The sequence below is a fragment of the Vibrio sp. GJ43-1 genome (assembly GCF_055808835.1).
Window position 1 is genome coordinate 3229602 of sequence record NZ_CM147884.1, and the last position, 57671, is coordinate 3287272.

Here is a 57671-nt window from a genome sequence, read left to right on the forward strand (position 1 = left end):
TATTGCGCTCTTCTACGTCGAATAAGATGGCAAAGCCAACGCCAGAATACAGATTGCGCATTAGACGATATTGCTGTTCGAGATAGTCCTGACGCGTCAGCATTTTTTCTACAGGGAAGGCTTCAATTAATTCAGCCCATGTTCGAGAAAGCTGATTCACAGCAAAAGGCTTAATCGGCTGTTGCATTTTTTCTCGAGCTTTTTCGTCTAAAAAAGGCTGCCAACCGCGCGATAAAATCCAGCGACTAAGATCAAGTAACAGACCTGAGCATAACGCGCAGAGTGAATCAGTTTCAAGGTTTCTTCTCGATCGGGAAGTTCCGCTTGCGTGTCTTTAAGTTCTGATACTAAGAATTTACGTGCATCAAGCTTTCTTAATACATGCCCTTTATCTTCTAGTAACCCTTCTAAGTGATCATAACGCTTGAGCCATGTTAACTCTTCTTCAAGCCACTTCAGTTCTTGACGCACTATTGCACTCGCGCGGCGTGGGACAATGCCACCATAGACCGTCAGAATTTGGCGAATCAGGCTAATCGAATGGCTAATCTCATGCAGCGCTTCTATCGATTCATGCTCAGTATAGATTTGTTCGTGGTAATGCCAATGCTCTAAAGCATGTTCTAAGGAATTAATGAAGCAGGTTTCAACCGTATCCGATTCAACCGTATCAACCAGCGCCAGAGGTTTCACTTCGTCACCTTCGTAGCCTTGCGCTAAACGATAGCCACGTGCCGCTTTGCTTAAATTACCAAGACGAATGCCACCAGACTCACAAAATGCACGAGCCAGCGTAAATAACGCATCGGTTTGCCCCGATTTAAGCTCAAGTTCTACTTCACAAATAGGATAACTACGCTCACCGGAAGACACGAGCCCCTGATCAAACGCCACTTCGACTTGACTACCGTCAGGCATGCCAATCAGCCACTGCTCACGGGTAAAGTCTGTTGAAAAGATGGCAATGAGTTCTGACTGCAATGTTTCAACATTTTTACCTTGTGGGTAAATGTCGAGCGGATGTAAAGTCAATTCAGGTTCATTAGAAGTGTGTTCGGCGTTAAATTCTGGACGTTGATGCAGCCCCGCTACAACTCGACCTGATGTCTTCACCGTTTGTACAAAGACATCATCAAATCGGCGAATGCGTAGGCCAATATCGTGTTGGCGCAACCAGTTGTCTGGTGTATCGAAGTAAGTGTTTCCTAACTCACGACAACTGTGCTGAAGTACTTTTGTTTCTGAGATTTTATTTCGTAAAGTTTCTGAAAAATCAGGTGAAACAAAAAACTTCAGTTCTATCTCGGTTTCCATAGTTATACCTTTCAAGGACACTGACAACAGGATATGGTCAATTCCCAAAATCGGCAAGTGACAAATATCACCCAATTCATGATCTAAAACAGTTTAAATCAGACTTTTAATGGGTTAACATGCGCGCCTTTATAGCCATCGCTTAACATTTCACCATGATATGGTGTATGTTTATTTCAGGTTATATTTTTTAGGTTAGACAACCATGCCAGTGAATACAATTATGGGGTTATTTGCAAAGTCCCCTATTAAACCTTTGCAACGCCACGTTGTGTGCGTAACAGAGTGTTGCTCACATCTTGTCAATTTCTTTGAAACCAGTTTTCAAGGTGATTGGGAGAAAGCAGCCGAGATCCGTGCGCAGATTTCTCACTTAGAGAAAGAGGCGGATGTATTAAAGCGTGAGATTCGCTTAAAGCTTCCTCGCGGATTGTTCTTGCCTGTAGATCGTAGCGATATGCTTGAGCTACTGACACAGCAAGACAAACTTGCCAACCTAGCAAAAGACATTGCAGGCCGTGTTTACGGTCGACAACTTGTCATCCCTACCCCGATGCAAGATAACTTCATCGCCTATGTAAAACGTTGTCTCGATGCAGCGAATCAAGCTCAAAAAGTCATTAATGAGTTAGATGAGCTACTAGAAACAGGGTTTAAAGGTCGTGAGGTAACACTTGTAGCCGAAATGATTCATCAGCTCGACATCATCGAAGATGATACCGACGCGATGCAGATTCAACTTCGCCAACAACTCATGGCGATTGAACATGATCACAACCCAATTGATATCATGTTCCTTTATAAGATTCTTGAATGGATCGGTGGCATTGCAGATCAAGCTCAGCGCGTTGGTGCTCGACTTGAACTCATGCTTTCGCGGTCTTAAATCATACGTTAACTAAATAACAAAGAGCGAAATTGATATTAGGCGCTGTATGCAATGCTTAAGTGTTGCCCGCGTCTTAAAACTGCTCCGCTTGTTATGAAACAAAACTAGGTATTACAATGGATATTCTTGCAAACTACGGCACTATCCTAATTATTGTTGCAGCTTTATTCGGTTTCCTAATGGCTATCGGTATTGGTGCAAATGATGTTGCCAATGCAATGGGTACTTCTGTTGGCTCTAAAGCTTTAACAGTTAAGCAAGCAATCATCATTGCGATGATCTTCGAATTTGCTAGGTGCATATCTTGCAGGTGGTGAAGTAACAGATACTATCCGTAAAGGCGTTATCGATACTTCATTGTTTGTCCATCAACCTGACGTTTTAGTCTATGGCATGATGTCTGCGCTACTTGCTGCAGGTACATGGCTATTACTTGCGTCATACATGGGTTGGTAGCGTATCGACAACACACTCTATTATCGGTGCGATCATTGGTTTCGCCTGTATTTCTGTCGGTACAGAAGCGGTGGACTGGGGCTCAGTAAAAGGTATCGTTGGTAGCTGGGTGGTGACACCTGTTATTTCCGGTTTCTTTGCCTACTTGATTTTTGTTAGTGCACAACGACTGATTTTTGATACAGAAAAACCGCTATTGAACGCTAAGCGTTTCGTTCCAGTTTATATGTTCATTACTACAATGGTCATCGCACTAGTTACGATCAAAAAAGGCCTAAAGCACGTTGGTTTGCACCTTTCTAACGGTGAAGCATGGCTCTGGGCGGCGATCGTTTCGTCTGCTGTAATGGTATCTGGTTACCTCTACATCCAGCGTAAGTTTGCTAACCGTGAAGAAGACCATGGCTTTAGTGGCGTAGAAGGTATCTTCAGCGTATTAATGGTTATCACAGCGTGTGCGATGGCATTTGCACACGGCTCTAACGATGTAGCCAATGCGATTGGCCCTCTTTCTGCCGTTGTCTCTACTGTTGAGCACATGGGCGAAATTACCACAAAGAGCTCTATCGCATGGTGGATTCTTCCATTAGGTGGTTTTGGTATCGTGGTTGGTCTTGCGACCATGGGTCATAAAGTAATGGCAACCGTGGGGACTGGTATTACTGAATTAACGCCAAGCCGAGGCTTTGCCGCGCAACTAGCAACCGCGTGTACTGTTGTTCTAGCATCTGGTACTGGCTTGCCAATCTCAACCACCCAAACTTTGGTTGGTGCGGTATTAGGTGTTGGTTTTGCTCGTGGTATCGGGGCGCTTAACTTAGGTGTTGTTCGCAACATCGTCGCATCTTGGATTGTGACGCTACCTGCAGGTGCATTACTTGCTGTTGTGTTCTTTTACGCAATTCAAGCATCATTTGCTGGTTAACGCACACAAACCATAAAGTCAGGGAGATGTGAACCTCACGTCATATTTGACTCAAATGCAAATAAAGGGAGGCTAAGCCTCCCTTCTTAGTTGCACCACGTACAGAAAATTCATACTATTTGCCCATTCTTAAAAGTTTACAATTTGAGTGTGTCCGCGTAAGACAATGGTCGACGCACACTATCATTAATCCCCATTGAAAGACTGAAGGGACTTATCGTGAAAAAACTGATCAGCATGATCTTAGTATCAATGTTTGTAGTACCTGCCGCATTCGCTCAGGAACGCTATATTGCCGACAAACTATTTACTTATATCCACTCTGGACCAAGCAACGAATATCGCATCGTCGGCAGCATCAATGCTGGTGACAAAGTGAAGCTACTGTCGACCAACCGCAGCTCTGGCTTTTCTCAGGTGCTAGATGCACGTGGACGTAAAGGTTGGGTTGAAACTAAGTTTGTCACCACGCAGGAAAGCATGGCGGTACGTTTGCCTCGTCTTGAAAAAGAACTAACAGAAGTAAAAAGCCAGCTTGCCAATGCTCGTGAAACGGCAGATAGCGAACAAGAAGGCTTAGCAAGTTCATTAGATGCACGTAACAAACAGATTGCTGAGCTAGAACAAAACTACTCAGACATTAATCATCAGTTAACCACGTCGCAAACAGAGATTCGTGAGCTAAGAGCCAAACTCGACACACAAAAAGAAGACCTACTACTTAAATACTTTATGTATGGTGGTGGTGTGGCGGGTATCGGGCTACTACTCGGCTTAATTCTTCCGCATATCATTCCACGTCGTCGTAAAAGTCCAAACGGCTGGAAATAGTATTCTATGAAATAAAAAACCGCCTTTCGGCGGTTTTTTATTTCTCTATCTCTTCATTTAGTCATCATTGAAGTTGAATAGCGACTCCATGTTGAGACCTTGCTTAATCAAAATATCTCTTAGACGGCGTAGACCTTCCACCTGAATCTGGCGAACTCGCTCACGAGTCAGACAAATCTCCCGACCCACCTCTTCTAGCGTTGAGGGCTCATAACCTAACAATCCAAAACGTCGTGCTAATACTTCTTTTTGTTTCGGGTTAAGCTCATCAAGCCAGTGGATAAGCGACGCTTTAATATCATCATCTTGTGTGGATACTTCTGGGTCTGAATGCATAGAGTCTGGAATAATATCTAATAACGCCTTCTCTCCATCACCACCAATTGGCGTATCGACCGAGCTAATACGCTCGTTAAGACGAAGCATTTTAGATACATCACTCACAGGCTTGTCGAGCTGATGAGCAATTTCTTCCGCGGTGGGTTCATGATCGAGCTTTTGCGACAATTCACGTGCAGTACGCAGATAGATATTCAGCTCTTTCACTACATGAATTGGCAGCCGAATGGTACGTGTTTGGTTCATCAAAGCACGCTCTATCGTTTGTCGAATCCACCACGTCGCATAAGTTGAGAAACGGAAACCACGTTCTGGGTCGAATTTTTCTACCGCGCGAATAAGCCCTAAGTTCCCTTCTTCAATAAGGTCTAATAGTGCAAGCCCACGATTACTGTAGCGACGGGAAATTTTAACAACGAGTCGAAGGTTACTTTCAATCATACGCTTACGAGCCGCTTCATCACCTTTCAGTGCGCGTCTTGCATAGAGAACTTCTTCTTCAGCGGTTAACAGTGGAGAGAAGCCAATTTCACCTAAGTACAATTGCGTTGCATCTAGGCTTTTGGCTGAGGCGTCAAACTGTTCTTTTTCTTCCTTTTTCGTTTTTGCTTCACTATTAGTTCGTGTGTTGCCCACCACTTCTAATTCGTTTTCAACGTTGAATTCTTCATTTTTGGTTACTGCATTGCTGATACCCATAGCGCCTCCCCCTGGCGAGCTAGCAAAACATGACTACCTAACTATGTCGCTAACCTATCCTGATCATGTCAATTAATATGCAAGTAGCATTGGAACGTTGTTACGGCAAATAGCGTTTTGGGTTCACTGATTTGCCTTGATAGCGGATTTCAAAGTGTAATCTGACACTGTTAGAACCTGAACTGCCCATGGTTGCGATTTTTTGCCCAGATTTAACGCTTTGTCCTTCCGATACCAATAACCGATCGTTATGAGCATAAGCACTGAGGTAACTATCATTATGTTTGACGATAACTAGGTTACCGTACCCTCTAAGTGCGTTGCCCGAATACACCACGGTTCCTCCTGCAGTGGCAACAATTGCTTGTCCTCGTTGGCCAGCAATGTCGATACCTTTATTTCCTTGGTCCCCTACAGAAAAGTTCTTTATCACGCGACCTTTTGTCGGCCAAACCCAACTTGATACCTTGGCAGTGGCAGCTGGTGCGGTTGTCTTCGGTTTACTCGCTACCGTTTTTTGCTTTGCCGTATTGGGTTTTGTGTTATTAACATTTTGTTTACCTTTAGAATCACCATACTCTTTTGTTTTCGATTGTTCAACCTTCTTATTGACTGTTTTTTGGGCACTATTACTTGTTGAACTCGCTATAGCTTTTTCGCCACGGGCTTAGGTTTTGGGGATACCGTAGAGGCCGCTGCAGTTGTGGCTGCGGCTTCACCCGCACCTGAACCAGCATAAGAAGGCGGTGAGTACACACTTCGCCATAAATTAAGGCGATCGCCAGGATGAATCGTATAAGGAGCCTGTAAATTATTTAACCTAATCAGTTCCTTAACATCTTTGTTGGTGACGTAAGAGATAAAGTACAAGGTGTCCCCTTTTTGTACCTCGTAGAAGCTACCTCGATAGCTTCCTCTTGAGACACTTTCGTACTTTCCTCCCAAATCTGAGACAGGCGCACGTGAGTACCCCGTGCACCCTGCAAGCACACTTGTTAGGGATAATACCCAAACTGCTCGTCTCAACATCGTTCTCATTTACGCAAGCTCACCTGCAATCAAAGGAACAAACCTCACCAATTCAATCACTTCCGTTATAAAACTCTCACCTTTACGGGTGATTTTTAATAGCTGTTGCTCATTCTCCCCAACCGGGATCACGAGTCGTCCGCCCTCTGTAAGCTGTAACAATAGGGCATCCGGTACGGACGCTGCCGCCGCAGTCACGATAATCGCATCGAAAGGCCCTTTCGCTTGCCACCCTTGCCACCCATCACCGTGTTTGGTGGCGACGTTATAAATATCTAAACGCTTTAAACGCCTTTTCGCCTCCCATTGCAACGCTTTAATACGTTCAACGGAACAAACGTGTTCAACCAATTGTGCTAATACTGCGGTCTGATAACCTGAACCAGTACCAATTTCGAGCACTTTAGTCTCTCTCGTTAGACTCAGCAGCTCGGTCATTTTTGCGACAATATACGGTTGGGAGATCGTCTGCCCACTGCCGATTGGCAGGGCGTTATTATCGTATGCTTGATGAATCATCGCTTGGGATACAAATTGTTCGCGTGGCACCTGAAGAATGGCATGCAATACGCGCTCATCTTTAATACCGTGTCCCTGTAAGAATTCAACTAATCTCGCTGCTTGCGGATTCATTGATTAATCTCTCCCTGCTATCCATTTTTTCATCGCACAGATTGAATCATGAGCGGTTAAGTCAACCTGCAAAGGGGTCACCGATATCTTGCCATGCTCGATCGCGTAAAAATCCGTTCCTTCCCCAGCATCTTGCTCCTTGCCGGGAGGACCAAGCCAATAAATATCATGACCTCTTGGATCTTTTTGCTTGATCATACTCTCAGCATGATGCCTGGCCCCCAATCGAGTCGCTTGCATCTCATCCAATTCAATCAAGGATCTATCGGGAACATTAATATTGAGTAAACGATTCGTCGGAACGGATTGAGCTAAATGGCGCTCAACGAACTGTTTCGCTACTCGCGCCGCTGCAGCAAAGTTATCTCGCCCCACGAGACTAAATGCCATCGACTGGACACCAAGAAAGTGCCCTTCCATTGCCGCCGCAACCGTTCCTGAATAAAGTACATCATCACCTAGGTTGGCGCCGTGATTAATACCCGACAACACCAAGTCTGGCATCTCATCGCACATCAATTCATTAAGCGCAAAGTGCACACAATCCGTCGGTGTACCCTGAACCGAAAAAACGTTGGGTTCAATCTCATTAACTCGCAACGGCTGCTCCAAAGTTAAAGAGTTGGAGGCACCAGAACGATTTCTATCAGGGGCAACAATCACAACGTTGGCTATGTCTTGAAGCGCTTTTGCCAACGTGCGTATCCCTTCAGCATGAACACCATCATCATTGCTGATCAGTATTTTGGGTTTGCTTGCTTTAGTTTTATTCATTTAAATCAAAATTGTCTTTCTACTTCTTCTAACACTGCGATCTCTCGCAGAATTGAGGTTGCAAAGCTGCCTGAATCTAAGAAAAAGCGCAGTTGCAAAGCATCGCCATCAACGCTGACGTCTAGTTGCTGAGGCACCAAGCTAATATCACGACGATCATGGCGCATTCGGTTGCCTCTAATCAACAGCATTAGATCCGGCTCATTATCCAGGTGACGCTGCTCAAGCGCGAGGGCCTCATCTTGAGTAGGTAACGCGTTATCGCCAGCTAACGCGCCAGTAATCGCCGCCTTACTCGCCAGCAATTCATCATAGTTACTTTCGCTAACAACCACTTGCTGATCTTCAACCGTCACAATATCACCAAGCAACGCTCGGTCTAAGCATTGTTGCTCAATACGATCAGAAACAATCTGGTTAAATATCCAAGAGCGTGCCGCAGACAAATACAAGCTTCGCTTGTTTTGATTTCGTGTACGCACATTATCTCGTCCCCAGCGCCTTGCTTCTACGACGTTGTTACCTTCGTGACCAAAGCGTTGCTGCCCAAAGTAGTTAGGCACACCGGAGGTCTTAATAGACTCCGCTCTGGCTAATGCTGACTCAAGATCGGTTACCTCAGTCAGTCGAATTTCAAAGTCATTGCCCACTAAGTCACCAGGGCGCAATTTTTTGTTGTGCCACGTTGTGTCAATAATTTCAATGCTTGGGTACGTTGCTAAAAAACCGCTAAAATCTGGCACATTTTTCTTAGGTAAATGAATGCTCAGCCATTGCTCAGTGACGGCATGACGGTCTTTAAGCCCCGCCCAACCGATGTCTTTAGACTTAACGCCAAACAACTTAGCAAGTTCATTAGCAACAAAACTGGTATTTTCTCCACTTTTGCGAATGCGCACCATAAAGTGCTCACCTTCTCCGGCAAGCTCATAACCAAGCACTTCTTTAACGATAAAATCTTCATTGCGTGCTTTAAATTTTGCGGTACTGCTTGGTTTGCCGTATTGATACGCCAAACCATCGATAATATTTGTCATTACTAATGCCTACTAGGACAAGGATTTTGTGATTAATACCACAGCTTCTGTGGCGATGCCTTCTTTACGTCCTGTAAAACCAAGCCGCTCCGTCGTTGTTGCTTTTACATTGACGTTTTCAATATCAGTCTCAAGATCAGTTGCGATTACCTGACACATTTGGTCGATATAAGGTGCCATTTTAGGGGCTTGCGCCATGATGGTCACGTCTGCATTGACAAGTTCATACCCCTTAGCACGAACTTTTGTATACACATCGCGCAACAATGCTCGACTGTCTGCCCCTTTCCATTCTGCATCCGTATCAGGAAAGTGGCGTCCTATATCATCGCATGGCGATGGCGCCGAGTAACGCATCACAAAGCGCATGTAATGCTACATCACCATCAGAGTGAGCAAGAAGCCCTTGCTCGTAAGGAATAGAAACACCACCGATAATAACAGGCCCGTCACCACCAAACTTATGTACATCAAAACCGTGGCCGATTCTCATCTATGTTCTTCCTCTCTTAATAAATAAAACTCTGCTAACGCTAAATCTTCAGGGCGAGTCACTTTTAGATTGTCGCTGCGTCCCTCCACCAGCTTAGGGTGTTGCCCTAAACGCTCAATAGCAGAGGCTTCATCAGTGATTGTTGCGCCATTTTGCAGTGCGTCACTCAATGCAGAGTGTAACACTTTCACACTAAACAACTGTGGTGTGAGCGCATGCCACAACCCGTTGCGCTCCTCCGTATGATCGATAGTACTTTCAGCATTGGCTCTTTTCATCGTATCTTTCACAGGAGTAGCTAGGATTCCACCTACGGTATTTGGGACGACCTGTTGAATAAGTTTAGTAATATCATCCAAAGAGACGCAAGGTCTGGCGGCGTCATGAACTAAACACCAAGCTTCTGGCTCGGTTGATTGCACCCAATTAACCGCAGATAAGACAGAATCCGCTCGCTCTTTCCCCCCGCTCACACGCTGCACTTGCGGATGGCTGGCGATGGCAAGTTCTGAGTAGTAAGGATCCTTTTCACTGATGGCTACGATCACTTTACTCACTTGAGGGTGCGCCAATAACTTCGTGACCGTGTGCTCTAAAATCGTTTTTCCAAATATTGGGAGATATTGTTTAGGCTTATCAGCCTGCATTCTGCTACCAACACCAGCGGCTGGGACAATAGCAATAATTGGGGGGAATGTGGCTATCACTGGTTTTCCTCACCTATGATGCGATAGAAGGTCTCGCCATCTTGGATCAATCCCAGCTCATGCCGAGCTCGCTCTTCAATGGCATCTAGCCCTTGACGAAGATCGTCTATTTCAGCAAACATCTCATCATTGCGAACCTGCAAATTGCTGTTGACCTGCTGCTGAACTTTAATGTCACTCTCAACCTGATTAAAATCGACAACGCCATTTTTCCCAAACCACAATACGTATTGTAGCCACGAAAAAACCACGAGCAGAGCAAGAGTAAAGATGCGCATAAACCGGAACGTTCCATCGAAAAAATTAACCCTTTATATACCACAGTTTACACTTTGAAATAAGCGAAGACGAAGCTTGTTCACCGCTTCCAGTTAATTTTGGTGAATACTGACACAACTAGGTCACCTGCATTGACATTTCAGCGAGAGCATTCTTTAGCGCATTCGACATGAGTATTTGTTGATTAAATTGAATACCAATCAACGAACCTTGCCCCTGCTTTTTGATACTGGCTATCTCGAACGTAATACTACTTGGCAAAAATCGGTTCAATGCCGTCTCAACTTTCACTTCTAGACCTTTGCAAAAATCATGCGACTGTTCAGTATAAATGCCACACCCCGACACCGAAAAGTCGATTACTTTGCCATCAACACCAGCCTGACCAAACGAGACAGTACATGGCAAATCCAATTTATAGCGTGAGTGTTCACGTATAGGTTTGGACACCACTCGCTCCGGGATTGATAAGTACAGCTGTTTGCAAATTACACCGGAAAAAGCCTGCCACTGGGACTTAAACGCAATAACATGGCCAAAGCTGCTGTCCGTTAACCCTCGCACCACCAATTCTTTATCGACCAATTTGTCCAACAAACGCTCATCAATACCAGACACATCAAGCAGGATAAACTGTTCCACCTTATAACCGATGAGCGTTGAGGGAATACCTCTGATTTGATCACTATCATTGATAGACAAGCTCAACCTCATTCCAGGCTTCAAATACCGATAATAATCCTGCGGCTTAGTTAACGCCTGCCCCATAAATAGTCCCCTCCGACAAAAGCAACAATTGAATTACATCGTAATTACCTTGTCTTTGCAATCACTTACCTCTCATCTCAAAAAATACAAACGCTTACAAAATTAATAATTGAAAATGATAATAAATATCATTAGTATTCGATCGCCAGTACGAATAGTGGCATAACAAAATAAATAATTAACTAAAAAATTGCTTTGATTACGACAAGCAAGGAAAGCCTAGAATGAAATTAGCACCAACAACCCTTTGTAGTGCAGTGGTACTCGCACTTAGTACTTCCCCAATTTACGCTGCAGAACCATCAGCAAATTCCGCCTCGAGCACAGATGAAACGATGACTATTCATGCTCAAAGCTTTGATGATTATAAAGTAGACAGTGCCAGCGGTGCGATGCGTACCGACGCCACGATGCTAGAGACACCTCAATCCGTTACCGTCATCCCGGAAATCGTTTTGGATGAACAACTCGCCACAACCCTAGGTGAAGCACTCCAAAATGACGCCAGTGTCAGTGCTGGAACTAAAAAGTGGAACCGTGAAGTATTCAGTTTACGTGGCTTCGAGCTCGATTCCGGTTCAAGCTACTTAAGAAACGGGCAAGCTCAGTTTTCTCACTACATGCTCCCAATAGAAACACTTGAGCGAGTCGAGATCCTCAAAGGACCGTCAAGCCTACTATACGGTCAGACCACACCGGGCGGCTTGATCAACATGGTGTCGAAAAAACCAACTTATGAGCCGATGTTGAACGTCGGTACGGATATAGATCACTTAGGCAGTACACGTATACACGTAGATGCGTCAGGCCCACTCAATGAGTCAGGGACGATCCGTGGCCGCACGGTATTAGTCAAACAGGACACCGTTGAATCACGTCAATATTCCAATGGCGATAACCGAGAACGTGATCGCTTCCTTGGCTACGGTGTCATTGAGGCAGACTTAGCGGACTGGGGCTTAGTCTCGGTTCATTATGAAAGAACGCAAGATAAAGCTAATATTGACTCGGGAGCATGGTTAGACGCTGACGGTAATACGATAGGCGGCCGTGACCTTATTCGTGATATGCCTTGGGCCTTTACTGATAATAACATTGAAAACATTGGCACCGATTTAACGGTTTATATCAATTCTAGCTGGACTGCGAAAGCAAGCTACAATCACCAGACGCTAACACGACACAGAAAAGATTCATCGCCGACACCAACAAGCAATACGATCGTTGATGGCAGCTACGAAATTAAACCATTCGACCGTCATGATGACTGGAAGCTTCAGACTTTTCACTTAGACCTCAATGGCGATTTTGACGCTCTAGGTGTGAATCACAGAACCTTGTTTGGCATGAACGGAAAATTGTATAACTATGAACAGTACAAAGAAAGTTCAGGTGCTACTCCCGTAATTCCTGGCCAACCCTATCCAAAGGATCCGGGCAATGATTACCGAAAAGACACCACCGCGTACCGCTCTGACAATCAATTTTACGGTTTCTACGCGCAAGATCTCGTGACACTAAACGATCAGTGGCAAGTGTTATTGGGTGGCCGTTATGATCTTTTCTATAAAGATCAGCAAAACAGTGATGGTAGCGTTGATATAAAAGGCGCACACGACAGCCAATCTTTCTCTCCTAAAGCGGGGGTTATTTTCCACCCAGCCTACAATGGTAGTATTTACGCGAACTATTCGGAAAGCTTTGAACCACAAAACAACGTGGTTAACGGCGATGACTCCATTACTGAACGAGTACCAGAAACCAGCCGTCAATATGAGGTCGGGACAAAATGGGAGCTCATGGATAACCGACTTCTTGTCACTGGTGCCTTGTTCGATATTGAGAAAAAGAATATCAGTATCAATGAAACCATCAATGGCAGCTCAGTGACAACACAAGGTGGCGTTCAGCACCATCGCGGTGCTGAAGCCGCAGCACAAGGTCAAATTTTCGATAAATGGTTTGTCATGACGTCTGCCATGTACCTTGACGCCGAATATTCAAAGCATGACGATTATCAAGGCAACCGTCCCGTCAATGTTCCTGAATGGTCTGGCTCTGCGTGGACTCGCTATTCAATGACGGATAACACGGCTTTCAACCTTGGTTTATTTTATCAAGGCGATCGTTGGGCTGACCACGAAAACACCGTGAAAATGGATGGCTATGCTCGCGTAGATGCGGGGGCTTCCCACCAAATTAAGAGCGGCGATATTCGCTGGGACTTTCGCTTTAACATCGAAAACCTATTCGATAAAGAGTACCTAGCTTAAGCGCAGGTGGAAGCTCTTCAAACGGTGTGATTACCGATGTTCATTATGGTGATGAGCGAAAATTCAAACTTTCCGTCAATGCAACGTTCTAGTATTTGTGAACGACAACCCAAAGAGCGCTTCGGCGCTCTTTTTCAATTTCATCACGACAACCAACATGAGTGTTGGAGCCTAAAACGGTAAACCGCCGTATAGCCATTATTTGCTAATATCTAGGTCATATGAACTCACATCACCTAGAACTAAAATCGTAATAACACCAAACAAAACAGCCTATTAAAGTTTCAACACGACCTGACCACCAGCTCTATTTTTACTTTTTAACTGTCTCACTGGTGAGAATTTATACATAAATACTAAATTAGCAAGAACAAGGTGATGTGCATCACGGTTCCTATGCAATTGACATGTTAGAAACCCTGCAAAACGATAACTATAACCGTCGCTTTAAGATTGAGTAACGAGTTTATCTGAGTAGGATATTGGCAGTGACAGACTTAACATACCACCAAGCGATCGGGCTCTTCCAGCACTTCCCCGGCTTTCTTTCCATTCGCGACGCCAAACACAACTACCTTTATCTAAATGATAAGTTCTCACATTGGCTTCGTCAGTATACCCACGTCAATCCGCTGGGAATGAATGCGATCGAATTCGCTCAGCTCGTGCCTGATGATGTCGCCCATATGCTTAAAAAGTGCCACGATGCCAGTATGGAGTATTTAGAGTTTGGTGAATGCGCCCCTAAAATCATTCCATTTAAAACCCCTACAGAGACGTTGTACTACAACGTACTCAAATTTAAAGTTCTGATTGAAGATGAATTGTACATCTACACCACTAGCTTCGACGTCACTGAATTACATCAAGAAGCTAAGTTCTTCGAAAAAAAAGCCTATACCGACCCTCTGACAAAATTGCACAACCTTGCTTACTTAAACTCAATACAATGGCAAGAAGGGATATGTGTCGCCGTAGACTTAGACAACTTTAAGCAAGTCAATGATGAGATGGGGCACAGTGAGGGGGATCGAGTTCTGACTAAATTTGCCCGCTGCTTACGACAATCATTTGCTAGTACCGATAAGCTCATACGATATGGAGGGGATGAGTTTATCGTTCTCACTTCGTCGAGCGATGATGCGTTATTGCAATTAGCACTAACCAAGCTAGAAAACGCCTTTAAACAGCGCTTTGGCCAATATCAAGATTTAGCTTATAGCGTTGGTATTTCCTCTTTCCATCACAACTTGCGTACAACACTCAAACAGGCCGATAGAAATATGTATAGCAATAAACACAAGCGTAAAGCACACCTAATCAGTGGCGATCGTTTTGTGGAATCATAAGGAAATGAGAGACAGCAGTGATGCCACATTGCTATCTCCTGCCATCTGCTAAATCAATGACTGTGGTTCGCCTTTTTTACCCCCGGCAGGCGTAGCGAAATCACAGTGGTGACGAGTAAAAAAGCGAATGAAACCCAAAGACATGCCGCTAAGCCCGATACTTGATAAACCCAACCTGAGAGAATCGTACCAATAAGTCTGCCCATCGCATTGGCCATGTAGTAAAAACCGACATCCAGCGATACACCGTCGCCTTTTGCATAGCTCACAATTAAGTAACTATGTAAGGACGAATTTACGGCAAAAACAGCACCAAAGAGTAGCAATCCCGCGACAATCACAAACTGAGGGTGCCATTCATTTTGCACGCCCAAAGCGACTAACCCGGTGACAACCGCTAACGCAAGTACCCACCAAAACGCCGCTGCACCATCTGGAACCTGTCCTTTAGATTTACCAGTAATCTTAGGAGCAAACCCTTGTACAAACCCGTAAGCGATTACCCATAAAGCAAGAAATCCCCCGACCCAACTATGATTCCAGCCAAACACTGAACCTAAATAAATCGGTAGCGCAACCACAAACCAAACGTCCCTTGCGCCAAACAAAAACAACCGAGCCGCTGATAAAATATTAATGCTCTCAGATTTAGAAAAAATCTGTTTAAACTTGGGCTTAGATTTCGCCTTACCGAGATCATTCTCCAAATGCGTCACACTGCCAATGAAGACCAACGCCAGCACGCCAGCCATGGCCAGTACCGCATACTGGAACCCCAATACCGATAACAACACGCCGCCAATAAAGAACCCAGCCCCTTTTAATGCATTTTTTGACCCCGTAAGAATCGCAATCCATTTATACAACGCACCTTGTTGTTCATCCGGAACCAGCGTTTTAATCGCACTTTTCGCACTCATTTTATTGAGATCTTTCGCGATTCCCGACAATGCTTGCGCAGCCATAACCCAGGGGATAGTTAAGGCGGCACTTGGTACGGCTAGCATCAACAAAGCAATAATCTGCATACCAAGACCAATGTTCATGGTGCGATTGAGACCAAGCCGTGCACCAAGCCACCCTCCCACTAGATTGGTCACCACGCCAAAAAACTCATAAAAAAGGAACAAAGAAGCAATGGCTAGCGTGCTATAACCTAGGTCATGAAAATACAGTACGACTAACATCCGTAGCGCACCATCGGTAATGGTAAAATTCCAGTAATTAAAGGTGACTAGCATGTACTGGCGTACACTTTTACTTAAATTAGACAACATGATTTTTGGCCTAATGCAGACAGATACAAAGAACATAAAAAAGCCCTCAACAGAGGGCGTTCACAAATTAGAATGTGGCTGCCAACTTCTCGACATAATCAATTTGTGGTGACTTGGTAAATGCACCAGGACGAAGTGCTTGCACCTCTTTACGGATTGTTGCTAAATCCCAGTCTAATTCAAGTAACAAATTGGCAGCTAAAAGCCCGGTTCTTCCCGAACCGCCCATACAGTGCATCGCGACTTTTTCACCGGATTTGATAGCTTGATGGAGTGTAGGTGAAATAGCTGACCATTGAGCAGCAAACGCCTCACCTGGTGCTTTATCATCTTCAATTGGCGTTTGGAACCATTTCATTCCAAGCACTTGCGCTGCATTACCCAGTTCAGACACCCCTTTTTCTGACATCTCACTGTTATCTAGCGCCGTCACAATAATAGTGACACCTTGCGCTTTTAGCTGTGACAGCGACTCTTGTAAAGACACCCCTTTAGTGCCTGGACAAGGTGTAAAAACAAGTGTTGCCTCATTAACGCTTAGTTCCCATGTAGGATGCATTGTCATTACCCCGCTAATCCAACAGTACGTGCCAATTCCGCTGTACGTGTGGCATAACCCATTTCATTGTCATACCACGCATAAATCTTAACCATACGGGTCCCTACTACCATGGTTGATAACGCGTCGACAATAGTCGAACGTTGGTCACCTTTATAATCGATAGAGACTAGCGGACGTGCTTCAAAGCCAAGAATACCCGCAAGCTCGCCTTCTGATGCTTCTTTTAATAAAGCATTCACTTCTTCAGCAGTCGTATCACGTTTCACATCAAAAATGATATCGGTGAGTGACGCATTCGCTAATGGTACTCGAACCGCATGGCCATTAATTTTATCTTTCAATTCAGGGAATATTTCAACGATAGCCGTCGCACTTCCCGTTGTCGTTGGAATCAAACTCATCCCACAGGCGCGAGCACGACGAAGATCTTTATGGGGCGCATCTAAAATGGTTTGGGTATTGGTCAAATCATGAATTGTCGTGAACGCCGCTTGCTCAATACCCAGTTTCTCATGAATCACTTTTACTACAGGCGCCAAGCAGTTCGTCGTACATGAGGCAGCCGTAACAATGCGATGCACAGCAGGATCGAAAATATGATCGTTCACGCCCACAACAATATTGGCAATACCGTCTTCTTTAACGGGAGCGGAAACCACAACACGTTTCACGCCTTGCTCTAGGTACTGATTCAAATAAGAGGTTTTACGATGCACACCTGTCGCCTCAATGACGACGTCACAATCAGACCAATCAACCGCATTGATATCACGCTGTTGGGTGGTGGCTACCTTTTGGCCATTAATAACAAGGGTTGTCCCCTCTACTTGAACATCATGATGCCAACGACCTTGGATTGAATCGAATTCAAGAAGGTGGCCAAGCGTCTTTGCATCACCCGCTACGTCATTAATCATAACAAACTCAAGCTCGGGCCAATCAAACGCTGCACGCAACGCTAAACGACCGATTCGCCCAAAACCATTAATTCCTACTTTGATAGCCATAGAATGCTCTCTTTTTGCGATATGAAGGGTCCGTTGTACTCTAAAGTAACACCACTTCGTTAAAGTTTAGTCGATAAATGTTTTGCCAACTTTCGGCCATTATCGGGCTATTTATGTTCTGAAACCATACCGCGATAACATGACAGCAATGCAAGTCCCCCTCGCTAGGGAGCCTTCAAAATGCATTGCTTCCTTGCCCTACTGCGTGGCAATTCTGATAAAAGCCACACTTCGTACATATGGATATGCGTATATATTAAATTTAAGATATAAATAGTCAAGGATCTTTTCATCCCGTCATAAAACTTTCATAATATGCACGCATTGTTAGTTTAATGTTCCCGTGACCTTGGTTACTCAAGCTCATACGTTGAGGATAATATGAAAAAAACCATTCTGTTTGTGTGCCGTGGAAACTCAGCAAGATCACAACTGGCCGAAGCCATTGTTAATCAGCATTATCATGAACAATACCAAGCATTCAGCGCAGGCAGTCGCCCCTCTAATGTCGATAAGAGAACCATTGAGACGTTGGAAAACGCAGGATACAACACTCAGGATCTTCGCTCTAAATCGCTGCAAGAGTTTGACGACCAACATTTTGATTACGTCATAACACTATGCTCATCCGCCCAATCTGAATGTGGGATTTTTAAAAACAGCAACGAAAGCATATTTTGGGACTTACCTACCCCCACGTCGTATTCAGATCCCTTATTCGACGCCTCTTTGACTGATCTCCAACAACGCATTAAGTGGTTTATGCTGGTTCATGGCGAAATCAGTGAACAAGGATTTGATCCACTCGTCGTCCATAAATGCTTATCGGATCAAACGCGCCTAATGATTGCACTGATGATTTTTTCTGAAATAGAGCTTAGCGTGGGTGAACTGTGTGAAGCATTACAAGAATCTCAGCCAAAGATCTCTCGCGCACTTGGCGTACTGAGACAATGTGGAATGGTTACCGATAGGCGAAAAGGACAATGGGTATACTATTCGATTTCAGAGAAACTGCCTGATTGGGCGCAAGCGATTCTCACAGCCTCACTTTCTAGTATGGTTGCGCAGTTACTTGCTGCACACCAGCTACTGAATCAATCGATTAATCGACCACATCGACATGATGTCCCTCATTAGTGACGGTCTGTTTGGTTGAATTTCACTCAAAAAAACGAATAATGCCGGAAAGAAATACTGTAACTGGAAAGTACATTCTGAAAAAAAGTTACAACATATTGATGATTCATCCAAATTATTTATTTCGATCTAAAAATTAAATATTAAGCGCCGAAAGCTTGCTCTAAAACAAGTTATGTACCGTGAACTTTAATCAATTAGGTGGTAGAATCCGCACCGAAAAGAAAATAAATTACGAAATTATTGTTTATTTTTTTGCAATATCGCTGACATAAAGCGGGTTGCATCACAGAATTCGAGGCAAGAAAGCGCCTTAACTGGTCATAAAATGACTAAATGTATTGAAAGACTTTCATACCAAGAAGACGAAAAGCTAGATGAAATTTTGATAGCGCACATGAATTATTAGTGGGCATTTCTAGCCTTCTCGGTGGACAACGACTAACTTCAAATTGTAAATATTACTTACCGGAGAGTAACTTCCATGAAAAAGACCAAAATCGTATGTACGATTGGCCCAAAAACTGAATCTGTAGAAAAGCTGACTGAACTTGTCAATGCAGGCATGAACGTAATGCGCCTGAACTTCTCTCACGGTAACTTCGAAGAGCACGCAGCTCGCATCACTAACTACCGCGAAGTAATGGCGACAGTTGGCAAGCAGCTTGCAATCCTGCTTGATACTAAAGGTCCAGAAATCCGTACAATCAAACTAGAAGACGGCAACGATGTCGACCTAGTTGCTGGTCAAGAATTCACGTTTACTACTGACGCGTCAGTTGTTGGTAACAAAGATGTGGTTGCAGTTACCTACCTTGGTTTTGCAAAAGATCTTTCTGCAGGTAACACTATCCTAGTAGATGACGGCCTAATCGAGATGGAAGTTATCGCGACAACTGAAACTGAAGTTAAGTGTAAAGTTCTTAACAACGGTGCACTTGGCGAAAACAAAGGTGTTAACCTTCCTGGCGTTTCAGTTAAGCTTCCAGCGCTTTCTGAAAAAGACAAAGCTGACCTTAAATTCGGTTGTGAGCAAGGCGTTGACTTCGTTGCTGCTTCTTTCATCCGTAAAGAAGAAGACGTAAAAGAAATTCGTGAATTGCTAAACGCAAACGGCGGCGAAAACATCCACATCATCTCTAAAATTGAGAACCAAGAAGGTGTTGATAACTTCGACGCAATTCTTGAAGCTTCTGACGGCATCATGGTTGCTCGTGGCGATCTAGGCGTTGAAATCCCAGCAGAAGAAGTTATCTTTGCTCAGAAGATGATGATTGAGAAGTGTAACCGTGCACGTAAAGTTGTTATCACGGCAACTCAAATGCTTGACTCTATGATTCAAAACCCACGTCCAACTCGCGCAGAAGCGGGTGACGTAGCAAACGCAATCATGGACGGTACTGATGCCGTTATGCTTTCAGGCGAAACAGCGAAAGGTAAATACCCAGTTGAAGCTGTGACTATCATGGCTCAAATCGCTAACCGTACCGACAGCGCACTTAAAGCTGAACTTGGTTCGCGTCTAGACAGCCCACGTCTACGTATTACTGAAGCCGTATGTAAAGGTGCAGTAGACACAGCTGAGAAATTGGCTGCTCCACTGATCATCGTTGCAACGGATGGCGGTAAGTCTGCACGCTCTGTACGTAAATACTTCCCAACAGCTAGCATCGTAGCGCTAACAACGAATCCAAAAACAGCAGCACAACTTGTACTAACAAAAGGTGTTCGCCCAGTTCTTGTTGATTCCATTGAAAGCACTGACGCATTCTACAAAAACGGTAAAGAGTACGCTCTAAGCTCTGGTTTTGGTAAGAAAGGCGATATCGTTGTTATGGTTTCTGGTGCACTTGTTGCTTCAGGCACAACGAACACCGCTTCTGTACACGTACTTTAATTCCTACGTTACATCACCAACATCTATAAAAAGAGGGCTTAGGCCCTCTTTTTTTATAATTTTTCTTGCCCAATATTTCCACACACTGTACTATCCTCGGCGACTTACAACACGCCATACTGCATGTTTGTTTTAGTCTATTATTCCATTGGATGATGAGGTGTATTGTGTCGAGCCCAACATTGACGGACAAAGTCGCAAAAGATATTTGTCAGGATATTCTATCGGGAGAGTTAAAGCCGAACCAAAAATTGGTTGTCGCTGAGCTTAAAGAAAAATATAACGTCGGTGCATCTCCTATACGAGAAGCATTGATTCAATTATCTTGGATCAAATACGTCAAGCTAGAGCCACAAAAAGGCTGCTGGGTGGCGCCAATATCCAAAACAGAACTTTATGACCTACATGAAAGCTTGAATGTCGTCGCTTCTGTTTTGTTGGAAAAATCAATCCAACAAGGTAATGAAAACTGGGAGCTCAATATTCTGACCGAGTTCCATAAACTCTCTCGCTTTAAATTTCAGGGTGATAACTTTAACTGGAAAGAGTGGGAAGAGCGTCAAGAAGCCTTCTATCTTGCGCTATTTAGTGGCTGCTTTTCGAAAAATATGCAGGAGTTCTTGCACGACATTATTCGTCAGATCAAACGCTATCGCCAAGTATCATTAAGCCGCTATCCAAAAGGATTTGAAGAGATATTTCGTATTGATGAGCATGAAAAAATCATGAAACTGACACTTGATAAAGATCTGGACGCCGCAAAGCACCAGTTATCGACATTCATCAGTGCCATGATCAAAGAGATTGAACCTCAAATCGATGCGATTGAAATGGCATAAAAAAGCCGGGGCAACCCCGGCTTTTTTACCATCCAAAGAACTCTTTATGATGAGTGTTTAACAACAACACCATTGGCAAAAAGTATAATGCGCTTAGCTTAATACCGAGAACCACAAGCGTTCCGATGGTTAACCTTACAAGAAAGTGACTGTACATAATTGGCCTCATACACCCAACACCCTGATTTCCCTACCAGTTCATGAAATTACAAAACTAACCTGCCAAAGGATTAGGTCATTTCTCTTTCATTTTTTGGGCAAAATGTAACTAAAAAAGTGTGATATTGTGCAAAGAAACGGTAGTTTACTCGCAATCCCATACAGGTCAAGTTTTAACCTACATTAGACTAAAGTCTAATGTAGTAGCACGATTTTTCCACCCTTGGTTACACTCAATCCGTTTCTATTCGTGGTATTTTCCTCGATTCTTAAATGCAAGAAAGCCAGCGGCAATGACCACTGGCTTTCAACTTATTCTTTACGCCAACATTAAGCGATTGGATTAAAACTCGATATTACGACCAAAGCTCATTGGCCATTCAGTCGGGTTTTTCTTACCTTCACGAATGTAACGACATTCAGCAAGCCAAACGAGCAATTCCCAGCCGAATGCAGCCGTCAGCAACGCGTCTTTTTCGTCGCTATTTTTCTGAGGTGCAAATTCTGCGATATCTGCGCCAACTAGGTTAATACGTTTTGTTGCTCGCAACTTACGGAAAATATCGTAGTACATGCGCGCTGATACCCCGAATGGATCTGGACTTGAGTTTGCACTGTGATCAAGAAGATCGAGTCCATCAAGGTCAAATGTCAGGTAAACAGGACGACCATCGCCTTGCTTCTCAAGGATTTGCTCAACGATGTAGTCGATACCAAGATCATACATTTCATCCGCTAGGAAGAAATTACCGCCAATCGCCTTCGCCTTACCTTGCTGAGAAGCACACCAACGACCACGCATGCCCATGCTCACACTGGTTGTCGGGTCAATTGCACCTTCTGAAGCAAGACGGCAGTACCAGTTGCCCGAGTAAGATTCATAATCGAAATCTGCACGAGTCAACAGATCGAAGTGACCGTCGATGTGGATTAAAGAAACCGGACCATGAACTTTAGCTAGTGCAGCAGGGCCTGGGTAAGCGACAGTATGATCACCACCAAAGAAGAATGGCGTACAACCGTGATTGATCACCATGTCATCAACCACTTTCTGAGCATTGCGCATTTCTTCATCTAAGTTGAACTGACCTAAACCATCCCAGTTACCGTGATCGATAATGTTACACAGTTCAAACGGCATTGTGCCATCTTGGTGAATAAGACCCATACCCGTTTTAGATGCATCGCGAATCGCACCTGGACCAAATTTATGACCACCAGCATTTGGTGAACACTTGTCCATCGTCAAACCGTACATTACGATGTCTGCGTTTTCAAAGTTGTTTACATAAGGCGCGCCAAATGCACCGACGTGCTCTTTACCTAACAAGCTAAACGCTTCAACACCTTGCTCAGCCATACGCTGCTGCATAGGCGCAATATCGTCGTTGATATAAAAATCGGCGTCAGACTTATTCCAGTAGATATCTTTATAGAGTTCTAAGTTTTCTTTTGAAATTTCAACACGTTTTGGCTTAAACATGGGCGATTCCTCTAATGATTAATTTGGTGAATAACTTCACCGCAAGCTATGGGAAAATTATAATTGCTACTCTGGCAATTGCTTATTACACTTCAGGACATGGTTATTACATTTTCGGACAACTCACATGACCTCATTAAATCAACAACACTTCTTTGATGCCATTTTGGGGTACTGGGAAAGTATTGTCCGAAGTGAGTCTACTGTTCCCATCGATATTTCAGACTTTTTGCGCAAGTGCCGTATCATCCGCATCACTCAAGGGCAATATCAGCCGATCCAAGCCAGCCAGGTGCATACATTAATGGCGATTACCGTTGAACAACTGCATATTGATGGACTTGGATTACGCATTGCCAAACGGCTAAAGCTTCAGGATATGGGCGCCTGGGGGTATGCGATGATTAGCTGCCAAAACCTCAAACAACTCCTTGATACTGGATTACAATTTTCATATATCACCAAAGATTATGTCGACATACACATTGGCTATGATAGCGAATATGCTTACATTACTGCCGATGACCGCTCACATGGAAGGTCGGCTCAGCACTACACGATTGAAGATGCCATTTGTCACTACTATCTGGGTATCGAGCGATTTCTAGGGCAAGAGTTTGACCGCAAACGCGTTCATGTTGACTTCGCCTACCCGGCTCCCCATTACTTACCTTTGTACAAAACTATCTTTACTACCAATCTGAGCTTTAATAGCCAACAAAATCAGCTGCGCTTTCCCGTCGAGTGGATACGTTCGGCCATTTCGATGAATCCAGCTCTTATCGCACATGTTGCCACTTTACAAAGTCAAACCATTATAGATGACACAACAACGCAGCCCATCAGCTACCAAATAAGAGTGAAATTACTGACTCAATTGAAATATGGACTGCCCACGATGGAAGCGATGGCTATAGAAATGAATACCACGAGTCGCACACTTAGACGAAAGTTGATAACAGAAGAGACCACTTATAAGCACTTAGTCCTTGATACACGGATGCAAGTGGCACGCGACTACTTACTTAACACCCCATTAAGCACGACGGAAATTGCAGAACTACTCAGCTACCATTCCTCCCCGCCGTTTTTTAGAGCGTTTCAAAACTATTATGGTATGAGCCCCCATCAATACCGCATTCAATCACGTCACGAATAACACTTCGCGATAGTGATAGTGATAGTGATAGCGATAGTGAGCCAGATGTTCGACACAAAAAAGCCCAGTCAAAGACTGGGCTAAAATCAAGTGCGTATGATTTTGAATTACTTGCGAATGGTTTCCGCAGCGCGCTCAGCGCCTACTTTCTCTTCCCATTTCGCATTTAACGCTTCGATAGTGGTACCAGAGCGCTCTAGGAAAGATTTGAAACCAACCCAGTGTGAATCCATAACTTGGTGAGTATCTGTAGACTCAGCCATTGCTTTTAGACCCCACTCATCTGGGATGTAAACTTCGTTGAAGCCTTTACGTGGGCGGTTTGCTTTTTGTGCTTTCACAAACGCATCGCTCTTACGCTTCACTTCTTCGATAGGACCAAAGTGGCTTGGGTCAATCACTAGGATGTAAGAACCGCCGACTGGACACGGTGCATTTTCCATTGTGAAGAAATCACTTGGGATTGCTGGAAGCTCAGGTGCGATCGTGCCTTTCGGGTTGATGATCGCTGTCATGACTTCATTCCAGATGTTGATAGAGTAAAGACGAGGCGTTAGGAACGTCCAAGGTGCTTTACAGTCAGCAACACGGCCGTAGCCTTCAATTAGAGAGCCCCACTTACGAGCATCAGCAGTCAGTTCACCTGTATCTTGGTCAACAAGCGCTGCTACGTGTAGGTCACGGTCGTTGACGATAGCATCACAGATGTGAGAGTCGTAGCCTTCACCGATCATGATAGACGTAACGAGAGGTAGTTCATCACCGCCCACACACGCCGCATCAAATGGAGGACAAGACATGGTTGGATCCATACCACCAAACGGCGCGTTTAGAGGAACAGAGTTGTTTGAAGACATCGCGAACATGCCTTCTTTCATTGCCATCTGTGTGTAGTTTGAGAAGTTGCCGCCGTCACAGTGATCGTAACCAAATACAATCGAGATACCGTGCTTACGTGCTTTTTCGATAGCCGTTTGAGCCATCAATGTACATGCGTAGTGACCAGAAGACTTCTTACCATCGTAAACAGCCCAAGTGTCACCTTCAGACTCGATAACAGGCGTCGTTGAAGGGTCCAAGATACCAGCTTCATAAGGAATCGTTACCGCTTCAATAACACCTAGACCTTGGTGTAGTTTACCTTGTAGGCCACCAACAAGTAGGTTATGCGCTAGGATATCAGCGTGCTCTTGAGTTGAGCCGATGTGTTTCCATGATTCAGAAACAATGAATGAGAAATATTCGTTGTCAAATGTCGTGGTAGGGCTTGGTACGTTAGCCATGGTAAAGTCCTCTATCAGTAGGGATATGTTCTATTAAGACTGTCACCACTTTAACCGATTTCTCCAGATGAAGAAGTAACATACTGGATGCTGTTACTCGCACTGTTACTCATTTCCGCTGTTACCATCACAAATTCCGCGTATAAAAAAAGCCGCTCTCGAAGAGCGGCTTCATTAAAATCCGTTAACGATTAAGCGATTACGCTTGACCTTTAACTTCTTTTAGACCGTTGAAAGGTGCACGCTCACCTAGAGCTTCTTCGATGCGAAGAAGTTGGTTGTACTTAGCAACACGGTCAGAACGGCTCATAGAACCAGTTTTGATTTGACCTGCAGCTGTACCTACCGCTAGATCAGCGATAGTTGCATCTTCAGTTTCGCCAGAACGGTGAGAGATTACTGCAGTAAAGCCAGCGTCTTTAGCCATCTTGATTGCAGCTAGAGTCTCTGTAAGTGAACCGATTTGGTTGAACTTGATTAGGATAGAGTTAGTGATGCCTTCTTCGATACCACGAGCTAGAATCTTAGTGTTTGTAACGAATAGATCGTCACCAACGAGTTGAAGCTTGTCGCCTAGAAGTTCAGTTTGGTGCTTGAAGCCAGCCCAATCTGATTCGTCAAGACCGTCTTCGATAGATACGATTGGGTATTGGTTAGCAAGGTCTTGTAGGTAGAAGTTAAACTCTTCAGAAGTGAAGATTTTGCCTTCGCCTTTCATGTTGTACTTGCCAGTTTCTTTGTCGAAGAACTCAGAAGCCGCACAGTCCATAGCAAGAGTAACGTCTTTACCTAGTACGTAACCAGCAGCTTCAACAGCTTCTTGGATAGCAGCTAGAGCAGCAGCGTTAGACTCAAGGTTAGGAGCGAAACCACCTTCATCACCAACTGCAGTGCTTAGGCCTTTAGCTTTAAGTACTTTCGCTAGGTTGTGGAATACTTCAGCACCGATACGTAGCGCTTCTTTAAGCGTTTTTGCACCAACTGGTTGGATCATGAACTCTTGGATATCAACGTTGTTATCAGCGTGCTCACCACCGTTGATGATGTTCATCATTGGTAGAGGCATAGAGAATTGACCAGGAGTGCCGTTTAGCTCAGCGATGTGCTCGAACAAAGGCATGCCTTTAGCAGCAGCTGCTGCTTTAGCGTTCGCTAGAGAAACCGCTAGGATAGCGTTCGCGCCGAACTTAGATTTGTTTTCAGTACCATCTAGGTCGATCATTACTTGGTCAACGTCAGCTTGTGCTTTCGCGTCTTGACCAACGAGTGCTTCAGCGATTGGGCCGTTAACAGCTTCAATTGCTTTAAGAACACCTTTACCTAGGAAACGTGATTTGTCACCGTCACGTAGCTCAAGAGCTTCGCGAGAACCAGTAGAAGCACCAGATGGAGCTGCTGCCATACCAACGAAACCGCCTTCTAGGTGAACTTCAGCTTCTACCGTTGGGTTACCACGTGAGTCGATGATTTCACGACCTAGAACTTTAACGATCTTAGACATTGATGTTTCCTCTCAATAAATAAAAATTTAATGTCAATTTAAAGGCAGCCGCATAACCTTCGCAGCCGCCCGTATCCTTTTACTATTTATCTTCTGATCCGCGTTGGAACTCACCCGCCGCTTTCACAAAGCCGCTAAACAATGGGTGGCCATCACGAGGTGTTGAAGTGAATTCTGGGTGGAACTGCGCAGCTACAAACCATGGGTGAGCTGGGTTCTCGATCACTTCAACCAGTTTCTTGTCTGCTGACAAACCAGAAACTTTAAGTCCTGCTTTTTCGATCTGTGGACGAAGGAGGTTGTTCACTTCGTAACGGTGACGGTGACGCTCATGGATTTTCGCATTGCCATAAAGCTCAAACGCTTTCGTGCCTTTTTCAAGGTGACATAGCTGAGAACCAAGACGCATCGTGCCGCCTAGATCCGACGTTTCAGTACGTTCTTCAACTTTACCTTCGCCGTCTACCCACTCTGTGATCAAGCCTACCACAGGGTATTTTGTTTCTTTGTTAAATTCTGTTGAATGTGCACCTTCCATACCCGCTACGTTGCGCGCGTATTCGATCAGTGCGACTTGCATACCTAAACAGATACCCAAGTACGGTACTTTGTTTTCACGAGCAAATTGTGCCGCGCGGATCTTACCTTCCACACCACGGTCACCAAAGCCACCAGGTACAAGAATTGCGTCTAGACTCAGCTAGTGCTTCTTCACCTTTAGACTCAACATCTTGTGAATCAACGTACTTAATTTTCACACTCAGGCGATTCTTAAGACCTGCGTGCTTCAGTGCTTCGTTCACTGACTTATAAGCATCTGGTAGTTCAATATACTTACCTACCATACCAATCACAACTTCTGCTGTTGGGTTGGCTTCTTCGTAGATAACTTGTTCCCATTCAGACAAGTCAGCTTCTGGTGCTTCAATACCAAAGCGTGCACAGACAAGGTCATCAAGGCCTTGTGCGCGGATAAGCTGAGGGATCTTGTAAATAGAATCTACATCCTTCATTGAGATAACGGCTTTTTCCTGAACATTACAGAAAAGAGCAATTTTCTTACGCTCGTTCGCTGGGATAATACGGTCGCTACGACAAACAAGGATATCTGGCTGAATACCAATTGACAGAAGCTCTTTTACAGAGTGCTGAGTTGGTTTCGTTTTCACTTCACCTGCTGCCGCTAGGTAAGGAACCAGAGTTAGGTGCATAAACATTGCACGCTCACGACCAAGCTCTACTGCTAACTGACGAATCGCTTCCATAAATGGCAAAGATTCGATATCACCAACAGTACCACCAACTTCAACGATAGCGACATCGTGACCTTGAGAACCAGCGATCACGCGATCTTTGATTTCGTTAGTAATGTGTGGAATAACTTGAATCGTTGCACCTAGGTAATCACCACGACGTTCTTTAGCAAGAACATCAGAGTAAACACGGCCAGCAGTAAAGTTGTTACGCTTGGTCATCTTGGTACGAATGAAACGCTCATAGTGACCAAGGTCAAGATCCGTTTCCGCGCCATCTTCCGTGACAAACACTTCACCATGTTGAGTCGGGCTCATTGTGCCTGGATCAACGTTGATGTAAGGGTCAAGCTTCATCATAGTCACTTTAAGACCACGAGCTTCTAAAATTGCTGCCAGCGATGCTGCTGCAATACCTTTACCTAGAGAGGATACGACCCCGCCAGTAACAAAAATGTAATTTGTCGTCATGTTTAACCTGAAATTGGTTGAATGAGGGAAATGGATTACTTCTGGACGGGATGAAAATATACCAGAAGCCCTTTATCGCCACAACGTGAAACTTATCACATTCAAAATTTTTATTTTTTGCTTCAAATCAATTCTAGAAACTAACTCGAATGGGAAGTGCATCACAGTTCGGTCGATTTTTCTTGTTTTTTAACATCATTCCAAAAGCCGTCAAGCTCTTGCAGGGTAAAGTCTGTAAGCAATTTACCACGTTCTGAAACACACGTTTCAACCCCCTTAAAACGCCTCGAAAATTTATTGTTCGCTTTTCGTAGCGCCACTTCAGGATCGGACTTTAGGTGCCGAGAAAGATTCACAACAGAAAATAATAAATCGCCAATTTCTTCTTCGAGCTTATCTTCATCCACGTTAAGCTGAATCGCTTCATGCACGACTTCATCAATTTCTTCTTGAACCTTGTCCACAACAGGCCCCAGAGCGCCCCAATCAAAACCAAACTTAGCCACACGCTTTTGTATTTTATTGGCTTTAGAAAGGGCAGGCAGCGACTGTGGTATTGAGTCTAGAATACTTTTTTCTGTTTTGCCTACTTCTGCCTTTTCCTTCTGTTTCTCAGCTTCCCAGTTAGCGTCAATCGCGGCTTCATCTGCAAATTCAGTATCACTAAATACATGGGGGTGACGTCGTGTCAGTTTCTCATTGAGTCCTTCCACCACGTCATTAAAATCAAACAGTTTTTGCTCTTTAGCCATCTGACTATAGAAGATCACTTGGAACAACAAGTCTCCCAGTTCTTCTTGCAAGTTCGGCCAGTCTTGATTATGGATCGCATCAACAACCTCATACGTTTCTTCTATGGTATGAGGCACGATCGTGTCAAAGGTTTGTTTTCTGTCCCACGGGCAGCCTTTTTTTCGTCTCTGAGTTGCGCCATGATGCTGAGAAGTTGCTCGACGGGTTGAGTCATATTAAATTCCTGAACAATGTATTTCCTAAAATATTCAATTCAAAACAGCTTGATTCGAAATAAGCTAGTGATAGGTCGCACCTATGAAAACGTAAGTGTGGGCGAATAAAAAGGGTTGGAAAACCAACCCTTTATTTTTCAACAATGTTGTCATTTCCTACACAGGGTGACAGTGAGTCATTGACTTAACCGTGCCCCTGATTACACACATCACCCTAAGCGCTTCACTTTCATCACATCTTTGATCTGCTCAATGCGATTGGTCACGCGAGACAAGACTTCAATGTTATTCAGTTCAAGATCAAAATCCATAATGGTTAATTGACGCTTGTAGTCATTACGACTTTTCATACTGATGACTTTCACTTTCTCATTGGTGAGTAATGTCGTGACGTCTTTCAATAATCCGCTTCGCTCTAGGGCTTCAACACGAATTGTCAAAATATAAGAGCCAACAAAGCCACTGCCCCAAACCGTATCTATGATTCGCTCTGGCGCATGATGACTCAACTCTTCAAGCTGCTCACAGTCGCTTCGGTGTACAGAGATGCCTCGACCTTGGGTGATATAACCTTTAATAATATCGCCAGGGATAGGCTGACAGCAACGCGCTAGATGAGTCATGAGATTATCAACCCCTTCAACCACGACCGCATCTTTATGAGGGCGACTCTGTTGACTGGCTTTTGTTTCCGACTCTTTGAGTTTCTCTAGGGCTTTTTGATCTTCTTCCTCCGCCGTTGGCTTATTGACCAACGCATTGATGTGGTTGATGACCTGATGGATTCGCAGATCGCCACTACCAATACCCGCGTATAGCTCATCAGGCGTATTGACATTAAAGCGCTTCAACGCATATTGGTCGGCATCTTTTAATGTCGCACCAATTTTTGCCAATTCCGCTTCGAGGATATCTCGTCCCGCCTCTAGATTTTTCTCGCGACTTTCCTTGCGGAACCAAGCATTAATTTTCGCTCGTGCGCGACCAGAATGAACAAAGCCCAATGTCGGATTTAACCAATCTCGGGAAGGGTTAGGCTCTTTTTGGGTGATAATCTCCACTTGGTCACCCATCGATAATTGATGGGTAAACGGAACAATGCGCCCTGCTACTTTCGCGCCAATACAGCGATGACCCACCATTGAGTGGATGTGGTAGGCAAAGTCTAGTGGCGTGGCACCCATAGGCAGGTCGACCACATCACCACGTGGTGTAAAGGCATACACTCGGTCATCAAAAACCTGACTTCGAACCTCATCCAGCATTTCGCCAGAATCGGACATTTCTTCTTGCCAATCCAGTAGCTTACGCAACCAGGTGATTTTTTCATCGTAACCGCTTCGAGCCGTGCTGCTGCCTTCTTTGTATTTCCAGTGAGCCGCAACGCCGAGTTCAGAGTCCTCATGCATTTCCTTAGTACGAATCTGAATTTCAATGGTTTTACCTTCTGGCCCCAACACAACGGTATGGATAGACTGGTAACCATTGGGCTTTGGATTCGCAACGTAGTCGTCAAACTCACTTGGCAGGTGTTTGTATTTAGTATGCACCACCCCTAACGCCGCATAGCAATCTTGTAAGCGTTCAGCAATGATACGGACCGCACGTACATCAAAAAGCTCATCAAAATCCAAGCTCTTTTTCTGCATTTTTCGCCAAATACTGTAAATATGCTTTGGACGGCCGCTAACTTCAGCGAGAATTTGAGAGCGATGCATCTCGTCAGTCAAGTCATCGACGAAATCTTTAATGTATTGCTCACGGACAATGCGTCGCTCAGCAAGTTGCTTAGCGATTTTTTTATAGGTAATGGAGTGCTGGTATCGAAATGCGTAATCTTCAATTTCCCATTTCAATTGACCAATACCGAGACGGTTAGCCAGCGGCGCATAAATATTGGCGCACTCTTTAGCTGCGGCGATTCTTACTTCATCCGGTTCATCTTTTACTTCACGCAGGTTACAGATTCGCTCCGCCAATTTGATGACAACACAGCGGAAATCATCAACCATGGCTAACAGCATGCGTCTAACGTTGTCGACCTGCCCAGAAGCTTCTGACCCCTCTAACGTCACGTTAAGTTGACCAATGGCGGCCATTTCTTCAACGCCATCGATCATTTTAAGGATTTCTTTTCCGTAAGTTTCTTCGAGTAATTCCCTATCAAATAATCCACTAGAGACTATCGGATACAGCAAAGCTGTAATGAGAGTGGCTTTGTCCATCGAAAGGGTGATGAGGATCTCAATCATCTCTCTACCACGCCACAACAACAAGGACCCTTGTTCATTACCTTCTACGAGCGTTTCGCATTGGGTATAAACTTCTTTCAGCCGTTTAGCGATCGTTTTATCTTGCTTTAATGAAGCAATCCAACTCGCTAACTCAAACTGTTCTTCAGGGTTCAAATGCGCGCTTCTTACCGCAACCATTACTTTGTTCTTCCTAGTTTTATTAGTTAACTAACCTATCCCAGTTAGCCCATGACCTACGTTAGAGATCATTCAAAAATTGTCATTTTTCAAACAATGCCATCGACTCTAGATGACTGGTTTGTGGAAACATGTCCATCATACCAAGTTTCTTAAGCGTGTAGCCTTGTGCAATAAGGCTCTGACTATCTCTGGCAAGGGTAGCAGGATTGCAAGAAACATAAAGCACTCGCGTTGCTCCAAGTCCAGAAACTTGATCTATCACGCCAGTCGCCCCAGCACGGGCTGGATCTAATAAAATCGCGTCGAATTTTTGTTCAGCCCATGGCGAGTTCGTCAACGCCTCTTCCAAGTTAGCTTGATAAAATTCAACGTTATCGAGTTTATTTAACGCAGCATTGTTCGTTGCCCAATCCACCATCTCTTGGATGCCTTCCACGCCGACGACTTGCTTGGATAATTTCGCTAATGGAAGAGTAAAGTTACCTAGCCCACAGAACAGATCCAGTACTCGTTCCTGCTTTGTCGGTGCCAACCAACTCAGTGCCTGCGCGACCATTTCTTGGTTGATTTTTTGATTCACTTGAATAAAGTGAGTCGGTAAAAAAGGTAGCATCACACCCGTCTCACCATATTGTGCCACATCGCCATGGACTCGATTTAGCACACCACTTTCTGGCATGAGGTATAAGGTCAAATCGTGTTTTTTTGCCAGCTGTAGTAGACGCTGTTCGTCTCCCTCGGCCAACGGCTGCATATGGCGTAAAACTGCAACCGGACCATTGTCTGCCATCACTAACTCAAGATGACCGAGAGTATGAGGATGCTGAAAGCTCGTTAATAACGTTCTGAACTCAGGGATCAATGCATTAAGTTGACTATCGAGAACCGGGCAGCCATCTATTGCGACCAGTTGTTTGCTCTGCTTGCGGCGAAAGCCCATTTGCAACGGCCCTTTTGCTTTATCGGCGTACAGGCTCAAACGAGCTCTTCTGCGGTACCCCGTTCCCTCCCCAATAATAGAATCAGACAGTGACAACTGTTGGCCAGCAATTTTGCTCATTAATTGCGACAGCGCTTGCTGCTTATATTGACGTTGGTCGTCCAAAGATAGGTGCTGTTGAGTGCACCCCCCACACGCTTCATAGTGTGGACATAATGGCTTAACTCGCTGCGCGCTAGGCTTAATCACCTTAATCAAGTTTGCTTTAGAAAACTTACTTTTGGTTTCCGTGAGCTGCACTAAAACGGTTTCATCTGGAAGTGCCCCCTCAATAAACACCGGCTTTTTTATTTTGATAGGCGATACCTGCGCCGTGGTGATCTAAACGTGCGATCACCATTTCTTGGTGTTTCTTTGAGAATGCGGTTTGCTTTGTCGGTTTAAAAAAACGTGCCATGCCTATTTCCAGTATTTAGCCGTGCAGAAACGCTCTGCACTACAAAAATTTGTTAGAGTTTCACTATTCTTTGGTTGAATGATTGTCGAACAGCGCTGCTTTGATTAAGCTTACGACATCCTAGGGGATGCAGTACTGGGTATTGTCCCATATCCACTCAGTAGATGTAATCACTCCCAGCAAATTATGACTTCGAATTAAAATGACAAGATACGGCCTTCGCGCTCGCGTTATAACTCTAACCCTAGCACCCACGCTCATTATTGGGCTTTTATTGAGTGCTTTTTTTCTTATAACCGCTATCACGACCTTGAGTCTCAAGTACTCAATGCCGGAGCAAGCATTATTGAACCCTTAGCCATCGCTAGTGAACAAGGTGTCATGGCGCAAAGTCGCGAGTCCGTTCGGCGTCTCATTAGCTACGCACACCGAAAGAATTCTAAATTTGTTCGTAGCATTGCCGTTTTTGATGCTAATCACGAACTGTTCGTTACCTCGAACTTTCATCCTAATTTCAATTCGTTAATGCTGCCAAAAGATAAGCCTATCCCCTACCTAAGCTCTTCAGAGTTTCATGACAACACCTTGATTTTACGCGCGCCTATATTGGCAGAAAGTCAATTAATCTCGGATACACGACAGCTAACCTCCACCAGTAAAACATTGGGCTACATCGCGATTGAGCTCGATTTATCCTCATTGCGGCTACAGCAATACCAAGAGGTTTTCTCGGCCATTTTAGTGCTGATTTTAGGACTGATTTTGTCTGGTATTTTCGCCTATCGATTAATGCACGATGTCACGCGGCCAATTTCTCATATGAAAAACATGGTCGACCGAATTCGGCGTGGTCACTTAGATGTTCGAATTGAAGGCAAAATGCATGGTGAACTCGACTCGCTAAAAAATGGTATCAATGCCATGGCGGTATCACTATCCGAATACCATGTCGAAATGCAGCACAGTATCGACCAAGCCACGTCAGATCTTCGCGAAACATTAGAACAACTGGAGATCCAAAACGTTGAGCTTGATATTGCTAAAAAACGAGCACAAGAAGCAGCACGAGTAAAATCGGAGTTTCTTGCCAACATGTCTCATGAGCTAAGAACACCACTCAATGGCGTGATTGGTTTCACCCGACAGATGCTAAAAACCCAGCTGTCTAACAGCCAAACTGATTACCTTCAAACCATTGAGAAATCAGCTAATAACCTTCTAAATATCATCAACGACATTTTGGATTTTTCTAAACTAGAAGCGGGTAAACTGGCACTTGAGAACATCCCATTTGAATTCCAAGACAGCCTCGAAGAGGTGGTGGCACTGCAAGCCACCAGTGCGCATGAAAAAGGCCTAGAGCTGACGCTTAAAGTCGATGCAAAGGTACCAAATGGATTGGTCGGCGACCCAATGCGTATCCAACAAATTCTCACAAACTTAGTGGGCAACTCAATTAAGTTTACCGAGCGCGGTAACATTGACATCAGTGTCGAATTAAAATCGCAAAAAGAAGATCGTGTCGAACTGCAATTCATGGTGCGCGATACTCGGTATAGGTATTTCTGAACGACAGCAAGCACAACTCTTCCAGGCCTTTAGTCAGGCCGATGCCAGCATTTCTCGTCGCTATGGCGGAACCGGGCTAGGTTTGGTCATCACACAGAAATTAGTTGGTCAAATGGGAGGGGAAATCAGTCTCACTAGCCGCCTACACCAAGGCTCCACCTTCTGGTTTACTATACGACTGCATTCTACAGAGATCCCAATGATTGACCCTGTAGACCCGATGATCATCCATAATAAGCGTCTGCTTTTGGTTGAACCCAACATGCAAGCGGCTTCTGTCTTACAGCAAAACCTCACCAACCAAGGGGTAATGGTAACGTATCGCTCGACACTACCTGAACGACTTGAAGCCTTTGACTACATTATTTTGTGCTTACCAACCAATGAAGAAATTCCACTCACTACCATTGAGAGCTGGATTAAGCACTGTAAGAGTTCTACCTCTAATATCATTATCGGTACCGCCAGCACACAGTTAGCATTGTCGGATTACCTCATGCAAACCCATGAAGTGCAGTGCTTAACAAAGCCGCTGGCCTGTAAGCGCCTAATGCAGGCATTAGTGGATAAACAGCTGCGGCCAACCCGGTACTGCCTGTTCTCTATGAGTCGACGGAAAAACGCCCGCTCACGGTCATGGCGGTGGATGACAACCCTGCGAACCTCAAATTGATTACAGCCCTGTTATCCGAGCGCGTGGAAACCGTCGTGTCTTACTCTAGCGGTCAACTATCGGTTGAAAAAGCACAAGCACAACACTTTGATATTGTTTTGATGGACATTCAAATGCCGCATATGGACGGTGTTACCGCCTGTAAACTGATTAAAGAAACAAGCCTAAACAGCACGACTCCCGTCATCGCGGTCACCGCTCATGCTATGACAGGGGAGCGTGATAGGTTAATTTCGGAAGGCATGGATGATTATCTCACAAAGCCAATAGATGAGATGGCATTGCAGCAGGTACTCAATAAATGGGTTCCACCACGCACACTCGAACACGACGCTATCCTTGACTTCGTTACCCCTGAGACGACGGAAGCGCATCCGTCATCGTCCTCTAGCGATAACACGCCAGCAACACCGATTAGCGCAGCAAAAAATGTCGTCATAGATTGGTCAGAGGCTTTAAAACAAGCGGCGAATAAAGACGATCTCGCCGTCGATATGCTGCAAATGCTCATCGAATTTATACCAGAAGTACAGCGTCTCTCAGAACGCATACTTGATGAAGGGTTTTCAGACAAAGAAGAGGTGATTCATTTAATCCATAAACTCCATGGCAGTTGCTCATACAGCGGTGTACCAAGGCTTAAATCGATCTGTGCAACCATAGAAAAAGCCCTGCGCTCGGGCGGTGCTATTGAGTCCATTGAACCTGAATTGTTTGAACTGCAAGATGAGATGGAAAAAGTGCTGGAAACCTCAAAGCTCTACCTCAATAAAAGCTAGCACTTAATCCACTAAGGCGCTGTTGCAAATGCAAAATAAAATTCACATTGCAATAATTGGTAGCCCAATAAAATAGAAAAGGCGCGAGGCAGTATTCACTGCGTCGCGCCTTTTTATTTTCAATCAACTTGCTTGGGGAGTCATCCCCCAACAAACGCTAACCAGCGAAATGACTACTGCTCTATTATCACGGTAGCAACGGCATAGCGCCGCTCATCCGAAATCGTCAGGTGGATTGACGTCGCGCCCATTGCGGCGGCGATTTCCGCGGCTTTGTTCGTTAACATCAGTAACGGTTTACCATTTTCATCGTTGGCAATGGTAAAGTCTTGAAAGCTAACACCATGAGCAATGCCCGTACCAAGCGCTTTTGACGCGGCTTCTTTGGCTGCAAAACGCTTAGCAAGAAAGCGGCCTTTTTGTTTCAGCGAACTAAAAGTCACCCACTCCTCTGGAGTTAAGATTCGCTTTGCAAATGCCTCACCAGAGCGAACCAGTGCCTTTTCAATTCGCTCTATTTCTGCGATATCCGTGCCTAAACCCAAAATTGCCATACAAGGTTACACCTAACTATCTTGCGAACTCATTGTGTCAACGCTAGACGAATTAACCGCGTCGCGCTGCTTCCATTATCGCTTTCATATCCGCTACCGCTTTATGAAGACCGTCAAATACGGCTCGACCGATAATAGCGTGGCCAATGTTCAGTTCATAAATTTCTGGTAGCGCTGCGATTGGAGCGACATTGTGGTAAGTCAAACCATGGCCAGCGTTAACCGTAATACCTAAGTCAGAAGCATAACTCGCACCAGCGGCAATCTTCTTTAATTCATCTTGTTGATCTTCTTCTGTTTCGGCATCAGCGTAATGACCCGTGTGAAGCTCAATAAAAGGCGCACCTGCCGCTTTTGATGCATCAATTTGTTCTCTGTCCGCATCAATAAACAACGACACCTTTATGCCCGCCGCTGTCAGTTTTGCCGTCGCCGCTTTAATTTTCTCTAGCTGGCCTTTAACGTCCAAACCACCTTCTGTCGTCAGTTCTTCACGCTTTTCCGGTACAAGACAAACGAACTCAGGTTTAGTTTTAAGCGCAATCTCAACCATTTCATCCGTCACTGCCATCTCTAGGTTCATACGGGTTTGTAGCGTTTCGCTAAGAATACGGACATCACGGTCAAGGATGTGACGGCGGTCTTCACGTAAGTGCACGGTAATACCATCAGCACCAGCACGCTCAGCAATTTCAGCCGCATGCACAGGATCTGGATACTTAGTGCCACGTGCATTACGCAGTGTCGCGATATGGTCAATGTTGATGCCTAAAAGAATAGAACTCATGTATTAATACTCCATCATCAGAGCTGTTTTGGTTTAATACGAAACAACTCTCTGCTTTTTAACGGTTTTGAGCCAAGATACGGCTTTAATGCCATACGTGTAAAGCGTTTTGCCGCTTGTAATTGGGTTTTATTAGTAAAACGTCGTTCACTTATCGCAATCAACTCTTCCCCCACAAATGTGAGGTTGTCTCGGCGAACACTGGCGATGAAACCTTGCTGTTCACGAAAGCGATATGTCATGGTCGGATCGATCGGTTCACCCGTGCCTGAGCAGTGTAAAAAATCGACGCCATACCCCAAAGCCGAAAGCAAAGCGAGTTCAAAACGTCGTAGCGCTCGGTTCGGGATTACTAGTTTGAGCCAACTCTGTTAAAGCTTGAAGATAATCATGAAATAAAGCGGGGAAAGGTATTTCATTAGCAAGAACACGAGCAATAAGTTCATTAACATACATTGCAGAGTAAAGGCAGATACCTGTAAGCGGTAGCCCTAAGCTAATAGGTTCAGCTTGACGCAAGGTTTTTAAGGACCCACCACCAGACCACTTGAGTAACAATGGGGTGAAAGGTTGAAGCGCTCCTTTGAGGTTAGAGCGCTTACTGCGAGCCCCTTTCGACAATAATGACACACGACCATACTCTTCACTGAAGACATCAAGAATTAAACTTGATTCACTGTATGGCCTGCGATGTAAAACGAAACAGCGTTGTAACCCTTCCATACCATCACATCTTGTCAAATTGCCGAAAGTCGCGCGTCTATTATTTGTTTTCTAAGTCGTCGATGTAACCTAATGAACGCAGCGCACGCTCATCATCAGCCCAGCCAGACTTCACTTTGACCCAAGTTTCTAAGTACACTTTACGGCCAAACAACTCTTCCATATCGAGGCGAGCTTCACGACCGATGGTCTTGATTTTATCTCCACCTTTGCCAATCACCATTTTCTTTTGACCAGTACGTTCAACAAGAATAAGGGCGTTAATGTGAAAACCGTCCGTTTCTGGATTGTAATCAAAGCGTTCAACTTCAACGGTCACAGAGTAAGGTAGCTCCTCACCAGTAAAGCGCATCAATTTTTCACGGATAATCTCAGACGCCATAAAACGCTGTGAACGGTCGGTCACATATTCTTCAGGGAAGTGATGCACCGCTTTAGGTAAATAACTACGAACGTGTTTACGAATCACATCGGTGTTTTTACCTTGCTTGGCGGAAATAGGCACCACATCAACAAACTCCATCTTTTCAGAAAGAGCCTGCATGTGCATCATCACGTCATTACGATCTTTAACGTTGTCGACTTTGTTGATGCATAGTACAACTGGGAAATCAGATTTCTTCAGCTTGTTTAGTACCATTTCATCATCAGCAGTCCATTGCGTGCCGTCAACCAGAAACAATACTAGGTTAACATCACTCAGGGAGCTGTTCGCTGCACGGTTCATCAAACGGTTGATCGCGCGCTTCTCTTCAATATGAAGCCCAGGAGTATCCACGTAAATCGCTTGGTAATCCCCTTCGGTCTCTACACCCATGATACGGTGGCGAGTCGTTTGAGGCTTGCGCGAGGTGATCGATATTTTTTGACCCAGGATATGGTTCAATAATGTCGATTTACCTACATTTGGGCGACCAACAATGGCGATAAAACCACAATGTTGGTTTTCTGGATTCGCTACTTCTTCTGCTGGAGAAGAAAAGTACGCATCGATATCAAATTCTTTATCAGACATTGGTCACTTTCTCTAATGCCATCTCGGCAGCCGCTTGTTCTGCCTTGCGGCGGCTAGTACCTAGACCAACAACAGGCTTATCCAAGCCCATCACTTCACATGAAACCGTAAACTCTTGGTTGTGGGCTTCACCTTTTATATTAGTCACAGTATAGACGGGCAGAGGTTTTCTGCGCCCTTGCAAAAACTCTTGAAGACGAGTTTTCGGATCTTTCTGCGATACGCCAGGTTCAATCGCATCAAGGCGGCTTTTATACCAACCCAATACAACCTCACGTACTTTTTCGACATCGCTGTCTAGGTAGATGGCACCAATAATGGCCTCAACTGCATCAGCAAGAATTGAATCACGTCTAAAACCACCGCTCTTCAACTCACCTGGACCTAATTTTAAGTAGTCTCCCAAACCGAACTCGCGCCCTAGTTCTGCAAGAGTGTGACCTCTTACTAACGTGGCACGCATGCGGCTCATGTCCCCTTCATTAATTTTAGGGAAGCGATGATAAAGATCGTCAGCGACGACAAAACTTAAAATTGAATCGCCCAAAAACTCGAGTCGTTCATTATGCGTTCCATTGGCACTACGATGTGTCAGTGCCAATGCCAAGCGCTCGCTATCATTAAATTGATAAGCGAGCTTTTTTCTAATCGTTCAATAGGAGAATTCATGCTCTCTCGTTCAGTTAATTCCACCGATGCGATTCAATCTCACACCAGTTGGGATCCATGCAGGCAAAAAGCTGTCTGCACTACGTTCAAATTCAAAACTAATCCATATTGCTACAGCTTTACCCACTAAGTTGGCTTCTGGTACAAAGCCCCAATAACGGCTATCAGCACTATTATCGCGGTTGTCACCCATCACGAAGTAATGGCCTTCTGGTACCACCCATTCATTAATGCCATTACGTGGTTGATACTGATCAACTCGGTCACGACGCAGTGGGTTAACCAACACTTGGTGTTCAACATCACCCAGTTTTTCATCCATTTGAATCAATGGAATACCGTTTTGTACAAACGGGCTATCGACGACGTTAGATAGCTTAACGGGTTTGCATTCTGACGTGCCCTTAGTCTGAATACAGATGTCTTTACTTGCGCTGTAGCGCACCATATCCCCAGGTAAACCCACTACACGTTTAATATAGTCAATATTAGGCTGAGGCGGGTATTTGAATACAATTGAATCGCCGCGCTCAGGCTTACCCACGTCGACCAATTGTGTACGCCAAACTGGGTCTTTCAATCCATAGGCATATTTTTCCACCAAGATAAAATCACCGACCAATAAGGTTGGCATCATCGAACCCGATGGGATTTGAAAAGGTTCGTAAATAAAAGAACGTAAGACTAATACAAACGCGATAACCGGAAAAATCGACACACTGTTTTCAACAAACCATGATGGCGCGACCGCTTTTTGAGCAACCTCATCATCAATTTGGTTGGCTTGTGCTTGGATATCTGCCAATTTTTGCTGTCGTTTCTTTCTCAGTACGAGTTTATCTAAAACCCAAACTACACCAGTCACCAATGTTACGATAACTAGGATTAGTGAGAACGTATTAGCCATTAAATTCCCTTAATTTCGTATCTTCAAAAATAACGAAAGTGAAAGCCCTTTTCAGAGCTTCCACTTTACTTGTTCTTGCACTTAGCAATGAGCTTAATCTTTGCCTACATGCAGAATGGCAAGGAACGCTTCTTGAGGCAGTTCAACGTTACCGATCTGCTTCATACGCTTCTTACCTTCTTTCTGTTTCTTCAACAGCTTCTTCTTACGACTCACGTCACCACCGTAACATTTTGCAATTACGTTTTTACGCAGTTGTTTTACGGTAGAACGAGCAATGATGTGGTTACCGATTGCTGCTTGAATCGCGATATCAAACATTTGGCGAGGAATAAACTCCTTCATTTTCTCAACAAGCAGACGACCACGGCTTTGCGCTTGATCTTTGTGAGTAATGATAGCCAATGCATCAACCGTATCACCGTTAAGCAATACATCGACACGAACCATGTTTGATGCTTCAAAGCGCTGGAAGTTATAATCCAGTGACGCATAGCCACGAGACGTCGACTTCAGACGATCGAAGAAGTCGAGAACAACCTCTGCCATCGGAATGTCGTAAGTCACGGCGACTTGGTTACCGTGATACACCATGTCAACCTGCATGCCACGCTTTTCGACACACAACGTAATCACGTTACCTAGGTAATCTGAAGGAACCAAGATATTACAACGCGCGATGGGTTCACGCATTTCTTCAATATCGTTAGTCGCGGGTAGCTTAGCCGGGCTATCAACATACAACGTTTTACCGTCCGTTTTTTCTACTTCGTAGACTACCGTCGGTGCCGTTGTAATCAGATCAAGATCGTATTCACGCTCTAGACGTTCTTGGATGATCTCCATGTGAAGCATGCCTAAGAAGCCACAACGGAAACCAAAACCTAATGCTGCTGAGCTTTCTGGCTCATAGAATAGTGATGCGTCATTTAGACTAAGTTTACCTAGTGCATCACGGAAGTTTTCATAATCATCGGATGATACAGGGAAAAGACCCGCATAAACCTGAGGTTTCACCTTTTGAAACCTGGTAGCGCAGTTTCGCTGCCGTGTTTTGCTGTTGTTAGCGTATCACCAACAGGGGCACCAAGGATGTCTTTAATACCACAAACCACCCAGCCTACTTCGCCAGTATTCAGTTCCGTCGTATCGATCTGTTTTGGTGTGAATATACCTAAACGGTCTACCCCCCAAACTTGCCCGGTGCTCATGACTTTAATCTTGTCATTTTTCTTTAGTTTACCGTTTTTAATACGAACCAAAGAAACCACACCTAAGTAGTTATCAAACCAAGAGTCAATGATCAATGCTTGTAGTGGTGCTTCTGGATCGCCTTCTGGTGCAGGAATTGATGCGACGATCTCTTCAAGAACCGCATCCACACCTAACCCCGTTTTTGCAGAACAGCGCACAGCTTCTAATGCATCAATACCAACAATCTCTTCGATTTCTTCAGCAACACGTTCAGGTTCTGCCGCATGCAGTAAATCAATCTTGTTCAGAATTGGCACTACCTCAAGATCCATCTCGATCGCGGTATAGCAGTTCGCTAGTGTCTGAGCTTCTACCCCTTGACCAGCGTCGACAACCAACAGCGCGCCTTCACAAGCGGCAAGGGAACGAGATACTTCATAGGAGAAATCTACGTGTCCTGGGGTATCGATAAAGTTGAGCTGATAGGTTTCCCCATCGTTCGCAGTGTAGTCAAGAGTAACACTCTGAGCTTTGATGGTAATACCGCGCTCGCGCTCAAGGTCCATAGAATCTAGAACTTGAGCTGCCATTTCACGGTCACTTAAGCCGCCACAAACTTGAATGAGACGGTCTGACAACGTGGACTTACCGTGGTCAATGTGGGCGATAATCGAAAAGTTACGAATGTGCTTCATAGATTTGATTTGGCTTAACTCTTAAAATGGGAAGTATAAAACGCCTGTTTCGTCACAGCGTTTCAATTTAGTTGGCAGATTCTACCCAATTTCTATACGGTTCGCACCTTATTTAGACAATGGACTGCCCGAGTATGCGGATCAAGACAACCTCTTGACTCGACGTTTGCTCGACGGGCTGAATGAATTTACGAGCAAGAAGAAAACCAATAAATGAAAACCCAGCCGCCAAAAGAATCACGACACCTTCGCCAGCCTCTAGTAAAGGCGCAAGCCAAAGTTGCCCCAAACCCGCGCCAATAAACAAAAAGAACAACGGAAGTAAGTACACCAAGGCCGCCGATTGAAGCAGACTTTTCTCTGGAAAGCCTATTTCGACCACGTCTCCTGATTGCACTTTTTCGTCCGTGAGCAAATTCCAAATGAGCGCTTTACTGCCCACGGCTTTACTTACGATTCCCGTGCCGCAGCTGCTTTTTGAAGCACATGAGCTGCAACTGGTTTGTTGCTCGCAGCTCAGCTGTATCTGAAGTTGGCGCCCCTGTTTTTCAACAGAGGTCACCGTAGCAAGTGCCGTCATCATGGCGTTGAATTCGCTTCAGGGGCAGGGGTGAGTATTGGTTTTACAGGGTTTAACTTCACCGACTGCGCGACTCTTTGCGCGGTCGCTGGCGGGATGTCCCCCACTACCGATATTTGCCTATCGCCACTCACAACACTGTGTACGGTTCGGCGACCTTGACGAATAAGATCACCTTTTAATGAGTGATTATCGCGTTCAGAAACATAAACCGAAAAACTAAACAACCCATCAGTAAACATTTGGCTTTCAACAATATTTTCTGTTGAAAACATACGATAACGATTAAGATCTTTCGGCTTAAATCCAGCGGGGACCCAACCGACTTGCCAGTAGGTTTCTTCGATATTGCCTTTTGGCAAAGAAAGCACAGCTAACGGCAGTTGCACTTTTTCTAGCGAACTCAACATTTCTGCGATACGGTCATTCACAGAATATGAAATCACTCGAAATTGCTCGAGAATTTCACCATCTCGATCCAATAAGTCCGCACGAAGAGGCAATTTACTCGCCTCATCCACCCACAATACATAAGAGTATCTCAGCCCGTCTTTAGGGACGATACGAAATACTTGCGTTGCCGCGCCCGCTTCTCGAGCTCGTCCCACTCGCACATAATCGTAGAACTCACTCAATTGGGTAATATTACCGTTAAGTAACGGCATTAATGGCGCCACCATTTTCCCTGATTCAATGGTAAAAGGATCAACGCCCGGTTCGATATAGCTCACCTCACTACCGCGGCGGATAACCTCTCGCACGGGCCCACTCAAGTACACCAAATGTGCAAATTGCTGAGTTTCAAAGGTGGCATGCCGATAGAGCAGCGGCTCAATGCTATTTTTCTTAATCAGGATGTAGGACAGTTCATAATTCAACTGCTGACTTGCGTCACTCATTTGATGCAACAAAGCCTCCGCAGAAGGTTCTTCTGCAAAGGCTTTAGCACCAAATAAACTGAACAGCAGTAAAGAACTGGTCAGAAATTTCTTCATTCAATTACCGATTCGGTTTCAACACTCAACGAGCTTTGATGATCACTATTTAATCTTAACTGTAGCTCATAATCTTGCAGCAATGCGTTTACTCGACGACGTTGTTCTTGAACATTAGCCGTATCGCCGTTGGTTTTAGCAACGGAATCTCGAGTTAAGCTGACAGGCTCAGCGCTACCTGCAAAAGGAATCGTCTGCAATACCGGGAGCTGTTCTGCTTCAGGCTGAGTCACATCTTGACCAGAATACTGCTGCACACCCAGTATCACCGCCATAGACACACAAGCGGCCACGGCCACTTGACCAAATTGGCTAAGCCATGCCTAGGCAGCTGACGCTTAGCTTGCGCTGGAGTGGGTTGCGATTCTATCGGCGTCGCAACACCAACCTGATCGGCGCTCACTGAAGCCGGAGCTTGCGAGTGCGTCGGCTCTGCTTCTAGCGCTATCGCGACACTTTCAGCAATATTCCAATCTAAACTTTTTGGCTCATCGCCTCGCATGACGTCACCAATTAAATGGTAATTTTGCCATGCTTCTTTGCTTTCCAAATCATTTTCAAACGCTTCAATAAGCGCCTCATCGATTTGGTCTCCATCCATGAATGCTGAAAGCTTTTGTTTGTCAGCCATTATATTCACCATAAGTTGATACTGGTTTTAGCGTTGAAGAAGAGGCTTAATCTTCTTCTCTACTGCTTCACGAGCACGGAAGATACGCGAGCGTACCGTTCCCACTGGGCAATCCATTACTTCTGCGATTTCTTCATAACTCAACCCATCGAGTTCTCGTAGGGTCATCGCAGTCTTAAGGTCTTCTGGTAATGCTTCAATTGCAGCAAACACTGTCCGCTTCAATTCATTCGACAACGTTAAGTTCTCAGGGTTCGAAATTTCTTTCAACGCATTACCAGATTCATAAAATTCTGCATCTTCTGCATCCACATCTGTTGCGGGCGGTCTTCTGCTTTGCGCAACAATATGGTTTTTAGCTGTATTGACAGCGATGCGATACAACCACGTATAAAAGGCACTTTCACCTCGAAACGTTGGGATCGCTCTATACGCCTTAATAAATGCTTCTTGGGCAATATCTGCGACATCGCCAGAGTTGCTCACGTATCGTGATATGAGATTGCAAACCTTGTTTTGATAACGCAAAACCAACAGGTTAAATGCTTGTTTATCTCCACTTTGAACGCGCTCAATCAGCACCTGATCGGTTGGCTGCTCGTTCATTCGAGCGTTCACTCCTATTCGTTCTTACCCTTACCTTCTCAGATATGAGTATTAATAATGCACATTGTAGTCTTGACACCACCGCTAACATGAGCACTATTGTGACTCTATGAAAAAGAGAAAGTTCAAAACTTTCTGCGTTTTTTTGTGATGAATCATTCACAATGTAATTTGGCGTCGACTACAATGTTGTCAATTTACAAGAATGGATTACTTAGCTCATTAACACAATCGATTTTTCAGCGTGTTATCGCCAATGTAATCCTTGTTGAAAGTGCCCCTCGCCAGCTGTTTTACACAGCTCCCTATCGCGCACTTTTTATCTAAGTAGGGTATCGTTACGCTACTGTAGGTTAGGATTTTAATAGAATTATGAACACAAACCGAGAGCATCTTTGTGATGTTTTAGTCATAGGAAGTGGCGCTGCAGGTCTATCACTCGCACTAAGAGTCGCGGAGCGCGCTAAGGTTATCGTTTTAAGTAAAGGCCCTCGTAGTGAAGGGGCGACTTATTATGCCCAAGGTGGCATTGCAGCCGTTTTTGATGAATCCGATAGCATCGAATCACACGTCAATGACACCAATATTGCTGGTGCAGGGCTGTGCGAAGAAGACACCGTTCAGTTTATTGCAGAGAATGCCAAAGAGTGCGTTCAATGGTTGATCGACGGAGGGGTTCCTTTTGATCAAGTTGAGACGGACAAAGACGAACAACCTCGTTACCACCTCACTCGTGAAGGCGGACATAGCCACCGCCGAATTTTGCATGCAGCCGACGCGACAGGCATGGCCATGCAAACGACACTGCAAGATAACGTGCACAGTCACCCTAACATTGAGATCTTTGAGCGCTACAATGCGCTCGACCTCATCGTGGACGAAAGCAATGGCAATGCGGATAACAATGTCGTTGGGGCATATATCTGGAACCGCAATGAAGAACATGTAGAAACCGTACGTGCAAAATTTGTGGTACTGGCAACAGGTGGGGCGTCAAAGGTATATCAATACACATCCAACCCAGACGTATCATCAGGCGACGGTATCGCCATGGCTTGGCGCGCAGGGTGTCGAGTCGCTAACCTAGAGTTTAACCAATTCCACCCAACTTGCCTGTTCCACCCAGAAGCGCGTAATTTCTTGCTCACTGAAGCTCTTCGTGGTGAAGGCGCTTATCTAAAACGTCCAGATGGCACGCGCTTTATGCCTGACTTTGACGAACGAGAAGAGCTTGCCCCACGTGATGTGGTGGCTCGCGCTATCGACTTTGAAATGAAACGCCTTGGCGCAGACTGCATGTACTTAGACATCAGCCATAAACCTGAAGCGTTCATCATTAAGCACTTCCCTACTATTCATATGCGCTTGCAAGATTTGGGCATCGACATGACCAAAGAGCCTATCCCTATTGTTCCAGCGGCACATTACACGTGCGGTGGAGTGATGGTGAATCAAGCAGGTCGTACCGATATAGAGCAGCTCTATGCCATTGGTGAAGTCAGCTATACTGGCCTGCATGGCGCAAATAGAATGGCATCTAACTCCCTATTAGAATGTGTCGTCTATGCTTGGTCTGCCGCGAAAGATATCTTGACTAAACTTGACAGCGTGTCATTGCCTGGCGAGTTACCTCAATGGGATGAGAGCCAAGTGAGTTGCTCTGACGAAGAAGTCATCATCCAACACAACTGGCATGAGCTGCGGCTATTTATGTGGGATTACATGGGGATTGTTCGTACCGATAAACGCTTAGAGCGTGCGTTGCGTCGAATTCAATTACTGCAACAAGAAACGCATGACTACTACAGTAATTTTAAAGTTTCCAATAACCTACTTGAGTTGAGAAACCTATTGCAAGTAGCTGAATTAATGGTTCGCTGTGCAATGCAACGTAAAGAGAGTCGTGGTCTTCACTACACGCTAGATTATCCCGATATGCTGGAAGTCAGCAAACCGACGATTCTAACGCCAAGTGATCAATCAACAAGCTAGTACTGCCATAGCCCAAATTGGGCGACGAATACTTGATTAACTAGCGCTTTAAAAAAGCGTCCAAAGCAGTCCTTTCAATTACTAGAAATGGACTGCTTTTTTATTGCAACCAATAAATGACGATAAGCTGACTCGCTGCTACTGTCTCGCCACAAAATATACCGCTTACCACTTTGTTCACGAACCCCAATGCACCACTCACTGAAAACGAGAGTAAACGAGGGAGAACACAATGGCACGCCATTGTAGTGCCACTGCTTATCTTTCATCATAAGTACGCCGCTGATAGACGGGTAAATATAACGAGTCCTAACACAAAATCCGACAATATAAACCAAAGCGACCAGTGGTAACGATGTCAGTATCAGCGCAGCCATTAGCAGGACATGACAAATTAGGTTAGCAACGCAAGCATGAAAAGAAAAAGAGGCATGTAGGTAAGCGTGCTCAAGACTACGCTTACCTAATTCGTAAGGATGAGTGGTGATATTTTCTCGAATAACAGACTGAATTATCGAACTTTACTCAGATTATGCGCAACAATTTTGTCCACCATTGACGCATGACCTAAATTCTCACTGCGCCCATGCCCCATGATCCAGGTAAATAGATCAGGATCTTGACACTCTAACAAAGATACGAAGTCATTCTGCTCTTGCCCTGTCAAGGTATCAAAACACTCCTCAAAGAACGGCATAACAACAACATCAAGCTTTCTAGCATGCCTCGGCGGCAAGCCCATTTTATCCGTGCTTTTTGTTCAGTAGAGTACATTGCATTCTCCATCTACTACTTAATTTGAGCTGAGTGTAACAAGCCTGTTTCACACTAACCACTGCTGACATCACACAATCTCTACTTCTATCACAACAAATCGTGCAACAACATTCAGCTGACAAATCCAGCTCAGCGCATTAACATATTCATTATGATATCTAAAGAGACCTCTAATTATGGATTGGCAACCTAGCACTCAGTCATTCAACGATACTTCCTCTGCATCACTGCCTGATTTGGTTTTGGCGTTACTCCCATCTTGGGGAGCGATCGACATGGTCGGTGCAGATAAAAAAGCCTACTTGCAAGGGCAAGTAACATGCGATGTCGTCACCCTTGCCGAAGAAGAATCCACACTCGGTGCACACTGCGACGCCAAAGGAAAAGTGTGGAGTATTTTTCGTCTTTGTCATACTCACAGTGGCTATACCATGATTCAACCCCGTTCAGTTATTACAAAAGAGCAAGCTGAACTTAGCAAGTACGCGGTTTTCTCAAAGGTAGACATCACGATAAGCGACAATAGCATTGCGGGCATTATTGGCGCGCAAAGCCATGCCTTTGTGACGTCTCTCTTCCCAACAAAGGGGGACGTACGAACCACTGAGTCGGCAACCGCTATCAAAATCAGTGATGACCGCTGGATGATCGTGGCACCGAGTGCTTGGCTACAAGCGCACCTTAACGATGACGCCCTCACTTGGAGTGATGAATCACTTTGGACTCGACTTGATATTGAACAGGGGCTGCCAACCTTAACTCCTGAGTTGCAAAACCAACATATTCCACAAGCCTTTAATTTGCAGGCCATCGGTGGCATTAGCTTCAAAAAAGGGTGCTATACGGGACAAGAAACCGTCGCTCGAGCAAAGTATCGCGGCATCAATAAGCGCATGTTAATGACACTGTCTGGTGTCCTTTCAACCAAACTGACAGGAGCTGACAACGTTGTCGTTGAGCGCTCTGTTGGAGAAAACTGGAGAAAAGCAGGAGATACGCTTGCTTTCTATCAATTTTCCGATGGTACAACACTCGTTTCTGCAATCTTACCCAACAATTTGGATGCGGATACTGAGTTTCGAGTGACGTCTTCGCTTGAAGACCGCCTCACGCCGACAGCACTCCCTTACTCGGTTGATGACGAGTAATCATGCTCTCAACGCCCATTACCCGCTACCTACAGCAACGTGAAATCCCATTTCAACTGCTGATGCAAGGTAAAGCAGCTGCTTCGATTCAAGAAGCAGCTCATCTACGCGGTATCAAAGCCGAGATAATGGTCAAAGCTATCGTATTACGAGATATGGGGGGGCAATATGCCTTAGCCTGCTGCTCTGGTAATGAATCTATTGATCCGAAAAAAGTTCGTCATGTACTCACAACTCGCCGCATGACCTGCGCTTCTCGTCAAGAAATTGAGTCCATAACTGGCGCCACTATCGGAACGGTAACCCCACTATTACTGCGCACGTCTATACCTATTCTTTTTGATACGGGTTTAAAACAACATAATATGGTGACGATCAGCAGTGGCAACAGCAACGCTGGACTCTTGTTATCCTTAAACGATTTAGTGCAATGCTGTTCACCTCTATGGGCAGACATCTGCCGATAGAACCAATACCGTGTATGCCTTCCTCTCCTAACCGAGCTTCGCTCCTTTTATACATATAAGCGACGGTTATAAATGCAAACTACTGTAGCCCCTCACGAGCGTACTGCGATACAGATCAAATTCCCACCACAAACAAAGTGAAATATTACTCAATATATACGCATAAATAGTCATGAGGTTTTTTTAGAGTATGCTATGACCAGACATCAACGAGCAACTCCGCTACGTTGCTGTCCACACTAGAGTGATGCTCTGCGTAAGCAGTAACTCCCTTTGTGTAATGCATCTGTGACATTTGGCCCGCTGAGCGGGCTTTTTTTTACTCATACTGACGATTCCCCTCTTCTTGCTGTTGGTTTGTAACACTGTATGTCCGAGTGAAAACTTTTTAGCGTTTCTCTGGTCTATATAAATAACACTCATATTTAGTTGCTAAATACATCGACATAACGTTCCATAAAAAATGCATTTAGATTCATAACAATGTCACATTGGGAAGCTTAAATAGCCCTCGTTTTTCAACATGAATCACTCTCTAATTTTGACATGTTCCACTGTCTAAATGATTTTTTGCGCTACGTATCACGAGATACTTTGTCACTCGTAATGAAATTGATAAACGCAGCACAAAACGATGAATTTACTGAGCTAAATCCTCGTAAACACTGGTTAATCACACATTATATGAAGGGTTTTATCTATAATCCTTCGTGCTAGGTAAACGATAAGGAAGAGTAAATGAGACTGTTTAAGCGCTATACACCAAGTATGATTGCTAAACACATAAGTCGACTATTTAAGGGACGAATTTATATCCATGGATTGGGTGGCTTTGAGTTTGATAACGGTAAACTCATCATTCCTGCGCAAGCTGAAAAACGTCACTTCACCGCGGTAAAAGAAGTCAATCAAGAAGTTAAGAGGCTGAGATGCGCTTACGCTTGATTATCAAAAATGGCTTAATGCGAATACCATACTTCACATAACATTTTGTATACTGCACAGATAAAAAAGAGGGCAATTAAGCCCTCTTTTAAATGTACTTTCACACACCATCACTCATAACTAACCACTTTGCTTGACGGGCGACTTCGCCAATTCAGGCAAACGTCCTTTCATTCCTAACGCGCGGCTCATGATTTCTTGTTTTGCGCCAGGCAATTGCCCTACCAGCCTCATTCCTAAACTACGAACCATTTTCTTCGCGGGGTTATCGCCCTCAAATAAATCCTTAAACCCCTGCATCGCCGCAATCATTTTGGCAGCTTCCGTTTTTCGCCAACGCTCAAATTCTCTTAAATGACGCTTACGTCCAATATCTTTTCCTGCCTTCCAGAGCTTAATGAGTTCTTCAGACAAACTTGCTGCATCCAAAAGACCAAGATTAACGCCTTGACCTGCCAGAGGGTGAATCGTATGAGCAGCGTCTCCGATCAAAGCAACACGCTCTGTCACAAAGTCTCGTGCATAGCGCATTTTGAGAGGAAATACCCGACGCGCTGAGGTTAAGTGGCAAAGCCCTAATCGACCATCAAACTCTGCCGTAATCGCTTTGTTAAATTCTACCTCAGACATTTTTGCTAATTTTTCTGCTCTGATAGGATCCGTTGACCATACTACCGAGCATAGTTTTCTGTCATCCAGAGGTAAGAATGCAAGTGGACCTTGCGGGGTAAAGACTTGACGCGCGACACCATCGTGGTAATCATCCACTTTGATATTAGCAACTAACGCACTGTGACCATAATCCCAGTGTGTCAGCGGGATCCCTTGTTGCTCTCTAACCCAAGAGTTTGCGCCATCCGCTCCCACAACTAATTTACTCGTAAGCGCCACGCCATTGTCCAGAGTCATCCACACTTCGCTCTCTCCGACTGCCATAGACTGGCAGCGATTCGGCATAAAGAACGTCACGTTCGCTTGCTGCTCTACTTGTGATAATAGTGCGGTTTGAATGATGTGATTTTCGACAATGTGACCAAGATTAGGTTGAGAAAATTGGCTGGCTGAGAATTCGATACGAGCAAAACTGTCTTGCTCCCATACTTCCATAGCTTGATATGCGGCACAGCGATGCTTTTCAATCACATCCCAAGCGCCTAGATTTTTTAAGATCGTTTCACTGGCGCGGCTTAATGCAGAGACACGAATATCTGGCTCATCTGGTATAGACTTAGAAGGCACGCTTCCTTCGATCACCGCGATACGAAGATCCGTATCCTGCAGGGATCTGGCTAACGCCAAACCAACCATTCCACCACCAATAATAACTAAATCAAAACTTTGCATAATGTTGTACTACCTGTTCACCACGCCGAGCGCACGATTAAAAAGCGGAGATTTCAACAGCGGGAAAGTATCCAATACTCCCAACCCCATGTTTCGTCCCACTCGAAATGCGAATAAATCATTAGAGAAAATTTGTACAAGAGCCGATGTCATCGCAATCGTGGTTAATCGATCTTGCTCGCGTTGCGTTTGGAATCTAATAAGATTAGCGTAATCACCAACATCTTTCGTGTTGACCAACAGCGAATCCACCAAAGTCGCAATATCGCGAATACCCAGGTTAAAGCCTTGCCCAGCAATTGGATGCAACGTTTGCGCCGCATTGCCTACAGCGGCAAACCGATGGGAGGAAATACGTTCTCGATGACGAAGTAACAGCGGGTAACTGGCAATGCTGCCCACTTTGGTAAATTGCCCTAAACGCCAACCAAAAGCTTGCTGTAATTCACCTAAAAACTCAGCTTGAGACAAGTTCAAAATACGCTGAGCCTCCTCAGGGGTAAACACCAAACCAACGAACTCCGCCCTTGGCTCATTGGCAATAGTGCTAACGGTCCAGTCGCGGTAAAACGTTCGAACGCCCGACCTTGGTGAAGCTCACTGGTCACAACATTGGCGATAATCGCGGTTTGGTTAAAATCGAAGCTTTGCTGCGTTAAGCCAACTGACTGGCAACTCACTGACTCCGCGCCATCCGCAGCTACAATTAGCTTCGTTTCAAGTTGTACGCTCTCTCCGTCATTTGACGATAGAGTCACGGTTGCCGAATCCGTCCTACGCTCAATGTGTTTCACCGAGTAAGGGCAAAATAATTCAATATGATGCTGCTGTGATAAATGCTGACTAAATCGACGCCCGACTTCCGCCAACTCAACCACATACCCCATCGCTTCGAGCCCTTCTTTCTCGGCATAGAAGTCCGTCATTCCTGCATGACCTCGATCGGAAACATGAATGTGGGTAATCGGCGTGGCATGATCGTCGATGAGCGACCACAACTGAAAATGCTTGAGAATGGCGACCGTTCCATAGGAAAGCGCAATCGAGCGCGCATCAAAACCGGGGTGAGCTTGATGATCGGGCTGATAAGGTTCTATGACGGCTATTCTTAACGACTGATTGCTTCCTTGGTTTAACGCCATAGCTAAGGTTGCCCCCGCCATAGCGCCACCAGCAATCACAATATCATACAGTCTCGACACGAGGTGTTCTCTTTAAAGTATTAGCGATTGATACAGTATTAACGCTTAATTAGTGAATCGTTGGCGTATCAGCTGGCTTGGTCGGTTTAATACCAAACTCAGCATGTATCGTTAATACACATGCTTTCACATGTTCGATCACTTGCTCAAACAATTGCGCTTGCTCTTCTAGGTCGTCCTCTTCGTCAACACCCAGCTTGGCAATTTCTTCCAGATCACCAAGCGCTTCTTTACTCTGCTCTGACGCCTGCGCTAACTTAGTGCTGATTAAACCCAGCCCTGAAATAAAGTGGTTCACCCACTCACTCAAGCCATCTGCTTTCTCTACTAATGTCGCATCAACGGCATCATCAGGAATCAACAGCGACACTTCAAAGCTCTCGTTATCTGTTAACTCACTAATTGAGTGCGTCAATAAAGCTTTCGCCCTCGCAATAGCAGATTGTGGCCAGCCCATTCCGTCATTCGTATAATCAAATAATAGTGGCTGCCAGCTATCGTCGTTGAGTCCCAGACCTCCACTCAACATCCCAACTAATAGGCCATGCAGCTCTGCAGGGCTAACAGCAAGGCTAGCCTGCTGTAATTCCGTCGCAACGGTAATATAATTTGGTAGTGTGGTATCAGTCATAGTGGCTCTCATTCTATTCTTTTCTGACTTTCCAGCAGACGATGGTCTGAACGAATCGTTGACTGGAAGCGCTTTGGTATTGGTTGGTCATGCTATCACTTCCCACCGCAAGCGAAAACGGCATTTGCCTCGTTTCTGGATAGCTTTTGTGCGAATTGTCGATTTCGTGTGTGATTAAACACGCATTTGGCATTGAGTCACTAGAAAAGCTTGAATCTTAATGGCCGTTTACCTATAGTTTCCTCCTCAGATTACCTTTGTTGGTGATAACAAAAAGAGTTCTTGTCATTATGGAAAATCAAGCAGTCGAAGTGGAAATATTAGGTAAATTGACTCGGGTAAATTGCCCTGCAGGTCAAGAAGAAACCTTGATCCAAGCGGCAAAAGATCTTGATGACCGATTGCAAGAAATGACTCAGCGGACAAAAGTAACGAATGAGCTAAAATTGCTCACGATCGCCGCTTTGAATATGTCTTACGAGCTGAATACAAAAAGTGATGAGGTGCAACAAAATACCTCTCAACTTACCGAGCGAATGGAACAGCTCGCCGCATCACTTGATGATGCTATTAATAATGTAAGGCAAGGACAGCGAAACTAATTTACCCTGGAGTGTGCGTCAGAGGATTTAAGTCCCTGAGCCGATAAGCAATCCTTAAGGGTTAGTATTTGGGCACTATTGAGCAAGCTCGGCTCGTACCGAGAAGCCTACGGTTACCTTTGCTGATCCGCCTTGAACCAGCAGGTTCAAGGGCCACAATCTTCAACGGCACTTTGGGGTATTCCTTATGTCTGTCAATACTAGACAACGTATTCGCACTGACATCCGACATCTTCGTCGGGCAATAACAGCAAGTCAGCAAACTGACTACGCTTTTCAACTCGCCGAACAATGCCAGCCTTTACCAGAACTCACACGAGCTAAGCACGTTGCACTCTATTTAGCCACCGATGGTGAGCTTGATACTCAACCTCTCATTGACGAGCTATGGCAGCGAGGCATTAACACCTACCTGCCCGTGATTCACCCTTTCTCCAAAGGTCAGTTACTTTTCTTACGTTACCACGCCAATACGCTTCTAGTAGCTAACCAATATCGTATCCTAGAACCTGAACTTGATCAGCGTATGATATGCCCAGTTCGTCAACTCGATATTATTTTTACGCCACTTGTCGCTTTTGACGAACAAGGGCAAAGACTGGGAATGGGCGGTGGTTATTACGATCGAACACTCGCACCATGGCAATTTTCTAGCAAGGGTCCTCAGGCTATTGGGCTTGCACACAATTGCCAGCAGGTATCGACTCTACCAAATGAATCTTGGGATATTCCACTCTCAACCATTGTCACCCCAAAACAAGTTTGGCGTTGGTAGCCAACGGCGACGCTATAAGCTCGGCCTACACCTCACAAACAATGCATGGGCAACCGATTGCTAAATGTCATTCTTTTTGACCTTATTCTCGCTTTTTAACGCCAATTGCTATCATTTTAATATATAATTCGCCCGCATTTTCACCCTAACTTTCTAACTGGGATTTCAACCATGACTCAAGACGAGATGAAAAAAGCAGCTGGCTGGGCCGCTCTCAAGTACGTAGAAGAAGGCAGTATTGTTGGTGTAGGTGCCGAACTCTACCGTTAATCACTTTATTGATGCGTTAGGCTCAATCAAAGATGACATCAAAGGCGCAGTCTCTAGTTCTATCGCATCAACAGAAAAACTTGAAGCATTAGGCATTGAAGTTTTTGAATGCAATGATGTGTCTATGCTTGATGTTTATGTCGACGGTGCGGATGAAATAAACCCATCTCGAGACATGATCAAAGGCGGTGGCGCGGCACTGACTCGTGAAAAAATTGTTGCTGCAATCTCGAAAAAGTTCATTTGTATTGTTGATGGCACTAAAGCCGTTGATGTACTGGGCGAATTCCCACTTCCAGTTGAAGTGATTCCGATGGCTCGCTCATACGTGGCGCGAGAACTCGTTAAGCTTGGTGGTGACCCTGCATACCGCGAAGGCGTCGTCACAGATAATGGTAACGTGATTCTTGATGTATACGGCATGAAAATCACCGATCCAAAAACAATGGAAGATAAAATTAACGCGCTTGCTGGCGTAGTGACAGTGGGCCTATTTGCTCACCGTGGCGCGGATGTTGTGATTACTGGTACGCCAGAAGGCGCAAAAATCGAAGACTAGTTCTTTTTACGTCATTTGATTACAAACGGCACGCCTTAGTGCCGTTTTCTCTCCTTAACTATAAGAAAATTATTCCTTATTCCGTAATTTTCTTACCCAAGTCGAAAATTTTTTGTTACTTTATTGCTTAGAAGACGCACAAGGAAAACGTTTGCCTCAGCAGTAAGAAGCTCCTCCTTGAAATTCTCGCTGTCAACTGTGCGCCGCGATTGCCCCATTTCCATTTTAAGGACGAGTTAAATGGCCAAAGTTTCTCTAAATAAAGATAAAATTAAAATCCTCCTGCTAGAAGGATTACACCCATCTTCAGTCGAAGTATTACAAGCGGCTGGATACACCAACATCACTTATCACAAAGGTTCACTGCCTGAAGAAGAGCTGATCGAAGCGGTGAAAGACGCGCACTTCATCGGCATTCGTTCACGTACAAACCTATCTGAAGACGTCATCAACGCCGCAGAAAAGCTCGTGGCAATTGGCTGTTTCTGTATTGGTACCAACCAAGTGGATCTAACCGCAGCCGCTAAACGTGGCGTACCCGTCTTTAACGCACCATTCTCAAATACACGCAGTGTAGCAGAGCTGGTACTGGGTCAAATCCTTTTGCTTCTTCGCGGCATTCCTGAAAAAAATGCACTCGCTCACCGAGGTATTTGGAAGAAAAGTGCCGATAGCTCGAACGAAGCACGTGGTAAACGTCTTGGTATCATTGGGTACGGTCACATCGGGACTCAACTTGGTATTATCGCTGAAAACTTGGGCATGCGTGTCTATTTTTATGATATCGAAAACAAGCTGTCGCTAGGTAACGCTACGCAGGTCCACAATATGACGGACCTATTGAATAAGTGCGATGTGATTTCATTACATGTCCCTGAGACGCCAGAAACGAAAAACATGATGGGCGAAGCTGAATTTGCACGCATGAAGCCGGGCTCTATTTTTATCAACGCAGC

The 57671-nt window shown here is 44.8% G+C and carries 38 protein-coding genes, 1 other RNA gene and 17 pseudogenes (2 of these 56 cut by a window edge); 20 read left to right on the top strand and 36 right to left on the bottom strand.

What is annotated here, in order from left to right; all coding sequences use genetic code 11:
* Positions 1-1314, bottom strand: a pseudogene (locus AC0L66_RS15250) (CYTH and CHAD domain-containing protein) (it extends 206 nt beyond the left edge of the window).
* Positions 1315-1519: 205 nt separating this feature from the next.
* Here AC0L66_RS15250 and AC0L66_RS15255 point away from each other — a divergent pair.
* The 3 genes and pseudogenes from AC0L66_RS15255 to AC0L66_RS15265 all read left to right on the top strand — a co-directional run bounded on the left by AC0L66_RS15255 (position 1520) and on the right by AC0L66_RS15265 (position 4415).
* Complete coding sequence (locus AC0L66_RS15255; protein ID WP_250615784.1) at positions 1520-2200, top strand: TIGR00153 family protein; 681 nt, start codon at positions 1520-1522, stop codon at positions 2198-2200.
* A gap of 119 nt (positions 2201-2319) precedes the next feature.
* Positions 2320-3584, top strand: a pseudogene (locus AC0L66_RS15260) (inorganic phosphate transporter).
* Positions 3585-3803: 219 nt separating this feature from the next.
* Positions 3804-4415, top strand: coding sequence for a TIGR04211 family SH3 domain-containing protein (locus AC0L66_RS15265; RefSeq protein WP_265673640.1), 612 nt, complete (start codon positions 3804-3806; stop codon positions 4413-4415).
* Between the two features lie 57 nt (positions 4416-4472).
* Here AC0L66_RS15265 and rpoS read toward each other — a convergent pair whose 3' ends face one another.
* The 9 genes and pseudogenes from rpoS to AC0L66_RS15310 all read right to left on the bottom strand — a co-directional run bounded on the left by rpoS (position 4473) and on the right by AC0L66_RS15310 (position 11173).
* Positions 4473-5453 carry an RNA polymerase sigma factor RpoS gene (gene rpoS, locus AC0L66_RS15270; protein ID WP_265673639.1) on the bottom strand — a complete coding sequence of 327 codons (981 nt, stop codon included), beginning with the start codon at positions 5451-5453 and terminating at the stop codon, positions 4473-4475.
* A 100-nt stretch (positions 5454-5553) separates the two neighbouring features.
* Positions 5554-6491 (bottom strand): annotated as a pseudogene (nlpD, locus tag AC0L66_RS15275) (murein hydrolase activator NlpD).
* Complete coding sequence (locus AC0L66_RS15280) at positions 6492-7115, bottom strand: protein-L-isoaspartate(D-aspartate) O-methyltransferase (protein WP_265673637.1); 624 nt, start codon at positions 7113-7115, stop codon at positions 6492-6494.
* Positions 7116-7118: 3 nt separating this feature from the next.
* Positions 7119-7889, bottom strand: a complete 771-nt coding sequence (surE, locus tag AC0L66_RS15285; RefSeq protein WP_473567851.1) for a 5'/3'-nucleotidase SurE — start codon at positions 7887-7889, stop codon at positions 7119-7121.
* A gap of 5 nt (positions 7890-7894) precedes the next feature.
* Positions 7895-8926: a tRNA pseudouridine(13) synthase TruD gene (gene truD, locus AC0L66_RS15290; RefSeq protein ID WP_473567853.1), complete on the bottom strand. Its 1032-nt coding sequence runs from the start codon at positions 8924-8926 to the stop codon at positions 7895-7897.
* A gap of 12 nt (positions 8927-8938) precedes the next feature.
* Positions 8939-9419 (bottom strand): annotated as a pseudogene (gene ispF, locus AC0L66_RS15295) (2-C-methyl-D-erythritol 2,4-cyclodiphosphate synthase).
* Positions 9416-10126, bottom strand: a complete 711-nt coding sequence (ispD, locus tag AC0L66_RS15300) for a 2-C-methyl-D-erythritol 4-phosphate cytidylyltransferase (RefSeq protein WP_473567854.1) — start codon at positions 10124-10126, stop codon at positions 9416-9418. Before ispD ends, ispF begins: the two are co-directional and overlap by 4 nt.
* Positions 10123-10404 carry a cell division protein FtsB gene (ftsB, locus tag AC0L66_RS15305; RefSeq protein ID WP_265673632.1) on the bottom strand — a complete coding sequence of 94 codons (282 nt, stop codon included), beginning with the start codon at positions 10402-10404 and terminating at the stop codon, positions 10123-10125. Before ftsB ends, ispD begins: the two co-directional genes overlap by 4 nt.
* A 118-nt stretch (positions 10405-10522) precedes the next feature.
* Positions 10523-11173: a PilZ domain-containing protein gene (locus AC0L66_RS15310; protein WP_265673631.1), complete on the bottom strand. Its 651-nt coding sequence runs from the start codon at positions 11171-11173 to the stop codon at positions 10523-10525.
* Between the two features lie 224 nt (positions 11174-11397).
* On the opposite strand from AC0L66_RS15310, the gene AC0L66_RS15315 reads away from it, so the two are divergent.
* Both AC0L66_RS15315 and AC0L66_RS15320 read left to right on the top strand, forming a co-directional pair.
* On the top strand, positions 11398-13446 hold the full coding sequence (locus tag AC0L66_RS15315) for a TonB-dependent siderophore receptor (RefSeq protein ID WP_473567856.1): 2049 nt from the start codon (positions 11398-11400) through the stop codon (positions 13444-13446).
* Between the two features lie 488 nt (positions 13447-13934).
* Positions 13935-14795: a GGDEF domain-containing protein gene (locus tag AC0L66_RS15320; RefSeq protein ID WP_265673629.1), complete on the top strand. Its 861-nt coding sequence runs from the start codon at positions 13935-13937 to the stop codon at positions 14793-14795.
* 53 nt (positions 14796-14848) lie between these two features.
* Here the strand turns inward: AC0L66_RS15320 and arsJ are convergent, their stop codons facing one another.
* From arsJ to AC0L66_RS15335, 3 genes are all read right to left on the bottom strand, one after another.
* Positions 14849-16072, bottom strand: coding sequence for an organoarsenical effux MFS transporter ArsJ (gene arsJ / locus AC0L66_RS15325; RefSeq protein ID WP_265673628.1), 1224 nt, complete (start codon positions 16070-16072; stop codon positions 14849-14851).
* Between the two features lie 67 nt (positions 16073-16139).
* The gene (locus tag AC0L66_RS15330; protein ID WP_473567859.1) at positions 16140-16637 is read right to left on the bottom strand and encodes a phosphatase domain-containing putative toxin; all 498 of its coding nucleotides are present in this window, start codon (positions 16635-16637) and stop codon (positions 16140-16142) included.
* Positions 16637-17641 carry an ArsJ-associated glyceraldehyde-3-phosphate dehydrogenase gene (locus tag AC0L66_RS15335; protein ID WP_265673626.1) on the bottom strand — a complete coding sequence of 335 codons (1005 nt, stop codon included), beginning with the start codon at positions 17639-17641 and terminating at the stop codon, positions 16637-16639. Before AC0L66_RS15335 ends, AC0L66_RS15330 begins: the two co-directional genes overlap by 1 nt.
* A 381-nt stretch (positions 17642-18022) precedes the next feature.
* On the opposite strand from AC0L66_RS15335, the gene AC0L66_RS15340 reads away from it, so the two are divergent.
* The 3 genes from AC0L66_RS15340 to AC0L66_RS15350 all read left to right on the top strand — a co-directional run bounded on the left by AC0L66_RS15340 (position 18023) and on the right by AC0L66_RS15350 (position 21517).
* Positions 18023-18781 carry a metalloregulator ArsR/SmtB family transcription factor gene (locus AC0L66_RS15340; RefSeq protein WP_473567860.1) on the top strand — a complete coding sequence of 253 codons (759 nt, stop codon included), beginning with the start codon at positions 18023-18025 and terminating at the stop codon, positions 18779-18781.
* A gap of 484 nt (positions 18782-19265) precedes the next feature.
* Complete coding sequence (pykF, locus tag AC0L66_RS15345; protein WP_265673624.1) at positions 19266-20678, top strand: pyruvate kinase PykF; 1413 nt, start codon at positions 19266-19268, stop codon at positions 20676-20678.
* 155 nt (positions 20679-20833) lie between these two features.
* Positions 20834-21517, top strand: a complete 684-nt coding sequence (locus AC0L66_RS15350) for a GntR family transcriptional regulator (protein WP_473569276.1) — start codon at positions 20834-20836, stop codon at positions 21515-21517.
* A gap of 502 nt (positions 21518-22019) precedes the next feature.
* On the opposite strand, the gene AC0L66_RS15355 is transcribed toward AC0L66_RS15350, so the two are convergent.
* Positions 22020-23159, bottom strand: coding sequence for an arginase family protein (locus tag AC0L66_RS15355; RefSeq protein WP_250615802.1), 1140 nt, complete (start codon positions 23157-23159; stop codon positions 22020-22022).
* 127 nt (positions 23160-23286) lie between these two features.
* Here AC0L66_RS15355 and AC0L66_RS15360 point away from each other — a divergent pair, with 127 nt between their 5' ends.
* A complete protein-coding gene (locus tag AC0L66_RS15360; RefSeq protein ID WP_473567863.1) occupies positions 23287-24318 on the top strand; it encodes an AraC family transcriptional regulator in 1032 nt (343 codons plus the stop codon).
* A 107-nt stretch (positions 24319-24425) separates the two neighbouring features.
* Here AC0L66_RS15360 and AC0L66_RS15365 read toward each other — a convergent pair whose 3' ends face one another.
* The 6 genes and pseudogenes from AC0L66_RS15365 to rlmD form a co-directional block, all read right to left on the bottom strand.
* On the bottom strand, positions 24426-25601 hold the full coding sequence (locus AC0L66_RS15365) for an Ldh family oxidoreductase (protein ID WP_265673622.1): 1176 nt from the start codon (positions 25599-25601) through the stop codon (positions 24426-24428).
* Positions 25602-25800: 199 nt separating this feature from the next.
* Positions 25801-27102, bottom strand: a complete 1302-nt coding sequence (eno, locus tag AC0L66_RS15370) for a phosphopyruvate hydratase (protein WP_250615805.1) — start codon at positions 27100-27102, stop codon at positions 25801-25803.
* A gap of 82 nt (positions 27103-27184) precedes the next feature.
* Positions 27185-28826, bottom strand: a pseudogene (locus tag AC0L66_RS15375) (CTP synthase).
* Between the two features lie 161 nt (positions 28827-28987).
* A pseudogene (gene mazG, locus AC0L66_RS15380) lies at positions 28988-29793 on the bottom strand (nucleoside triphosphate pyrophosphohydrolase).
* A 210-nt stretch (positions 29794-30003) separates the two neighbouring features.
* A complete protein-coding gene (relA, locus tag AC0L66_RS15385; protein ID WP_265673619.1) occupies positions 30004-32226 on the bottom strand; it encodes a GTP diphosphokinase in 2223 nt (740 codons plus the stop codon).
* Positions 32227-32308: 82 nt separating this feature from the next.
* Positions 32309-33626: pseudogene (gene rlmD, locus AC0L66_RS15390) on the bottom strand (23S rRNA (uracil(1939)-C(5))-methyltransferase RlmD).
* A 202-nt stretch (positions 33627-33828) separates the two neighbouring features.
* Here rlmD and barA point away from each other — a divergent pair.
* Both barA and AC0L66_RS15400 read left to right on the top strand, forming a co-directional pair.
* Positions 33829-35758: pseudogene (gene barA, locus AC0L66_RS15395) on the top strand (two-component sensor histidine kinase BarA); the annotation flags it as partial.
* Positions 35759-35810: 52 nt separating this feature from the next.
* Positions 35811-36647: pseudogene (locus AC0L66_RS15400) on the top strand (response regulator); the annotation flags it as partial.
* A gap of 173 nt (positions 36648-36820) precedes the next feature.
* Here AC0L66_RS15400 and acpS read toward each other — a convergent pair.
* The 11 genes and pseudogenes from acpS to rpoE all read right to left on the bottom strand — a co-directional run bounded on the left by acpS (position 36821) and on the right by rpoE (position 46003).
* A complete protein-coding gene (gene acpS, locus AC0L66_RS15405) occupies positions 36821-37201 on the bottom strand; it encodes a holo-ACP synthase (RefSeq protein ID WP_473567865.1) in 381 nt (126 codons plus the stop codon).
* Positions 37202-37253: 52 nt separating this feature from the next.
* A complete protein-coding gene (gene pdxJ / locus AC0L66_RS15410; RefSeq protein WP_265673615.1) occupies positions 37254-37988 on the bottom strand; it encodes a pyridoxine 5'-phosphate synthase in 735 nt (244 codons plus the stop codon).
* Between the two features lie 17 nt (positions 37989-38005).
* Positions 38006-38711: pseudogene (recO, locus tag AC0L66_RS15415) on the bottom strand (DNA repair protein RecO).
* 40 nt (positions 38712-38751) lie between these two features.
* A complete protein-coding gene (gene era, locus AC0L66_RS15420) occupies positions 38752-39726 on the bottom strand; it encodes a GTPase Era (RefSeq protein ID WP_265673613.1) in 975 nt (324 codons plus the stop codon).
* Positions 39719-40395, bottom strand: a pseudogene (rnc, locus tag AC0L66_RS15425) (ribonuclease III). The gene era and the pseudogene rnc overlap by 8 nt, the downstream one beginning before the upstream one ends.
* Before the next feature lie 10 nt (positions 40396-40405).
* Positions 40406-41302: a signal peptidase I gene (gene lepB, locus AC0L66_RS15430; protein WP_265673611.1), complete on the bottom strand. Its 897-nt coding sequence runs from the start codon at positions 41300-41302 to the stop codon at positions 40406-40408.
* A gap of 93 nt (positions 41303-41395) precedes the next feature.
* Positions 41396-43191, bottom strand: a pseudogene (lepA, locus tag AC0L66_RS15435) (translation elongation factor 4).
* A 112-nt stretch (positions 43192-43303) separates the two neighbouring features.
* Positions 43304-43774 carry a SoxR reducing system RseC family protein gene (locus AC0L66_RS15440; protein ID WP_265673609.1) on the bottom strand — a complete coding sequence of 157 codons (471 nt, stop codon included), beginning with the start codon at positions 43772-43774 and terminating at the stop codon, positions 43304-43306.
* The gene (rseB, locus tag AC0L66_RS15445) at positions 43771-44766 is read right to left on the bottom strand and encodes a sigma-E factor regulatory protein RseB (RefSeq protein WP_473567867.1); all 996 of its coding nucleotides are present in this window, start codon (positions 44764-44766) and stop codon (positions 43771-43773) included. Before rseB ends, AC0L66_RS15440 begins: the two co-directional genes overlap by 4 nt.
* Positions 44763-45397: pseudogene (locus tag AC0L66_RS15450) on the bottom strand (RseA family anti-sigma factor). The gene rseB and the pseudogene AC0L66_RS15450 overlap by 4 nt, the downstream one beginning before the upstream one ends.
* A 27-nt stretch (positions 45398-45424) precedes the next feature.
* Positions 45425-46003: an RNA polymerase sigma factor RpoE gene (rpoE, locus tag AC0L66_RS15455; RefSeq protein ID WP_250615821.1), complete on the bottom strand. Its 579-nt coding sequence runs from the start codon at positions 46001-46003 to the stop codon at positions 45425-45427.
* Positions 46004-46375: 372 nt separating this feature from the next.
* Between rpoE and nadB the strand changes: the two genes are divergently transcribed.
* Complete coding sequence (gene nadB / locus AC0L66_RS15460; protein ID WP_473567869.1) at positions 46376-47995, top strand: L-aspartate oxidase; 1620 nt, start codon at positions 46376-46378, stop codon at positions 47993-47995.
* A 74-nt stretch (positions 47996-48069) separates the two neighbouring features.
* Here nadB and AC0L66_RS15465 read toward each other — a convergent pair whose 3' ends face one another.
* Positions 48070-48510, bottom strand: coding sequence for a protein YgfX (locus AC0L66_RS15465; protein ID WP_473569277.1), 441 nt, complete (start codon positions 48508-48510; stop codon positions 48070-48072).
* A pseudogene (locus AC0L66_RS15470) lies at positions 48507-48769 on the bottom strand (FAD assembly factor SdhE). The gene AC0L66_RS15465 and the pseudogene AC0L66_RS15470 overlap by 4 nt, the downstream one beginning before the upstream one ends.
* 179 nt (positions 48770-48948) lie before the next feature.
* Here AC0L66_RS15470 and ygfZ point away from each other — a divergent pair.
* From ygfZ to AC0L66_RS15485, 3 genes are all read left to right on the top strand, one after another.
* On the top strand, positions 48949-49920 hold the full coding sequence (gene ygfZ, locus AC0L66_RS15475) for a tRNA-modifying protein YgfZ (protein ID WP_473567871.1): 972 nt from the start codon (positions 48949-48951) through the stop codon (positions 49918-49920).
* Positions 49921-49922: 2 nt separating this feature from the next.
* Positions 49923-50387 (top strand): aminoacyl-tRNA deacylase, encoded by a 465-nt coding sequence (locus AC0L66_RS15480; protein WP_265673603.1) that lies wholly within the window; start codon positions 49923-49925, stop codon positions 50385-50387.
* 738 nt (positions 50388-51125) lie between these two features.
* The gene (locus AC0L66_RS15485; RefSeq protein WP_265673602.1) at positions 51126-51332 is read left to right on the top strand and encodes a DUF1107 domain-containing protein; all 207 of its coding nucleotides are present in this window, start codon (positions 51126-51128) and stop codon (positions 51330-51332) included.
* 120 nt (positions 51333-51452) lie between these two features.
* On the opposite strand, the gene AC0L66_RS15490 is transcribed toward AC0L66_RS15485, so the two are convergent.
* The 3 genes and pseudogenes from AC0L66_RS15490 to AC0L66_RS15500 all read right to left on the bottom strand — a co-directional run bounded on the left by AC0L66_RS15490 (position 51453) and on the right by AC0L66_RS15500 (position 54509).
* Entirely contained in the window at positions 51453-52679 is a 1227-nt protein-coding gene (locus AC0L66_RS15490; RefSeq protein ID WP_473569279.1) for an FAD-dependent 2-octaprenylphenol hydroxylase, read from the bottom strand.
* Between the two features lie 6 nt (positions 52680-52685).
* Positions 52686-53839: pseudogene (gene ubiH, locus AC0L66_RS15495) on the bottom strand (2-octaprenyl-6-methoxyphenyl hydroxylase).
* A gap of 88 nt (positions 53840-53927) precedes the next feature.
* On the bottom strand, positions 53928-54509 hold the full coding sequence (locus AC0L66_RS15500; protein ID WP_473567874.1) for a YecA/YgfB family protein: 582 nt from the start codon (positions 54507-54509) through the stop codon (positions 53928-53930).
* A gap of 290 nt (positions 54510-54799) precedes the next feature.
* Here AC0L66_RS15500 and AC0L66_RS15505 point away from each other — a divergent pair, with 290 nt between their 5' ends.
* From AC0L66_RS15505 to serA, 5 genes and pseudogenes are all read left to right on the top strand, one after another.
* Complete coding sequence (locus AC0L66_RS15505) at positions 54800-55111, top strand: cell division protein ZapA (protein WP_265673599.1); 312 nt, start codon at positions 54800-54802, stop codon at positions 55109-55111.
* Positions 55112-55295, top strand: a non-coding RNA gene (gene ssrS, locus AC0L66_RS15510) — 6S RNA.
* Positions 55296-55298: 3 nt separating this feature from the next.
* Positions 55299-55886 carry a 5-formyltetrahydrofolate cyclo-ligase gene (locus AC0L66_RS15515; RefSeq protein ID WP_265673598.1) on the top strand — a complete coding sequence of 196 codons (588 nt, stop codon included), beginning with the start codon at positions 55299-55301 and terminating at the stop codon, positions 55884-55886.
* Between the two features lie 171 nt (positions 55887-56057).
* Positions 56058-56715 (top strand): annotated as a pseudogene (rpiA, locus tag AC0L66_RS15520) (ribose-5-phosphate isomerase RpiA).
* A gap of 240 nt (positions 56716-56955) precedes the next feature.
* Positions 56956-57671, top strand: a pseudogene (serA, locus tag AC0L66_RS15525) (phosphoglycerate dehydrogenase) (it continues 513 nt past the right edge of the window).

Coding starts and splice junctions, on each gene's coding strand:
- AC0L66_RS15500 (WP_473567874.1), bottom strand. CDS start 54,509: ATGACTGATACCACACTACCAAATTATATTACCGTTGCGACGGAATTA.
- lepB (WP_265673611.1), bottom strand. CDS start 41,302: ATGGCTAATACGTTCTCACTAATCCTAGTTATCGTAACATTGGTGACT.
- ftsB (WP_265673632.1), bottom strand. CDS start 10,404: ATGCGCATCTTTACTCTTGCTCTGCTCGTGGTTTTTTCGTGGCTACAA.
- AC0L66_RS15440 (WP_265673609.1), bottom strand. CDS start 43,774: ATGATGACGGCACTTGCTACGGTGACCTCTGTTGAAAAACAGGGGCGC.
- AC0L66_RS15480 (WP_265673603.1), top strand. CDS start 49,923: ATGCTCTCAACGCCCATTACCCGCTACCTACAGCAACGTGAAATCCCA.
- relA (WP_265673619.1), bottom strand. CDS start 32,226: ATGGTTGCGGTAAGAAGCGCGCATTTGAACCCTGAAGAACAGTTTGAG.
- AC0L66_RS15310 (WP_265673631.1), bottom strand. CDS start 11,173: ATGGGGCAGGCGTTAACTAAGCCGCAGGATTATTATCGGTATTTGAAG.
- rpoE (WP_250615821.1), bottom strand. CDS start 46,003: ATGAACGAGCAGCCAACCGATCAGGTGCTGATTGAGCGCGTTCAAAGT.
- rseB (WP_473567867.1), bottom strand. CDS start 44,766: ATGAAGAAATTTCTGACCAGTTCTTTACTGCTGTTCAGTTTATTTGGT.
- AC0L66_RS15350 (WP_473569276.1), top strand. CDS start 20,834: ATGAGGTGTATTGTGTCGAGCCCAACATTGACGGACAAAGTCGCAAAA.
- arsJ (WP_265673628.1), bottom strand. CDS start 16,072: ATGTTGTCTAATTTAAGTAAAAGTGTACGCCAGTACATGCTAGTCACC.
- acpS (WP_473567865.1), bottom strand. CDS start 37,201: ATGGCAATTTTGGGTTTAGGCACGGATATCGCAGAAATAGAGCGAATT.
- era (WP_265673613.1), bottom strand. CDS start 39,726: ATGTCTGATAAAGAATTTGATATCGATGCGTACTTTTCTTCTCCAGCA.
- ygfZ (WP_473567871.1), top strand. CDS start 48,949: ATGGATTGGCAACCTAGCACTCAGTCATTCAACGATACTTCCTCTGCA.
- nadB (WP_473567869.1), top strand. CDS start 46,376: ATGAACACAAACCGAGAGCATCTTTGTGATGTTTTAGTCATAGGAAGT.
- AC0L66_RS15365 (WP_265673622.1), bottom strand. CDS start 25,601: ATGGCTAACGTACCAAGCCCTACCACGACATTTGACAACGAATATTTC.
- AC0L66_RS15280 (WP_265673637.1), bottom strand. CDS start 7,115: ATGAATCCGCAAGCAGCGAGATTAGTTGAATTCTTACAGGGACACGGT.
- surE (WP_473567851.1), bottom strand. CDS start 7,889: ATGAATAAAACTAAAGCAAGCAAACCCAAAATACTGATCAGCAATGAT.
- eno (WP_250615805.1), bottom strand. CDS start 27,102: ATGTCTAAGATCGTTAAAGTTCTAGGTCGTGAAATCATCGACTCACGT.
- AC0L66_RS15360 (WP_473567863.1), top strand. CDS start 23,287: ATGACCTCATTAAATCAACAACACTTCTTTGATGCCATTTTGGGGTAC.
- AC0L66_RS15330 (WP_473567859.1), bottom strand. CDS start 16,637: ATGACAATGCATCCTACATGGGAACTAAGCGTTAATGAGGCAACACTT.
- AC0L66_RS15335 (WP_265673626.1), bottom strand. CDS start 17,641: ATGGCTATCAAAGTAGGAATTAATGGTTTTGGGCGAATCGGTCGTTTA.
- AC0L66_RS15485 (WP_265673602.1), top strand. CDS start 51,126: ATGAGACTGTTTAAGCGCTATACACCAAGTATGATTGCTAAACACATA.
- pdxJ (WP_265673615.1), bottom strand. CDS start 37,988: ATGAGTTCTATTCTTTTAGGCATCAACATTGACCATATCGCGACACTG.
- AC0L66_RS15505 (WP_265673599.1), top strand. CDS start 54,800: ATGGAAAATCAAGCAGTCGAAGTGGAAATATTAGGTAAATTGACTCGG.
- truD (WP_473567853.1), bottom strand. CDS start 8,926: ATGACAAATATTATCGATGGTTTGGCGTATCAATACGGCAAACCAAGC.
- AC0L66_RS15255 (WP_250615784.1), top strand. CDS start 1,520: ATGCCAGTGAATACAATTATGGGGTTATTTGCAAAGTCCCCTATTAAA.
- AC0L66_RS15340 (WP_473567860.1), top strand. CDS start 18,023: ATGAAAAAAACCATTCTGTTTGTGTGCCGTGGAAACTCAGCAAGATCA.
- rpoS (WP_265673639.1), bottom strand. CDS start 5,453: ATGGGTATCAGCAATGCAGTAACCAAAAATGAAGAATTCAACGTTGAA.
- pykF (WP_265673624.1), top strand. CDS start 19,266: ATGAAAAAGACCAAAATCGTATGTACGATTGGCCCAAAAACTGAATCT.
- AC0L66_RS15315 (WP_473567856.1), top strand. CDS start 11,398: ATGAAATTAGCACCAACAACCCTTTGTAGTGCAGTGGTACTCGCACTT.
- AC0L66_RS15515 (WP_265673598.1), top strand. CDS start 55,299: ATGTCTGTCAATACTAGACAACGTATTCGCACTGACATCCGACATCTT.
- AC0L66_RS15355 (WP_250615802.1), bottom strand. CDS start 23,159: ATGTTTAAGCCAAAACGTGTTGAAATTTCAAAAGAAAACTTAGAACTC.